Annotated in this window: 57 protein-coding genes, 5 tRNA genes, 1 rRNA gene, 1 pseudogene and 1 other annotated feature (1 of these 65 running past the window's edge); of the genes and pseudogenes, 32 read left to right on the top strand and 32 right to left on the bottom strand. The window is 57.2% G+C overall.

From position 1 onward, the window contains the following. Window positions 1-449 carry the 5' portion of an SDR family NAD(P)-dependent oxidoreductase gene (locus ACJ8M3_RS14130; protein WP_049866646.1) on the bottom strand. It extends 352 nt beyond the left edge of the window, so the window shows 449 of its 801 coding nt (coding positions 1-449); its start codon is at window positions 447-449; its stop codon lies beyond the left edge, outside the window. 106 nt (window positions 450-555) lie between these two features. On the opposite strand from ACJ8M3_RS14130, the gene ACJ8M3_RS14125 reads away from it, so the two are divergent. From ACJ8M3_RS14125 to chbG, 6 genes are all read left to right on the top strand, one after another. After that, a complete protein-coding gene (locus ACJ8M3_RS14125) occupies window positions 556-1449 on the top strand; it encodes a LysR family transcriptional regulator (protein ID WP_033641897.1) in 894 nt (297 codons plus the stop codon). A gap of 417 nt (window positions 1450-1866) precedes the next feature. Further along, a complete protein-coding gene (locus ACJ8M3_RS14120; RefSeq protein WP_004932561.1) occupies window positions 1867-2184 on the top strand; it encodes a PTS sugar transporter subunit IIB in 318 nt (105 codons plus the stop codon). 12 nt (window positions 2185-2196) lie between these two features. Continuing rightward, window positions 2197-3558 carry a PTS N,N'-diacetylchitobiose transporter subunit IIC gene (gene chbC / locus ACJ8M3_RS14115; protein ID WP_089196594.1) on the top strand — a complete coding sequence of 454 codons (1362 nt, stop codon included), beginning with the start codon at window positions 2197-2199 and terminating at the stop codon, window positions 3556-3558. A gap of 43 nt (window positions 3559-3601) precedes the next feature. Beyond that, window positions 3602-4987, top strand: a complete 1386-nt coding sequence (locus ACJ8M3_RS14110) for a glycoside hydrolase family 1 protein (RefSeq protein WP_089196595.1) — start codon at window positions 3602-3604, stop codon at window positions 4985-4987. 15 nt (window positions 4988-5002) lie between these two features. After that, complete coding sequence (gene chbR / locus ACJ8M3_RS14105) at window positions 5003-5851, top strand: transcriptional regulator ChbR (protein WP_004932550.1); 849 nt, start codon at window positions 5003-5005, stop codon at window positions 5849-5851. 148 nt (window positions 5852-5999) lie between these two features. Continuing rightward, window positions 6000-6761 carry a chitin disaccharide deacetylase gene (chbG, locus tag ACJ8M3_RS14100; RefSeq protein ID WP_122004201.1) on the top strand — a complete coding sequence of 254 codons (762 nt, stop codon included), beginning with the start codon at window positions 6000-6002 and terminating at the stop codon, window positions 6759-6761. Between the two features lie 9 nt (window positions 6762-6770). Here chbG and ACJ8M3_RS14095 read toward each other — a convergent pair whose 3' ends face one another. Then, the gene (locus ACJ8M3_RS14095) at window positions 6771-8150 is read right to left on the bottom strand and encodes an MFS transporter (protein ID WP_033641904.1); all 1380 of its coding nucleotides are present in this window, start codon (window positions 8148-8150) and stop codon (window positions 6771-6773) included. 243 nt (window positions 8151-8393) lie between these two features. On the opposite strand from ACJ8M3_RS14095, the gene pncC reads away from it, so the two are divergent. The 3 genes from pncC to recX all read left to right on the top strand — a co-directional run bounded on the left by pncC (window position 8394) and on the right by recX (window position 10634). Continuing rightward, complete coding sequence (gene pncC, locus ACJ8M3_RS14090) at window positions 8394-8882, top strand: nicotinamide-nucleotide amidase (RefSeq protein ID WP_033641905.1); 489 nt, start codon at window positions 8394-8396, stop codon at window positions 8880-8882. Between the two features lie 111 nt (window positions 8883-8993). After that, on the top strand, window positions 8994-10058 hold the full coding sequence (gene recA, locus ACJ8M3_RS14085) for a recombinase RecA (RefSeq protein WP_004932541.1): 1065 nt from the start codon (window positions 8994-8996) through the stop codon (window positions 10056-10058). Between the two features lie 60 nt (window positions 10059-10118). Next, entirely contained in the window at window positions 10119-10634 is a 516-nt protein-coding gene (recX, locus tag ACJ8M3_RS14080) for a recombination regulator RecX (RefSeq protein ID WP_033641906.1), read from the top strand. A gap of 40 nt (window positions 10635-10674) precedes the next feature. Here recX and ACJ8M3_RS14075 read toward each other — a convergent pair whose 3' ends face one another. Next, window positions 10675-10818 carry a hypothetical protein gene (locus ACJ8M3_RS14075; RefSeq protein ID WP_162180460.1) on the bottom strand — a complete coding sequence of 48 codons (144 nt, stop codon included), beginning with the start codon at window positions 10816-10818 and terminating at the stop codon, window positions 10675-10677. Here ACJ8M3_RS14075 and alaS point away from each other — a divergent pair. From alaS to luxS, 11 genes are all read left to right on the top strand, one after another. Continuing rightward, the gene (gene alaS, locus ACJ8M3_RS14070) at window positions 10768-13395 is read left to right on the top strand and encodes an alanine--tRNA ligase (RefSeq protein WP_033641907.1); all 2628 of its coding nucleotides are present in this window, start codon (window positions 10768-10770) and stop codon (window positions 13393-13395) included. The genes ACJ8M3_RS14075 and alaS overlap by 51 nt on opposite strands. 252 nt (window positions 13396-13647) lie before the next feature. After that, complete coding sequence (csrA, locus tag ACJ8M3_RS14065) at window positions 13648-13833, top strand: carbon storage regulator CsrA (RefSeq protein ID WP_004091602.1); 186 nt, start codon at window positions 13648-13650, stop codon at window positions 13831-13833. A gap of 310 nt (window positions 13834-14143) precedes the next feature. Continuing rightward, window positions 14144-14236, top strand: a tRNA-Ser gene (locus ACJ8M3_RS14060). Between the two features lie 3 nt (window positions 14237-14239). Continuing rightward, window positions 14240-14316, top strand: a tRNA-Arg gene (locus ACJ8M3_RS14055). 61 nt (window positions 14317-14377) lie between these two features. Next, window positions 14378-14454 (top strand) — tRNA-Arg (locus tag ACJ8M3_RS14050). 190 nt (window positions 14455-14644) lie between these two features. Then, window positions 14645-14721, top strand: a tRNA-Arg gene (locus tag ACJ8M3_RS14045). Window positions 14722-14796: 75 nt separating this feature from the next. Beyond that, window positions 14797-14873: transfer RNA gene (locus tag ACJ8M3_RS14040), tRNA-Arg, on the top strand. Window positions 14874-15188: 315 nt separating this feature from the next. After that, window positions 15189-15755, top strand: coding sequence for a fructose-1-phosphate/6-phosphogluconate phosphatase (gene yqaB, locus ACJ8M3_RS14035; protein WP_033641908.1), 567 nt, complete (start codon window positions 15189-15191; stop codon window positions 15753-15755). Then, complete coding sequence (locus tag ACJ8M3_RS14030; RefSeq protein ID WP_004932520.1) at window positions 15752-16180, top strand: YqaA family protein; 429 nt, start codon at window positions 15752-15754, stop codon at window positions 16178-16180. Before yqaB ends, ACJ8M3_RS14030 begins: the two co-directional genes overlap by 4 nt. A gap of 82 nt (window positions 16181-16262) precedes the next feature. Beyond that, entirely contained in the window at window positions 16263-17825 is a 1563-nt protein-coding gene (gene gshA / locus ACJ8M3_RS14025) for a glutamate--cysteine ligase (RefSeq protein WP_033641909.1), read from the top strand. Between the two features lie 166 nt (window positions 17826-17991). Beyond that, window positions 17992-18507, top strand: a complete 516-nt coding sequence (luxS, locus tag ACJ8M3_RS14020) for an S-ribosylhomocysteine lyase (protein ID WP_033641910.1) — start codon at window positions 17992-17994, stop codon at window positions 18505-18507. Window positions 18508-18572: 65 nt separating this feature from the next. Here the strand turns inward: luxS and ACJ8M3_RS14015 are convergent, their stop codons facing one another. Together ACJ8M3_RS14015 and ACJ8M3_RS14010 are read right to left on the bottom strand one after the other, a co-directional pair. Further along, on the bottom strand, window positions 18573-19862 hold the full coding sequence (locus ACJ8M3_RS14015; protein WP_016929024.1) for an HlyC/CorC family transporter: 1290 nt from the start codon (window positions 19860-19862) through the stop codon (window positions 18573-18575). Between the two features lie 42 nt (window positions 19863-19904). Beyond that, window positions 19905-20696: a cytochrome C assembly family protein gene (locus ACJ8M3_RS14010; protein WP_004932506.1), complete on the bottom strand. Its 792-nt coding sequence runs from the start codon at window positions 20694-20696 to the stop codon at window positions 19905-19907. A 169-nt stretch (window positions 20697-20865) separates the two neighbouring features. On the opposite strand from ACJ8M3_RS14010, the gene ffh reads away from it, so the two are divergent. From ffh to rplS, 5 genes are all read left to right on the top strand, one after another. Continuing rightward, the gene (gene ffh / locus ACJ8M3_RS14005) at window positions 20866-22227 is read left to right on the top strand and encodes a signal recognition particle protein (protein ID WP_004932504.1); all 1362 of its coding nucleotides are present in this window, start codon (window positions 20866-20868) and stop codon (window positions 22225-22227) included. A 214-nt stretch (window positions 22228-22441) separates the two neighbouring features. Next, on the top strand, window positions 22442-22690 hold the full coding sequence (rpsP, locus tag ACJ8M3_RS14000; protein ID WP_004932501.1) for a 30S ribosomal protein S16: 249 nt from the start codon (window positions 22442-22444) through the stop codon (window positions 22688-22690). Between the two features lie 18 nt (window positions 22691-22708). Beyond that, window positions 22709-23257, top strand: coding sequence for a ribosome maturation factor RimM (rimM, locus tag ACJ8M3_RS13995; protein WP_019455135.1), 549 nt, complete (start codon window positions 22709-22711; stop codon window positions 23255-23257). 52 nt (window positions 23258-23309) lie between these two features. Then, window positions 23310-24077: a tRNA (guanosine(37)-N1)-methyltransferase TrmD gene (gene trmD / locus ACJ8M3_RS13990; protein WP_033641911.1), complete on the top strand. Its 768-nt coding sequence runs from the start codon at window positions 23310-23312 to the stop codon at window positions 24075-24077. A 48-nt stretch (window positions 24078-24125) separates the two neighbouring features. Next, complete coding sequence (gene rplS / locus ACJ8M3_RS13985) at window positions 24126-24482, top strand: 50S ribosomal protein L19 (protein ID WP_015376707.1); 357 nt, start codon at window positions 24126-24128, stop codon at window positions 24480-24482. Between the two features lie 143 nt (window positions 24483-24625). Here rplS and ACJ8M3_RS13980 read toward each other — a convergent pair whose 3' ends face one another. From ACJ8M3_RS13980 to ACJ8M3_RS13875, 22 genes and pseudogenes are all read right to left on the bottom strand, one after another. Next, window positions 24626-24853 carry an ogr/Delta-like zinc finger family protein gene (locus ACJ8M3_RS13980; protein WP_033641912.1) on the bottom strand — a complete coding sequence of 76 codons (228 nt, stop codon included), beginning with the start codon at window positions 24851-24853 and terminating at the stop codon, window positions 24626-24628. 89 nt (window positions 24854-24942) lie between these two features. After that, window positions 24943-26037 (bottom strand): phage late control D family protein, encoded by a 1095-nt coding sequence (locus ACJ8M3_RS13975; protein ID WP_033641913.1) that lies wholly within the window; start codon window positions 26035-26037, stop codon window positions 24943-24945. Continuing rightward, window positions 26034-26507 (bottom strand): phage tail protein, encoded by a 474-nt coding sequence (locus ACJ8M3_RS13970; RefSeq protein ID WP_033641914.1) that lies wholly within the window; start codon window positions 26505-26507, stop codon window positions 26034-26036. The genes ACJ8M3_RS13975 and ACJ8M3_RS13970 overlap by 4 nt, the downstream gene beginning before the upstream one ends. A 22-nt stretch (window positions 26508-26529) precedes the next feature. Next, window positions 26530-28623 (bottom strand): phage tail tape measure protein, encoded by a 2094-nt coding sequence (locus ACJ8M3_RS13965; protein WP_089196597.1) that lies wholly within the window; start codon window positions 28621-28623, stop codon window positions 26530-26532. After that, complete coding sequence (locus ACJ8M3_RS13960; RefSeq protein WP_033641916.1) at window positions 28616-28738, bottom strand: GpE family phage tail protein; 123 nt, start codon at window positions 28736-28738, stop codon at window positions 28616-28618. Before ACJ8M3_RS13960 ends, ACJ8M3_RS13965 begins: the two co-directional genes overlap by 8 nt. Before the next feature lie 32 nt (window positions 28739-28770). After that, complete coding sequence (locus tag ACJ8M3_RS13955) at window positions 28771-29058, bottom strand: phage tail assembly protein (protein WP_033641917.1); 288 nt, start codon at window positions 29056-29058, stop codon at window positions 28771-28773. A 64-nt stretch (window positions 29059-29122) separates the two neighbouring features. Further along, window positions 29123-29632 carry a phage major tail tube protein gene (locus ACJ8M3_RS13950; RefSeq protein ID WP_033641919.1) on the bottom strand — a complete coding sequence of 170 codons (510 nt, stop codon included), beginning with the start codon at window positions 29630-29632 and terminating at the stop codon, window positions 29123-29125. Window positions 29633-29644: 12 nt separating this feature from the next. Further along, entirely contained in the window at window positions 29645-30814 is a 1170-nt protein-coding gene (locus ACJ8M3_RS13945; RefSeq protein ID WP_089196598.1) for a phage tail sheath protein, read from the bottom strand. Between the two features lie 140 nt (window positions 30815-30954). Beyond that, on the bottom strand, window positions 30955-31380 hold the full coding sequence (locus tag ACJ8M3_RS13940; RefSeq protein ID WP_089196599.1) for a tail fiber assembly protein: 426 nt from the start codon (window positions 31378-31380) through the stop codon (window positions 30955-30957). Window positions 31381-31382: 2 nt separating this feature from the next. Next, a complete protein-coding gene (locus ACJ8M3_RS13935) occupies window positions 31383-33362 on the bottom strand; it encodes a phage tail protein (protein ID WP_232094989.1) in 1980 nt (659 codons plus the stop codon). A gap of 2768 nt (window positions 33363-36130) precedes the next feature. Further along, window positions 36131-36652, bottom strand: a pseudogene (locus tag ACJ8M3_RS13930) (phage tail protein I); the annotation flags it as partial. Next, complete coding sequence (locus ACJ8M3_RS13925; protein ID WP_047025229.1) at window positions 36645-37553, bottom strand: baseplate assembly protein; 909 nt, start codon at window positions 37551-37553, stop codon at window positions 36645-36647. The gene ACJ8M3_RS13925 and the pseudogene ACJ8M3_RS13930, both read right to left, overlap by 8 nt. Window positions 37554-37557: 4 nt before the next feature. Beyond that, the gene (locus ACJ8M3_RS13920; protein ID WP_033641924.1) at window positions 37558-37908 is read right to left on the bottom strand and encodes a GPW/gp25 family protein; all 351 of its coding nucleotides are present in this window, start codon (window positions 37906-37908) and stop codon (window positions 37558-37560) included. Next, window positions 37905-38540, bottom strand: coding sequence for a phage baseplate assembly protein V (locus tag ACJ8M3_RS13915; RefSeq protein WP_069101126.1), 636 nt, complete (start codon window positions 38538-38540; stop codon window positions 37905-37907). The genes ACJ8M3_RS13920 and ACJ8M3_RS13915 overlap by 4 nt, the downstream gene beginning before the upstream one ends. Before the next feature lie 85 nt (window positions 38541-38625). After that, a complete protein-coding gene (locus ACJ8M3_RS13910) occupies window positions 38626-39090 on the bottom strand; it encodes a phage tail protein (protein WP_033641926.1) in 465 nt (154 codons plus the stop codon). A gap of 53 nt (window positions 39091-39143) precedes the next feature. Continuing rightward, window positions 39144-39656 (bottom strand): lysozyme, encoded by a 513-nt coding sequence (locus tag ACJ8M3_RS13905; protein ID WP_089196600.1) that lies wholly within the window; start codon window positions 39654-39656, stop codon window positions 39144-39146. After that, the gene (locus ACJ8M3_RS13900; protein ID WP_033641928.1) at window positions 39640-39858 is read right to left on the bottom strand and encodes an HP1 family phage holin; all 219 of its coding nucleotides are present in this window, start codon (window positions 39856-39858) and stop codon (window positions 39640-39642) included. The genes ACJ8M3_RS13905 and ACJ8M3_RS13900 overlap by 17 nt, the downstream gene beginning before the upstream one ends. Window positions 39859-39861: 3 nt before the next feature. Beyond that, a complete protein-coding gene (locus ACJ8M3_RS13895) occupies window positions 39862-40065 on the bottom strand; it encodes a tail protein X (protein ID WP_033641929.1) in 204 nt (67 codons plus the stop codon). A 191-nt stretch (window positions 40066-40256) separates the two neighbouring features. Then, window positions 40257-40451: a hypothetical protein gene (locus ACJ8M3_RS13890; RefSeq protein WP_089196601.1), complete on the bottom strand. Its 195-nt coding sequence runs from the start codon at window positions 40449-40451 to the stop codon at window positions 40257-40259. 63 nt (window positions 40452-40514) lie between these two features. After that, entirely contained in the window at window positions 40515-42611 is a 2097-nt protein-coding gene (locus tag ACJ8M3_RS13885; RefSeq protein WP_089194299.1) for a replication endonuclease, read from the bottom strand. Next, entirely contained in the window at window positions 42595-42816 is a 222-nt protein-coding gene (locus ACJ8M3_RS13880) for a TraR/DksA C4-type zinc finger protein (protein WP_033641931.1), read from the bottom strand. The genes ACJ8M3_RS13885 and ACJ8M3_RS13880 overlap by 17 nt, the downstream gene beginning before the upstream one ends. Window positions 42817-42894: 78 nt before the next feature. Next, the gene (locus ACJ8M3_RS13875; RefSeq protein WP_089196602.1) at window positions 42895-43200 is read right to left on the bottom strand and encodes a hypothetical protein; all 306 of its coding nucleotides are present in this window, start codon (window positions 43198-43200) and stop codon (window positions 42895-42897) included. Between the two features lie 242 nt (window positions 43201-43442). On the opposite strand from ACJ8M3_RS13875, the gene ACJ8M3_RS13870 reads away from it, so the two are divergent. Then, complete coding sequence (locus ACJ8M3_RS13870) at window positions 43443-44339, top strand: helix-turn-helix domain-containing protein (RefSeq protein WP_089196603.1); 897 nt, start codon at window positions 43443-43445, stop codon at window positions 44337-44339. A gap of 46 nt (window positions 44340-44385) precedes the next feature. Here ACJ8M3_RS13870 and ACJ8M3_RS13865 read toward each other — a convergent pair whose 3' ends face one another. Next, window positions 44386-45150 carry a DUF481 domain-containing protein gene (locus ACJ8M3_RS13865; protein WP_033641933.1) on the bottom strand — a complete coding sequence of 255 codons (765 nt, stop codon included), beginning with the start codon at window positions 45148-45150 and terminating at the stop codon, window positions 44386-44388. A 495-nt stretch (window positions 45151-45645) separates the two neighbouring features. On the opposite strand from ACJ8M3_RS13865, the gene ACJ8M3_RS13860 reads away from it, so the two are divergent. Beyond that, window positions 45646-46722, top strand: coding sequence for a 3-deoxy-7-phosphoheptulonate synthase (locus ACJ8M3_RS13860; RefSeq protein ID WP_016929016.1), 1077 nt, complete (start codon window positions 45646-45648; stop codon window positions 46720-46722). A 3-nt stretch (window positions 46723-46725) separates the two neighbouring features. Further along, window positions 46726-47847, top strand: coding sequence for a bifunctional chorismate mutase/prephenate dehydrogenase (gene tyrA, locus ACJ8M3_RS13855; protein ID WP_033641935.1), 1122 nt, complete (start codon window positions 46726-46728; stop codon window positions 47845-47847). 55 nt (window positions 47848-47902) lie between these two features. Here tyrA and pheA read toward each other — a convergent pair whose 3' ends face one another. The 4 genes from pheA to bamD form a co-directional block, all read right to left on the bottom strand. Further along, window positions 47903-49060, bottom strand: a complete 1158-nt coding sequence (gene pheA / locus ACJ8M3_RS13850; protein WP_033641936.1) for a bifunctional chorismate mutase/prephenate dehydratase — start codon at window positions 49058-49060, stop codon at window positions 47903-47905. Between the two features lie 42 nt (window positions 49061-49102). After that, window positions 49103-49229, bottom strand: a sequence feature (Phe leader region). Then, a complete protein-coding gene (locus ACJ8M3_RS13845) occupies window positions 49181-49228 on the bottom strand; it encodes a hypothetical protein (RefSeq protein ID WP_101428074.1) in 48 nt (15 codons plus the stop codon). It overlaps the preceding feature by 48 nt. Before the next feature lie 122 nt (window positions 49230-49351). Next, entirely contained in the window at window positions 49352-49693 is a 342-nt protein-coding gene (raiA, locus tag ACJ8M3_RS13840) for a ribosome-associated translation inhibitor RaiA (RefSeq protein WP_004932457.1), read from the bottom strand. A 312-nt stretch (window positions 49694-50005) separates the two neighbouring features. Further along, entirely contained in the window at window positions 50006-50737 is a 732-nt protein-coding gene (gene bamD / locus ACJ8M3_RS13835; protein WP_004932456.1) for an outer membrane protein assembly factor BamD, read from the bottom strand. A 131-nt stretch (window positions 50738-50868) separates the two neighbouring features. Here bamD and rluD point away from each other — a divergent pair, with 131 nt between their 5' ends. From rluD to ACJ8M3_RS13815, 4 genes are all read left to right on the top strand, one after another. After that, window positions 50869-51846, top strand: coding sequence for a 23S rRNA pseudouridine(1911/1915/1917) synthase RluD (gene rluD / locus ACJ8M3_RS13830; protein WP_004932452.1), 978 nt, complete (start codon window positions 50869-50871; stop codon window positions 51844-51846). Then, window positions 51846-52577, top strand: a complete 732-nt coding sequence (gene yfiH, locus ACJ8M3_RS13825; protein WP_089196604.1) for a purine nucleoside phosphorylase YfiH — start codon at window positions 51846-51848, stop codon at window positions 52575-52577. Before rluD ends, yfiH begins: the two co-directional genes overlap by 1 nt. A 130-nt stretch (window positions 52578-52707) precedes the next feature. Next, window positions 52708-55281, top strand: coding sequence for an ATP-dependent chaperone ClpB (gene clpB, locus ACJ8M3_RS13820; protein ID WP_025301647.1), 2574 nt, complete (start codon window positions 52708-52710; stop codon window positions 55279-55281). A gap of 511 nt (window positions 55282-55792) precedes the next feature. Further along, window positions 55793-55901: ribosomal RNA gene (locus tag ACJ8M3_RS13815) — 16S ribosomal RNA — on the top strand; the annotation flags it as partial.

Here is a 55901-nt window from a genome sequence, read left to right as displayed (position 1 = left end):
ATCACGCCGCCCGACCGCTGAGCCAGGAAGGTTTCAATCTCGTATTTCATCGCCAGCCAGACGCCTCTGAGGTTAATGGCAATCACCCGGTCAAAATCCTCGCTGCTCTGTTCGGTGATGGGGGCGAAGTTGCCGATGATGCCGGCGTTGTTGAAAGCGACGTCGAGCCGGCCGTAGTGGGCGGTCACCGCGGCGAGTAGCCGGCGGATATCGTCTTCTTGGGAGACGTCGGTCACGATGGGCAGGGCATCGCCGCCAGCCAGCGCGATATCGCGCGCCGTGGCTTCGATCTCCGCCGCGCGCCGGCCGGCCAGCGCCACGTTGGCGCCTTCGCGGGCATAGGCCAGCGCGGCGGCGCGGCCGATGCCGGTGCCGCCGCCGCTCACCAGTACGACTTTGCCCGCCAGACGGCGCGGCGTTTCATGGGTTGGAGCTGTAGCATTAATCATCGCATCGATACCTGGTAATGGGTTCGATCGCAATGCTATGTTGTTAGATGACGGATAACTATCCGCTAAAAATTCATCTCACTATTAGATAATTTATATCAATAGCATGAAGAAACCCGAACTGTCCGGCCTGGCGGCCTTCGTGGCTATCGCCAGTGAACGCAGCTTCCGCCGCGCCGCCGCCCGATTGGGCGTGACGCCGCCGACGCTGACCCACACCCTGCGCGAACTTGAAGCGCAGGTGGGCATTCGCCTGCTGAACCGCACCACCCGTAACGTCTCGCCGACGGAGGCCGGAGAGCATCTGCTGGCGCAGCTGGTGCCGGCTTTTACCGACATCGACGCCGCGCTGGAGAGCCTGAATGCGTTTCGCGAAGGGCCACGCGGCCTGGTGCGTATCAACGCGCCGCGTTCGGCGATCGATCTCGCCATCGTGCCGCATCTGGGACGGCTGGCCAGCGAATACCCCGGCATTACGCTGGAAGTGGTGGCGGACGAGGGGTTCGCCAACATCGTCGAGCAAGGCTTTGACGCTGGCATCCGGCTCGGCGAGGATCTGCACAACGATATGCGCGCGGTGCGCCTGACGCCGGATCTGCGTTTTGCCATCGTCGCCACGCCGGATTACTTTCAACGGCACGGTGAACCGACGCACCCGCAGGATTTACTGCAGCATCGCTGCATCGGTTGGCGCAAAGCTTCTTCAGGCGAGCGCTACAAATGGGCCTTTCAGCAGGGGGAGCAGCGGTTTTCCGTGGCGGTCAACAGCCCGTTGATACTCGATGACGGCAGGATGATGGTGCAGGCGGCGCTGGCGAACGTCGGCATCGCTTTTGCCATCGAGCAGGAGGCAGAGGAATACCTGGCGAGCGGGCGGCTGCGGCGGGTGCTGGCCGATTGGTGCGCGCCGTTTCCCGGTTTTTACCTCTATTACCCCAACCGCAGAAACCATTCCGTGGCGCTGGCCACGGTGATTGAGTTGCTGCGTCTGCCCACGTAATCCTCTTCGCCTGCCATCGCGTTCGGATGGCAGCAGGCGAATCAAGCTTGAACTATTTTTATTCCCTCGCCGTTTGTTCAGACGTAAATAAACCCTTAAATTCTCAGCGAGTTTATAACTTGCTGTTTATAATTGTTATTTGATTATTTATTACGAATATTCTGAGTTTTTATCGGTTATTTGAGAGCCCGGTCACACTATTTTTTTGTGCGAAATGTGAAGAGGGTCAATCCATCAGGTCAATGAGAGACGGTTCTGTCTCCTTCTGGCTTACCGATCCTTTTTTCATGCTCCGTATACTGTCTGTAACCAGGGCAACGTGACGGAAATTTTCATAAGGAATATGCGTGAAGCAATCGTGATTGCATCTGGCATACAAATAACACCGGGTTTTTTTGATTATCTGAGGTGCTTGGTATGGAAAAGAAAAAAATCTATCTGTTTTGTTCTGCCGGTATGTCCACTTCCCTGTTGGTATCAAAAATGAAGGCGCAGGCCGAAAAATATGAAGTACCGGTGATCATCGCCGCCTATCCGGAAGCGCTGGCCGCGGAGAAGGGGGTTGAAGCGGATCTGATCCTGCTGGGGCCGCAGATCGCCTACACCCTGCCGGAAGTGCAGAAACAGTTGCCCAATAAACCTGTTGAAGTCATCGATCCGCTGCTGTACGGCAAGGTCGATGGGCTGGGCGTGCTGAAGGCCGCGGTGGCCGCCATCAAGAAAGCCAACCAATAACAGGAGGCCGCCGTGAATACCCTCATTGCCTCGCTCGAGAAGGTTATCCTGCCTTTCGCCGTAAAAATCGGTAAGCAGCCCCACGTCAACGCCATCAAAAACGGCTTTATCCGCCTGATGCCGCTGACCTTGACCGGGGCGATGTTCGTGTTGATCAACAACGTGTTCCTGAGCTTTGGCGAGGGATCGTTCTTCTATTCGCTGGGCGTGCGATTGGACGCCTCCACCATCGAGACGCTCAATAGCCTGAAGAGTATTGGCGGCAGCGTTTACAACGGTACGTTGGGGATCATGTCCCTGATGACGCCGTTCTTTATCAGCATGGCGCTGGCCGAAGAGCGCAAGGTCGATCCCCTGGCCTCGGCGTTGCTGGCGGTGGCGGCCTTCATGACCGTCACGCCGTTCAACGTCGGCGAGGCCTATGCGGTGGGCGCCAATTGGCTGGGCGGCGCCAACATCATTTCCGGTATGGTGATCGGGCTGGCGGTGGCTGAGATGTTTGCCTTCATCGTGCGGCGCAACTGGGTGATCAGCCTGCCGGACAGCGTGCCGGCTTCGGTGTCGCGCTCCTTCTCGGCGCTGATCCCCGGCTTCATCATCCTCTCCATCATGGGGCTGGTGGCGTTCGCGCTGGCGCACTGGGGCACCAACTTCCACCAGATCATCATGGACGGCATTTCGGCGCCGCTGGCCAAGATGGGCAGCGTAGTGGGCTGGGTATACGTGCTTTTCTCTTCGCTGCTGTGGTTCTTTGGGGTACACGGTTCCATGGCGCTGGCGGCGCTGGACAGCGGCATCATGACGCCTTTCGCGCTGGAAAACGTGGAGCTGTACAATAAATACGGTTCGGTCGAGGCGGCGGTGGCCGCCGGCAAAGAGTTCCACATGTGGGCGAAACCGTTCGTCGACTCTTATATTTACCTCGGCGGCACCGGTTCGACGCTGGGCCTGATCATCGCCATCTTCATCGCCTCGCGCCGCGAAGATTACCGCCAGGTCGCCAAACTGGCGACGCCATCCGGCATTTTCCAGATCAACGAACCTATCCTGTTCGGTTTGCCGGTGATCATGAACCCGGTGATGTTTATTCCGTTCATCCTGGTGCAGCCGGTGCTGACCCTCATCACCTCGCTGGCTTACTACTCCGGGCTGATCCCGCCGATCACTAACTTCGCGCCCTGGACCATGCCGGTCGGCCTGGGAGCGTTCTTCAACACCAACGGCAGCATCATGGCCCTGTTGCTGAGCTTGTTCAACCTGGCGGTCGCCACCGTGATTTATCTGCCGTTCGTGGCGATTTCCAACAAGGCGCAAAGCCAGATCGATGCGGCGACGGAAAGCGAAGAAGACATCGCCAAGGCGCTGAAATTCTAACTGTGGAACGGGGCGGCGCGGTCGCCCCGCGAGGGACGCAAATATGGAATATCAATTTGCCGACGGGTTTTGGTGGGGCAGCGCCACCTCCGCGCCGCAGTCTGAAGGGGCGGCCGCGCGCGATGGCAAGAGCCGCAACATCTTCGACTATTGGTACGAGATCGCGCCCGAGCGCTTTCACGATCGGGTGGGGCCGACCGAGGCCTCGACCTTTTATGACCATTTCCGCACCGATATCGGGCTGCTCAAAACGCTGGGCCACAATACCTTCAGAACCTCGATCTCGTGGTCACGGCTGATCCCGGACGGGGACGGCGAGGTGAACCCGCAGGCGGCGGCATTCTACAACGCGATGATCGACGAGCTGTTGGCGCAGGGCATCACCCCGTTTATCAATCTCTACCACTTCGATATGCCGCTGTGCATGCAGCAGCGCGGCGGCTGGGAAAGCCGGGCGGTGATCGACGCCTATGCGCGTTACGCCGACATCTGCTTCGGCCTGTTTGGCGATCGGGTTACCCACTGGTTCACCTTCAACGAGCCGATCGTGCCGGTAGAGGCCGGTTACCTGAATGACTTGCATTACCCTTGCGTGGTGGACTTCAAACGGGCGGTCACCGTGGCGTATCACAGCGTGCTGGCGCACGCCATGGCGGTGCAACGTTTCAGAGCGCGGGGGCTGCCGGGGAGCATCGGCATCATTTTGAACCTGAGCCCAACCTATCCGCGCTCCGACGCGCCGGAGGATCTGCAGGCCGCACACGACGCCGATCTGTTGCTCAATCGCAGCTTTCTCGACCCGGTCGCCAAAGGGCGTTATCCGGCGGCGTTGCTGCATCTGTTGGCGCAGCATGGGCTGATGCCTTACTGCGAACCGCAGGACGCGCAACTGCTCGAAGGCGGCGTGGTGGATATCCTCGGCGTCAACTACTACCAGCCGCGAAGGGTGCAGGCGAAAGCGGGGCGCCGCGCCGGGGAGCCGATCGCGCTGCCGGAGGACTTGTTCAGTTACTATGCAATGCCGGGCCGCAAAATCAATCCGCATCGCGGCTGGGAGATCTATGAGAAGGGGTTGTACGACATTCTGATGGATCTAAAAGAGAACTACGGCAATCTGCCTTGTTATATTTCCGAAAACGGCATGGGCGTTGAGGGCGAAGAGGCGTTTATCGGCGCCGATGGGCGGGTGGAGGACGATTACCGCATCGAGTTTATTCGCGATCACCTGAAGTGGCTGCACCGCGCGCTGGCGGAAGGCTCGCAGTGCAAGGGCTATCATCTGTGGACCTTTATCGACTGCTGGTCCTGGCTGAACGCCTACAAGAATCGTTATGGGCTGGTGCGGCTGGATCGGGCGGAGCAGCGGCGCACCATCAAAAAAAGCGGCTACTGGTTTGCCGAGGCGGCCAGACGCAACGGATTTGACTAACGGGAGGCCGGGGCCGTGTCCGATAACCGAATTTCGCTGAGTGCGAACGACGTGAAGCTGATTCGCGAGCAGGATTTCTTTAACTGCAAAGACTTTCACCTGTTTATCTATAACAAGGTGGAAAGCGCCACCGGGCTGCATCAGCACGACTATTACGAATTCACCATCGTGCTGAGCGGCAAATGCTATCAGGAGATCAACGGCAAGCGGGTGCTGCTGGAACGCGGGGATTTCGTCTTTATCCCTATCGGCTCCTACCACCAGAGCTTTTACGAGTTCGGCGCGACGAAAATCTTCAACGTGGCGGTCAGCAAAGCGTTCTTTGAAGAGCACTATTTGCAGCAACTGCCGCGCTGCTTTGTCGCCTCGCAGGCCTACAGCCTGAGAAGCGAGTTTTTGGCCTATATCGAATCGGTGGTGAGTTCGCCGCAGTTTCGCGAGGACGATTTCGCCGAATTTCTCGAAACGCTGACCTTCTACGTGATCAGCCGTATTCGTCACTATAAAGAAGACACCGACGGCGGCGATGATATCCCGCAGTGGCTGAAGAACACCCTCGCCGGCATGCATGACAAGGCGATGTTCGGCGAGCGGGCGTTGGCGAACATGGTGGCGCTGTCGGGGAAAACTCAGGAGTACCTGACCCGGGCGATGCGGCGCTACTACCAGAAGACGCCGATGCAGGTGATCAATGAGATCCGCATCAACTTCGCCAAGACGCAGCTGGAGGTCACCAACTATTCGGTCTCCGACATCGCCTTTGATTCCGGCTATGGCGATGTCAGCCTGTTCATTAAAAACTTCAAGCGGCTCACCGACGTGACCCCGGGCAACTACCGAAAAAAGTGTTACGGCCCTCTTTAGGGCCGCTCCCGATCAGTATCAACGTCGATATGCCGATGAGCTTCAGGGCGCCGGTCGGTTAATCATTTGATTTTTATCTTAGCGAAGGGGAATGCCGCACCGGTCGGTCGGCCCTCCCTTGCCAAAAATTCATCCCGCGGGAGCCACTATGGAAAAACTACTGATCGTGAATGCCGACGATTTCGGTCTGAGCAAAGGACAGAACTATGGCGTTATCGAGGCGTATCAGCATGGCGTCGTTTCCTCCACCACGGCAATGGTGAACGGCGGCGGCGCGGAGCATGCTGCAGCGCTCAGCCGGCAATATCCCGGATTGCCGATCGGGCTGCACTTCGTTTTGACCCATGGCAGGCCGCTGGGCGCCATGCCTTCGCTGGTCAACGAGCGCGGCGAATTGGGCAAATGGCTGTGGCGCCGCGCCGAGGCCGGCGAGCTGCAGTTGGACGAGATTCAGGAAGAGCTGCAGCGCCAGTTCGCGCGGTTCGTGACGCTGTTCGGCAGGCCGCCGACGCACATTGACAGCCACCACCATGTGCATATGCAGCCGCAGATTTACCCGCTGGTGGAGGCGTTCGCGCTGGCGCATGAGCTGCCGCTGCGCATCGATCGCGAAGAGGCGAAACGGCGCGACATTGCGTTGCAGACTCCCTGCAGCACCGACGCGTTTGACGCGGGATTCTACGGTGAAATGATTTCCGAGGCCTTGTTCTTGCAGCGGTTGGCGCGCGCCGACGAGCAGGGCGCCGAGTCATTGGAAATGATGTGCCACCCGGCCTTCCTCGACGCGACGATCCTGCAGAGCCAATACTGCCATCCGCGCCTCGCCGAGCTGGATGTGTTGACCGCGCCGACGCTGAAAGCGGCGATCGCCGAACGCGGTTTTCTGCTGGGCTCTTTCCGGGATCTGTAACGCAGTCATTTACAGCATGGCGTGCGCCTTTTTCAGACCGGTGTCTTCTTCCGGATCCGCCCCCTGAGCTGAGGGTTCCGCTTCCTGTTCTTCGGGCTGCGGCTCCTCGACATCGGGCGCCGCTTCCGGCGGCGGCATGGTGTCGTGAATGATCTGCTCATCGAAGGTTGGATTGAGCGCCGGTGACAGCGGCGAGCTGGCGAGGCTGTCCGGCAGCGCAATATGCGGCACCGGCGCGTCCTGCGCCAGCTGCGGTTCCTCTGCTTTGGCCGTCCGGCTCAGGGCTGCCAGCAGCACGCCGCACAGGGCAAAGAAGGCGTACAGAATATTGCCGCCAAGCGGCTCGATCAGCGCGCCGACCGCCAACGGCCCGATGCTGGCACCGACGCCGAACGCCATCAGCAGACAGGCGGCCAGCGAGACGCGGCGCTCCGGCTCGATCAGATCGTTGGCCAGCGCCACCGCCAGCGGGTAGAGCGTAAACTGCAGCATGCTGACGACGAATCCTACCGCCAGCAGCAGCGGAAAATCGATGTGCGGCAGCAGCGCCAGCGGCAGCGCCGCCACGATCAGCAGAATGGCGTTGAGGCGCATCAGCAAGGGGCGGTTATAGCGATCCGACAGCCAACTGAGCGGGAATTGCGCCACCAGCCCGGCGAAGATGGAGAGCGCCATGAACAGGCCGGTTTGCTGAGTGGTTAAGGACTGCAGGCTGGCGTAGACCGGCGCCAGCCCGTAAAACGAGCCCACGACCATGCCGATCACCAGCGTGGTGGCCAGCACCTTGGGAATGGCGCCGACAAAATAACGCAGTTCCATCGGCGCCGGCGACATGTGGCGCGCATTGGTGCGGGTAGTCAGAGCGATCGGCACCAGACAGAGCGCGAAGCACAGCGCGATCACCAGCAGCGTGGCGATGCCCAGATTGCTTTGCAGCATCAGCACGATCTGGCCCAGCGACATGCCGAGATAGGTCGCCGCCATATAGAAGCCGAACACCATGCCGCGCTGGTTGGATTCCGCCTGGTCGTTCAACCAGCTCTCCAGCACCATGTACTGACACATCATGCATAGGCCGATCACCAGGCGCAGCGCGACCCAGGCGGGAATGAACTCCGTCAGGCCGTGGCCCAGCACCGCGGCGGTGATGATGCCGGCGCAGGCCACGTAGGCGCGGATATGCCCGACGCGGGCGATGAGAAAGTGGCCGACCTTGCCGCCGATCACCAGCCCGATGTAGTTGGCGGCGATGATGGCGCCGATCAGCGCGCTGCTGACGTGAATGGAGGTCAGCCGCAGCGAGACGTAGGTAGTGAGCAGGCCTGAGCCCAACAGCAGCAGCAGGGTGGTGGTGTACAACGGCAAAAATACGCCCAACGTTTTTTTCACTCTATCATCCTAATCTCTTCTGGTGCGCCCTGAGGCCGCCGCCGCAGCATGCCGCCTCCGTGATGTTCCTTGTGCTGGTGCGCCGCCGCTCGATGGGGCGCTTCTTTTGATACTAGCAGCTTGGCCGGGCGCTTAAAACCGCACCTCCTGCGAGGCGCTGCGCATTTCTGCGCGCCAGCCGCCGCGCCGCCTTGATAAATGTTACTATCGGGCGCATATACCTGAATTCGCGAGGGAGGGGTTATGAGTCAAAACCAACTGCGCCGGCTCAGCGTGCTGGCAGGGGAAAAACTGAAGGCGCAGGGCCGCTGGATCACCTGCGCGGAATCCTGCACCGGCGGCGGCATCGCCAAGGCCATTACCGATGTCGCGGGCAGCTCCGCCTATTTTGATCGCGGATTCGTGACCTACAGCAATGCGGCGAAGCATGACCTGCTGGGGGTGAGCGAAGCGACGTTGGCGGCGCATGGCGCGGTCAGCGAAGAGGTGGTGCGCGAGATGGCCATAGGGGCGCTGCGGGCGGCGCAGGCCGATCTGGCGCTGTCGGTGAGCGGCATCGCCGGCCCGGACGGCGGCAGCGCGGAAAAGCCGGTCGGCACCGTGTGGTTCGGCTTCGCCAGCAGCGATGGCCGGGGGCTGTCGCGCAAGATGCAATTCGAGGGCGACCGCGATGCGGTACGGCTGCAGGCGACGATTTTCGCGCTGCAAACCGCCATCGACGAATTTTTGTAAATTAGGCTTGATACTGTATGACCATACAGTATAATTAGTGACATTTCCTGCACAACATACATTCAGTGGCAGTGTGGGGTAACACCGGCATTGCGAAACGAAGGAGCAAAAATGGCTATTGATGAGAACAAGCAAAAGGCGTTAGCTGCGGCACTGGGCCAGATTGAGAAACAGTTCGGCAAAGGCTCCATCATGCGCCTGGGTGAAGACCGCTCCATGGACGTGGAAACCATCTCCACCGGCTCACTGTCACTCGATATCGCTCTGGGCGCCGGCGGCCTGCCGATGGGCCGCATCGTCGAAATCTACGGCCCGGAATCGTCCGGTAAAACCACCCTGACGCTGCAGGTGATCGCCGCCGCGCAGCGCGAAGGCAAAACCTGTGCGTTCATCGATGCCGAGCACGCGCTGGATCCTATCTATGCGAAGAAGCTGGGCGTCGATATCGACAACCTGCTGTGCTCCCAGCCGGACACCGGCGAGCAGGCTCTGGAAATCTGTGATGCGCTGACCCGTTCCGGCGCGGTTGACGTCATCATCGTCGATTCCGTGGCGGCGTTGACGCCGAAGGCGGAAATCGAAGGTGAAATCGGCGATTCGCACATGGGGTTGGCGGCGCGCATGATGAGCCAGGCGATGCGTAAGCTGGCCGGCAACCTGAAAAATGCCAATACCCTGCTGATCTTCATCAACCAGATCCGTATGAAAATTGGTGTGATGTTCGGCAACCCGGAAACCACTACCGGTGGTAACGCTCTGAAGTTCTATGCTTCGGTGCGTCTGGATATCCGTCGTATCGGCGCCATCAAAGAGGGCGACGAAGTGGTGGGCAGCGAAACCCGCGTGAAAGTGGTGAAAAACAAAATCGCTGCGCCGTTCAAACAGGCTGAGTTCCAAATCATGTACGGCGAAGGCATCAACAGCCGTGGCGAGCTGGTCGATCTGGGCGTGAAGCACAAGATGATCGAAAAAGCCGGCGCCTGGTACAGCTATAACGGCGAGAAGATCGGTCAGGGCAAGGCGAACGCCTGTAACTTCCTGAAAGAAAACCCGGCTATCGCCGCCGAGCTGGATAAGAAACTGCGCGACCTGCTGCTGCACAGCGGCGGTGAGCTGGTGGCTGCCTCCGGTGACGACTTCGAAGATGACGAAGCGGAAACCAGCGAGCAGTTTTAATCGCTGAAGATGTGCGCCGCCGTTTATGTGGTGCACATCCCCTGAATTCAGGCTTGAATGATGAATGACTTGCTAAGCCGCGCCATGCGCCTGCTGTCGCAACGCGATCATAGTGAAGCTGAACTGCGCCGCAAACTTGCGGCGCAGCCGTTTGTGGCGAAAGCCCGGTTTGGCGGCAAGGGGCCGCATGCGCCGACATCGTCGCCGCCGGTAGCCGAAGAGCCGGTAGATCCCGCGCTGATCGATCAGGTTATCGTCTACTGTTACCAGCACAACTGGCTGGACGATAAGCGTTTCGCCCACAGCTACATCGGCAGCCGCAGCCGCAAAGGTTATGGCGCGCAGCGCATCCGCAGCGAACTGATGCAAAAAGGCGTGGATAAAGCGCTGGTGCAGGACGCGTTGGCGGAATGCGATATCGACTGGTGCGAACAGGCGAAACAGGTGGCGCAGCGAAAATTTGGCGATGCGTTGCCAACCGACTGGAAAGAGAAAGCCAAAGTGCAGCGTTATCTGCTCTATCGCGGCTTCTTCCAAGAAGAAATTCAGTCAATTTACCGTGATTTTGCGCAATGAGCGCACACGGGGTTTTACTTCCCTCTGAAGAAAATTTATCTTATCCCCACTTTTTGTTCGTGAGCTGGTTGTCATCGTCGGGATGACGCGCCACCGGCTCACGTGTCGTTATTCTAGCCTTTCCAGGAAAATTATGAGCAAGAGCACCGCTGAGATCCGTCAAGCGTTTCTCGATTTCTTTCATAGTAAGGGTCATCAGGTTGTAGCAAGCAGCTCCCTGGTGCCTAACAATGATCCGACATTGCTGTTTACCAATGCCGGCATGAACCAATTTAAGGATGTTTTCCTGGGGCTCGACAAACGCGCCTATTCCCGCGCCACCACCTCGCAGCGCTGCGTGCGCGCAGGCGGCAAGCATAACGACCTGGAAAACGTCGGTTATACCGCTCGTCACCACACCTTCTTTGAAATGCTGGGCAACTTCAGCTTCGGCGATTACTTCAAGCACGATGCTATCAGCTACGCGTGGGAACTGCTGACCGGTGAAAACTGGTTCAACCTGCCGAAAGAGAGACTGTGGGTCACCGTGTATGAAACCGATGACGAAGCATTCGACATCTGGCAGAAGCAAATCGGCGTACCGGCCGAGCGCATTATCCGCATCGGCGATAACAAGGGCGCGCCTTTCGCTTCAGATAACTTCTGGCAGATGGGTGATACCGGCCCATGCGGCCCGTGCACCGAGATTTTCTACGATCACGGCGATCACATCTGGGGCGGCCCTCCGGGCAGCCCGGAAGAAGACGGCGACCGCTACATCGAGATCTGGAACATCGTTTTCATGCAGTTCAACCGTCAGTCCGACGGCACCATGCTGCCGCTGCCGAAGCCTTCGGTGGATACCGGTATGGGTCTGGAGCGTATCGCGGCGGTGTTGCAGCATGTGAACTCCAACTATGAGATCGATCTGTTCCGCACCCTGATCGCCGCCGTGGCGAAAGTGACCGGCGCGACCGATCTGGATAACAAATCCCTGCGCGTTATCGCCGACCACATTCGTTCCTGCGCCTTCCTGGTGTCGGACGGTGTGATCCCGTCTAACGAAAACCGCGGCTACGTGCTGCGCCGCATCATTCGTCGCGCGATCCGTCATGGCAACATGCTGGGCGCGAAAGACACCTTCTTCTACAAGCTGGTGGCGCCGCTGATCGAAGTGATGGGCCCGGCGGCCGACGAGCTGAAACGCCAGCAATCGCTGGTGGAGCAGGTGCTGAAAACCGAAGAAGAACAGTTTGCCCGCACGCTGGAGCGTGGCCTGGCGCTGTTGGACGAAGAGCTGGCCAAGCTGCAGGGCGATACCCTGGACGGCGAGACCGCTTTTCGTCTGTACGACACCTACGGCTTCCCGGTGGATCTGACCGCAGACGTCTGCCGCGAGCGCGGTCTGAAAGTCGACGAAGCGGGCTTTGAAGAAGCGATGGAAGCGCAGCGCCGCCGCGCGCGCGAATCCAGCGGTTTCGGCGCCGACTACAACAGCCTGATCCGTGTGGACGGCAGCAGCCAGTTCAGCGGCTATGATCATGACGAGCAGCAGGCGACGGTGATCGCGCTGTTCCGTGACGGCCAGCCGGTCGAGCAGATCAACGCCGGCGAAGAGGCGGTGGTGGTGCTGGACGAGACGCCGTTCTACGGTGAATCCGGCGGCCAGGTCGGCGATAAAGGCGTGCTGAAAGCCGCCGGCGCCGAGTTTGTGGTCAACGACACCCAGAAATACGGTCAGGCTATCGGCCATCAAGGCAAGCTGGCGCAAGGTTCGCTGAAGCTGAACGATCGCGTGGACGCGCAGATCGACACTGAGCGCCGCAACAGCATCCGTCTGAACCACTCCGCGACCCACCTGCTACACGCCGCGCTGCGCCAAACGTTGGGCGAGCACGTTGCGCAGAAAGGCTCTCTGGTTAACGACAAATACCTGCGCTTCGACTTCTCGCATTTTGAAGCGATGAAGCCGGAACAAATTCGTGCGGTGGAAGATCTGGTTAACCAGCAGGTGCGTCGTAACCTGCCGGTGCAGACCGAGCTGATGGCGTTGGAAGACGCGAAAGAGAAGGGCGCAATGGCGCTGTTCGGTGAGAAGTACGACGACAACGTGCGCGTGCTGACCATGGGCGACTTCTCCACCGAGCTGTGCGGCGGCACCCACGCCAGCCGCACCGGCGATATCGGCCTGTTCCGCATTCTGAGCGAATCGGGCACCGCGGCGGGCATCCGCCGTATTGAAGCGGTGACCGGCGCTGGCGCTATCGCTACGCTGCATCAGCAAAGCGATTTGTTGCAAGACGTTGCTCAATTGGTGAAGGGCGACAGCAACAACCTGACCGATAAAGTGCGCTCGGTGCTCGATCGCACGCGCGTGCTGGAAAAAGAACTGCAGCAACTGAAAGATCAGCAGGCGGCGCAGGAAAGCGCGTCGCTGTCCAGCCAGGCGAAAGTGGTTAACGGCGTGAAGCTGTTGGTCAGCCAGTTGGACAATGTCGAAGCCAAAATGCTGCGCACCATGGTGGATGACCTGAAAAATCAATTGGGTTCGGCCATTATCGTGTTGGCGACGACGGCTGATGACAAAGTCAGCCTGGTCGCAGGCGTGACCAAGGATCTGACTGACCGCGTGAAAGCCGGCGAGTTGATCGGCAACGTGGCGCAGCAGGTCGGCGGCAAGGGCGGTGGTCGCCCTGATATGGCGATGGCGGGGGGGACGGATATCAACGCCCTGCCAGCGGCGTTAAACAGCGTAGAAGCCTGGGTGGCCTCAAAGCTGTGAACATAAATAAATAGCACGGACAAACGCCATAATACTTTGTTGATTATGGCGTTTTCATACTGTGCTAACACAATTTAGTTACAATTGCGGGAACAAAGTTTTTCTGGTCGGCTAAACTTACCATTATCTGAGGTGGGACCAAGTCTGCTTACACTTATTGTGGATTGCGCGGCTTACGTTTTCACCACATATGATGGATAATGACGGGGAAACTGAGAGACCCGACTCTTTTAATCTTTCAAGGAGCAAAGAATGTTAATTCTGACTCGTCGAGTTGGTGAAACCCTCATGATTGGCGATGAGGTTACGGTCACTGTGCTAGGGGTAAAAGGCAACCAGGTGCGTATTGGTGTGAACGCCCCCAAAGAGGTTTCAGTTCACCGTGAAGAAATCTATCAGCGCATTCAGGCCGAGAAGTCTCAGCAGACGACTTACTGATTCCGAAGCAGCGTCTCGTTGCCAGACGAGACGCTACTGCATCGTTTTACCCACTTCTTTCGTTCTCCCCTCTCTTTTTCGTGATTATTTTCCCGGTTAGTTTCCTGCTTTATTGCTGCAGACGTTGCGGTTGCCTGTTGATAAAACGCCCTTTTTGCCGTGAAATCGCCCATGTTGGGTGCGAATTGTGCAAACGCGCATGAGTTGGGAAAAATTGTTTGACTTAAAAGTCGGAGAAAGTAATATGTGCGCCACGCAGTGCCGATGAGCTTCTCCAAAGCAAGTTAGGCACAATTCGAAAGAAGCGTATGGTGAGGTGGCCGAGAGGCTGAAGGCGCTCCCCTGCTAAGGGAGTATGCGGTCAAAAGCTGCATCCGGGGTTCGAATCCCCGCCTCACCGCCATTTGCATCCGTAGCTCAGCTGGATAGAGTACTCGGCTACGAACCGAGCGGTCGGAGGTTCGAATCCTCCCGGATGCACCATATTTTGCAGTATGGTGGGGTAGTAACAACGTACCATACGGTATCAAAAAAGAATTCCTGTGCATCCGTAGCTCAGCTGGATAGAGTACTCGGCTACGAACCGAGCGGTCGGAGGTTCGAATCCTCCCGGATGCACCATTCTTAATCTCACTCGTCGCGAAGAGCAATCTCCAAGCGGGTGGAAGAAAAGAAAGTGTTACCAGGGAGGATAACGTTGCTTAAGCAACGGCCCGCAGGGTGAGGCGCTAGCGCCGAATCATCCTCCCGGATGCACCATTCTTCAAGTCTGGCTTTATTAGCAAAGCCGGCACGCGGTAAAAATAGTAATGCATCCGTAGCTCAGCTGGATAGAGTACTCGGCTACGAACCGAGCGGTCGGAGGTTCGAATCCTCCCGGATGCACCATCTAAGAGAAGCCCGCCTTAGCGGGTTTTTGCTTTTCTGTTATTCGTGAAACAGGCAAGCGGCAAAAACAGTCATGCATCCGTAGCTCAGCTGGATAGAGTACTCGGCTACGAACCGAGCGGTCGGAGGTTCGAATCCTCCCGGATGCACCATGTTTAACCTCCCGTATCGCGAAGAGAAATCGTCATGCGGGTGGTAAAAAGAAAGTGTCCTTGGGGAGGATAACGTTGCTTTAGCAACGGCCCGCAGGGTGAGGCGTTGGCGCCGAATCATCCTCCCGGATGCACCATCTAAGAGAAACCCGCTTTGGCGGGTTTTTCGCTTTTCAGCATTTAGCCATTCTCTCTTCACCCCTTTCCTTCTTTGCATCCGATCGATCACAGCACATTCCGCTATGACGCAGTCAGCGACAACCCAACGGCTTTACGCTAAAGTAGTTTTCTTTCCTCAACGATCATGGAGTAACGATGTACGACCGCTACCAGGGTCTTATTTTCGACATGGACGGCACGATTCTGGACACTGAGCCAACGCACCGTAAAGCGTGGCGCGAAGTGCTGTCCCGTTATGGCATGACGTTTGATGAAGCGGCCATGGTGGCGCTGAGCGGTTCACCGACCTGGCGCATCGCTCAGGCGATTATCGCCAGCCATCAGGCCGATCTCGATCCCCATCACCTGGCGGCGGAGAAAACGCGCGCGGTGGAAGCGATGCTGCTGGATAGCGTGCGTCCATTGCCATTGATCGAGGTGGTGAAGTCCTATCACGGCCGCCGTCCGATGGCGGTCGGCACCGGCAGCGAGCACCGCATGGCGGAAATGCTGCTGCGTCATCTCGGCCTGTTCAACTGCTTCGACGCGATCGTCGGTGCGGACGACGTGCAGCGCCATAAACCGGAGCCGGATACCTTCCTGCGCTGTGCCGAACTGATCGGCGTGCCGCCGGAAAAATGCGTGGTGTTTGAAGACGCCGAGTTTGGCATTCAGGCGGCGAAAAATGCCGGCATGGCTGTGGTAGACGTTCGTACGCTGTGAGTAGTACGCTAGCCGTAATATCGTTATTTGGCAGCAGCTTCCTCAGTGCGACGCTGCTGCCGGGAAATTCAGAAATCGTTCTGGTCGCCTTGCTGACCCAGAGTCGCGTCTCGCCGGAGTTGCTGGTGCTGGCCGCGACCCTGGGCAACACTCTTGGCGGGTTGACCAATGTCATTATCGGGCGCCTGTTACCGGCGTTGAAACCACAGCGGGGGCTGGCAACGGCGCTCGGGTGGCTGCAACGCTTTGGCCCGGCTGCGCTGTTGCTCAGCTGGGTGCCGGTGGTGGGCGATTTGTTGTGCGTGTTGGCAGGTTGGCTGCGCATGCCCTGGGGCTCTGTCGCGCTGTTTCTGTGTATCGGAAAGGCGCTGCGTTACATCGTTTTGGCTATGATAACGGTACAGGGCATCGCCTGGTGGCAGTAACCAAGTGAATATAACTCAATATTCTCTCGGATGCGGATTCAGTATGCTTACGAGTTATTGTTTTTAGAAGCGGGAGGTCAATTTGATCCCGGACGTATCACAGGCGCTTTCTTGGTTGGAAGCCCATCCCCAGGCATTAAAAGGCATTCGTCGCGGCATCGAGCGTGAAACGCTGCGAGTCACGCCGAACGGCACCTTGGCGACCACTGGGCATCCGGAAAAGCTGGGGGCGGCATTGACGCACCACTGGATCACCACGGATTTCGCCGAGGCGCTGTTAGAGTTCATTACGCCGGTTGATGACAATATCGATCACTTGCTGACGTTCCTGCGCGATATTCATCGCTACGTGGCGCGCAACATTGGCGATGAGCGCATGTGGCCACTCAGCATGCCGTGTTTTATCGAAGCCGAGCAGGACATCGAGCTGGCGCAGTTCGGTTCGTCGAACATCGGCCGCATGAAGACGCTGTACCGTGAAGGGCTGAAGAATCGCTATGGCGCGCTGATGCAGACCATTTCCGGCGTGCACTACAACTTCTCGCTGCCGCTGGAATTTTGGCAGGCCTGGGCCGGCGTGCAGGACGCAGAAAGCGGTAAAGAGCAGATCTCGGCCGGTTATTTCCGCCTGATCCGCAACTATTACCGTTTCGGCTGGGTGATCCCGTATCTGTTCGGCGCATCGCCGGCCATTTGTTCTTCGTTCCTCAAAGGGCGCGAGACCAATCTGCCGTTCGAGCGCACCGAGCAGGGGATGTGCTACCTGCCGTACGCCACTTCGCTGCGCCTGAGCGACTTGGGTTATACCAATAAATCGCAGAGTAATCTGGGCATCACCTTCAACGATCTGCACAGCTATGTGGCCGGTTTGAAGCGGGCGATCGCCACGCCTTCCGAAGAGTTCGCCAAGCTGGGCGTGAAAGAGGGCGATCGCTACCTGCAGCTGAACAGCAACGTTCTGCAAATCGAGAACGAGCTGTATGCGCCGATCCGGCCAAAGCGCGTGACCCAAAGCGGCGAGACGCCGTCGGACGCGCTGCTGCGCGGCGGTATCGAATACATTGAAGTGCGTTCGCTGGACATCAACCCATTCTCGCCGATCGGCGTGGATGCGGTGCAGGCGCGTTTCCTGGATCTGTTCCTGGTGTGGTGCGCGCTGGCGGATGCACCGGAGATGAGCAGCGATGAGCTGCTGTGCACGCGCAAGAACTGGAACCGGGTGATCCTCGAAGGGCGCAAGCCGGGCCAGACCATCGGCATCGGCTGTGGCGCCAGCCATGAGCCGCTGGAGAAAGTCGGCAAGGCGCTGTTCGCCGATCTGCGCCGGGTGGCGGAAGTGCTGGACGGCGAAGCCGGCGATCGTCAATACCAGCAGGTGTGCGATGAGCTGGTCGCCGCGTTTGACGATCCCGAGTTGACCTTCTCCGCGCGCATTCTCAAGGCCATGAAGGCGGAAGGCACCGGGCGCGTCGGTTTGCAGCTGGCGGAGCAGTATCGCCAGACATTGCTGGAAGAACCGTTGGAAATCCTGAACGAAGCCGAGCTGGATAAAGAGCGAGAAGCCTCGTGGCAGCGTCAACGCGACATAGAAGCCAATGATACGCTAAGCTTTGAAGCGTTCCTGAAGCAAAACGGCGGAAGCTGAAAAAGAAAAAGGCCACATCAATGTGGCCAAATATGCATCTCTGATGACAGGGATGATGATAACAAATGCGCGTCTTTCACATACTCAGACTCGCAGGGTTGGAAAAGGTTTCCCGGTTAGGAAAAAAAGTTTCGAAATAAATGCTCTTTTACGAGGAGGTAGCGAAATGCCATTGCTGGATAGCTTTACCGTCGATCATACCCGTATGGCAGCTCCGGCTGTCCGCGTTGCAAAAACCATGAAAACGCCTCATGGCGATACCATCACGGTGTTTGATCTGCGCTTTTGCCGCCCGAACCTGGAAGTGATGCCCGAGCGCGGCATTCACACGCTGGAGCACCTGTTCGCCGGCTTTATGCGTGACCACCTGAACGGCCAGGGCGTGGAAATTATCGACATCTCCCCGATGGGCTGTCGCACCGGTTTCTACATGAGCCTGATCGGCGTGCCGGAAGAGCAGCGCGTTGCTGATGCCTGGAAAGCGGCGATGGCCGACGTGCTGAAAGTGACCGACCAGCGCAAGATCCCTGAGCTTAACGAGTACCAGTGCGGCACCTACCATATGCACTCGCTGGAAGAAGCGCAGGAAATCGCCAAGCACATTCTGGATCACGGCGTGGTGGTGAACCACAACGACGAGCTGGCGCTGCCGAAAGAGAAGCTGCAGGAACTGCATATCTAGTCGTGCGTGGCCCGCAAAATAAAAAAAGACGCGATTTCGCGTCTTTTTTACGTTCTGGCCGAGGGCTAATGATGGCCGACGCTGGACTGCAGCGAGGTGATCGGCGTGACCCGCACCTGTTTAATCATGTTGCCCTGCACGTCGAGGATGTCGATATCGTAGTGGCCGATACGCACCCGGGTGCCGATTTCGGGGATCTCTTCCAGCTCTTCCAGCAGCATGCCGTTGACGGTACGGGCTTCATTGGCCGGCAAGGTCCAGTTGAAGGCCTTGTTCAGCTCGCGCACGTTGGCGGTGCCGTCGATCAAGACCGAACCGTCGCTCTGCGGCGTGACTTCTTCCGCCAGCGTGGGTGACATCGAGGTGGTGAAGTCGCCCACGATCTCCTCGAGGATGTCTTCCACCGTGACCAGGCCCTGAATGTCGCCGTACTCGTCGACCACGATGCCGACCTTCTCTTTGTTGCGCTGGAATTTCACCAGCTGCACGTTGAGCGGCGTGCCTTCCGGAACGAAATAGATCTCATCGGCGGCGCGCAGCAGGTTTTCTTTGTTGAACTCTTTTTTCTCGGTCATCAGGCGGTAGGCTTCGCGCACGCGCAGCATGCCGATCGCATCGTCCAGCGAGCTGCGATACAGCACGATGCGGCCGTGCGGCGAGTGGGTCAGCTGGCGCATGATCGACTTCCAGTCGTCGTTGACGTCGATGCCGACGATCTCGGTGCGCGGCACCATGATGTCGTTGACCGTCACCTTTTCCAGATCCAGCACCGAGATCAGCATGTCCTGATTGCGGCGGGAGATCTGCGACTGGGATTCGCGCACGATGGTACGCAGCTCATCCTTGCTGACGGCGTCGCTGATGCGCACGTTGGTGCGAATGCCGAACAGGCGCAAGGTCAGGCTGGTGATGCCGTTGAGCAGCCAGACCAGCGGGAACATCACCTTTTGCAACGGGGCCAGCAGGACGCTGCTGGGGAAGGCGATGCGTTCCGGATAGAGTGCGGCGAAGGTCTTCGGCAGCACTTCGGCGAACAGCAGCACGGCGAAAGTCAGTATGCCGGTCGCAATCGCCACGCCGAGATCGCCATACAGCCGCATGCCGACGATGGTCGCCAGCGCCGAAGCGAGGATGTTGACCAGGTTGTTGCCGATCAGCACCAGGCCGATCAGCCGATCCGGTTTTTGCAGCAGCTTCTCGACCCGACGCGCCGAGCGGTTGCCCTGTTTGGACAGGTGACGCAGGCGATAACGGTTGAGCGTCATCATGCCGGTTTCGGAGGCGGAGAAGTAAGCGGAGACCACGATCATGATCACCAGGATAATGATGAGGGTCCCCGTCGACACATGCTCCAATGCAGTATTCCTTATAGAGAGGGAGAATTGAGCCAGGCTGGCCTAGCGCACCATCACCTGCTGAATCAGACGGCTGCCGAAGTAGGCGAGCGTCAGCAGGAAGGCGCCGGCGAAGCTGAACCAGACGACGCGGCGGCCGCGCCAGCCCTCATGGTAGTGGCCCCACAACAGCACGATATACACGAACCAGGCCATGATCGACAGCACGGCTTTATGCACGTTCTCTTTGCTGAACAGATTATCCATGTACAGCAGGCCGGTGCACAGGGTGAGCGTCAGCAGCACCACGCCGATCTGGGTGATATGGAACATCTTGCGCTCAATGCTCATCAGCGGCGGCATGTCGGCGCTGAAGGTCAGCTTCTTGTTTTTCAACAGGTAGTCGAGCCAGGCGAGCTGCAAGGCATAGAGCGCGGCGATGATCAGGGTGGCGTAAGAGAACAGCGCCAGGCCGATATGCACCATCAGTTCCGGGCTGGCCTCCAGGTGAGTGATGAACTCGCCGGGCATAAAGCTGGCGAAGGCCAGGTTGATCATCGCGAAGCTGTAGACGATTGGCAGCAGGAACCAGCCGCGATCGCGCGAGGCGACGAAGGTCATCACCGAGCAGATGATCAGGCTGACGATGGAGCCAATGTTCAGCAGGCTGAGATTCTGCCCGGCGCTGACGTCAAAGATGCGCTGCTGCAGCGCGATGGCGTGGCAAATCAGCGCCACCACCGCCGAGACGAGGGCAAGCCGACGGTATGCGCTGTTCTTCCGCAACAAACTGGGAATGATCAGTCCAAGGCTGAGCAGGTAGGCCATCAAAGCCACAATGGAGAAAACTGGCATAGCGTTTAATTTTGCTTCGGCGTGGTTAATTGGAGTGTCAGTATAACGTTGCGCGCGTTTCACTCCAACCTATCTCCAACGCTGAGGCAGAGATCCTGCTCGCTTCGTGTTATCATCGGCGCAATTGTGTCGCCGGAGCGGCCTGTCATTACACGTTGAGCATGAGACGATGTTTGAAAATTTAACCGATCGATTGTCGCGCACGTTGCGCAATATCAGCGGCCGCGGGCGGCTGACCGAAGAAAATATCAAGGAAACCCTGCGTGAAGTGCGTATGGCATTGCTGGAAGCGGACGTTGCGCTGCCGGTGGTGCGCGACTTCATCAACCGCGTAAAAGAGAGCGCGGTTGGCCATGAAGTCAACAAGAGCCTGACGCCGGGGCAGGAGTTCGTCAAGATCGTCAAGGGTGAGCTGATCGCCGCGATGGGCGAAGTCAACACCGAGCTGAATCTGGCGGCTCAGCCGCCGGCCGTGGTGCTGATGGCGGGCCTGCAGGGCGCCGGTAAAACCACCAGCGTCGGTAAGCTCGGCAAGTTCCTGAAAGAAAAACAGAAGAAGAAAGTGTTGGTGGTTTCCGCGGACGTTTATCGCCCGGCGGCGATCAAACAGCTGGAAACGCTGGCGGAAGGTGTCGGCATCGATTTCTTCCCGTCCGACGTCAAAGAAAAACCGATCGACATCGTCAACCGCGCGTTGCAGCAGGCCAAGCTGAAGTTCTATGACGTACTGATCGTCGATACCGCCGGCCGTCTGCACGTTGACGAAGCGATGATGGACGAGATCAAACAGGTGCACGCGGCCATCAAGCCGGTGGAAACCCTGTTCGTGGTCGACGCCATGACCGGCCAGGACGCCGCCAATACCGCCAAGGCGTTTAACGAAGCGCTGCCGCTGACCGGCGTGGTGCTGACCAAGGTCGACGGCGATGCGCGCGGCGGTGCGGCGTTGTCCATCCGCCACATCACCGGCAAGCCGATCAAGTTCCTCGGCGTCGGCGAGAAGACCGAAGCGCTGGAGCCGTTCTATCCGGATCGCGTGGCGTCACGCATCCTGGGCATGGGCGACGTGCTGTCGCTGATCGAAGATATCGAAAGCAAGGTCGACCGCGAGCAGGCGGAGAAACTGGCCAACAAGCTGAAGAAGGGCGACGGTTTCGATCTGACCGACTTCCTGGAGCAGCTCAAGCAGATGCGCAACATGGGCGGCATGGCCAATATGCTGAGCAAGTTGCCGGGCGCGGGCCAGCTGCCGGATAACGTCAAGTCGCAGATGGACGACAAAGTGTTGGTGCGCATGGAGGCGATCATCAACTCGATGACGCTGAAAGAGCGTGCCAAACCGGAAATCATCAAGGGCTCGCGCAAGCGCCGCATCGCGATGGGGGCCGGCATGCAGGTGCAGGACGTCAACCGCTTGCTGAAGCAGTTCGACGAAATGCAGCGTATGATGAAGAAGATGAAGAAAGGCGGTATGGCGAAGATGATGCGTGGCATGAAAGGTATGATGCCGCCGGGCTTCCCAGGCCGCTGACGGGCCTCCGCACGCCGAGTGCGGGCGCTTTCAGCATTCGCCGTTCGCGGTGAAAACCGCCCGAGATTTGACAGGCTGCAAAAGTTGTCCCCTGCGATCGACGCTTTAGATTGCTTTTTGCGCCAAAATGAGTAAAATTTTCGGGCTTTTTATATTGCAACCGGGCCCCGTCCCTCAATGGGGCCCGGCTGTTTTATTAACTAAAGAGGATGTTATGGTAACAATTCGTTTGGCACGTGGCGGCGCTAAAAAGCGTCCGTTCTATCAAGTAGTAGTGACCGACAGCCGCAACGCTCGTGATGGTCGTTTCATCGAGCGCGTAGGCTTCTTCAACCCGATCGCTTCCGGTCAGGCTGAAGCACTGCGTCTGGACCTGGACCGCATCGAGCACTGGGTTGGTCTGGGTGCAACCGTTTCTGATCGCGTTCACGCGCTGATCAAAGACGCTAAGAAAGCAGCTTAATCTGTCGCGGTGGTGGCAATGAGCAAGCAACTCAAACCGGTAGCGCCTAAGCAGCCGATTGTACTCGGTAAAATGGGGTCCGCTTACGGCATTCGTGGTTGGCTCAGAGTGTTTTCATCCACCGAGAACGCCGAAAGCATTTTTGACTATCAGCCGTGGTTTATCCAGCAGGCGGGTCAGTGGCAGCATATCGAGTTGGAAGACTGGAAGCGCCACAGTCAGGATCTGATCATCAAAGTCAAAGGCATTGACGATCGGGACGCGGCGAATCTGCTGACCAATCGCGAGATTATGGTGGATTCTGAGCAGCTTCCTCCGCTGGAGGGTGACGATTACTACTGGAAAGACCTGATGGGCTGCCAGGTAGTCACCACCGCCGGCTACGAGCTGGGTAAAGTCATCGATATGATGGAAACCGGCTCGAACGATGTGATGGTTGTGAAAGCGAACCTGAAAGATGCGTTCGGCATGAAGGAGCGGTTGATTCCGTTTCTTCATGGGCAGGTTATCAAGAAAGTCGATCTCACTGCCCGCGTGATTGAGGCAGATTGGGATCCTGGTTTTTGACCCCCGGATCAAACGGTCGAAGCAAGTGGAATAACGGTAAGGGGATTGGCTTGTGTTCATCGGTATTGTAAGCCTGTTTCCTGAGATGTTCCGCGCTATCACCGATTACGGGGTGACTGGCCGGGCAGTAAAAAATGGCCTGCTGAGCGTGCAGTGTTGGAGTCCTCGCGACTTCACCTACGACCGGCATCGTACCGTGGACGATCGCCCTTACGGCGGCGGCCCGGGAATGCTGATGATGGTGCAACCTTTACGGGAAGCCATTCATGCGGCGAAAGCAGCGGCAGGCGAGGGAGCAAAGGTGATTTATCTGTCACCTCAGGGGCGCAAGCTGGATCAAACCGGCGTGTGCGAACTGGCGGCCAATCAGAAGATGATTCTGGTGTGCGGCCGTTACGAAGGGATAGACGAGCGCGTAATCCAAACCGAAATTGACGAAGAATGGTCAATCGGCGATTACGTTCTCAGCGGCGGGGAACTGCCGGCGATGACCCTGATTGATTCAGTCGCCCGTTTCATACCGGGTGTGCTGGGCCATCAGGCCTCAGCGGAGGAAGACTCCTTCGCCGACGGATTGCTGGACTGCCCGCACTATACCCGCCCCGAGGTGTTGGAAGGAATGGAAGTACCGCCGGTTCTGCTGTCGGGCAACCATGCCGAGATACGTCGCTGGCGCTTAAAGCAGTCGCTGGGCCGAACCTGGCTTAGAAGACCTGAACTTCTAGAAAGCCTAGCTCTGACTGACGAGCAAGCGGTGTTGCTGGCTGAGTTCCAACGGGAACATCAGACCAGGCAACAGGACTATGAAGGAAACGTCTGACATCAGACGGGACCGATATATCAGTTTACCTAGGGTAAGAGACATATTATGAGCAACATTATTAAGCAACTTGAACAAGAGCAGATGAAACAAGACGTACCTGCATTCCGTCCGGGTGATTCCGTGGAAGTGAAGGTATGGGTCGTTGAAGGTAGCAAAAAACGTCTGCAGGCATTCGAGGGCGTGGTTATCGCTATCCGTAACCGCGGTCTGCACTCTGCATTCACTGTTCGTAAGATTTCCAACGGCGAAGGTGTTGAGCGTGTATTCCAGACTCACTCCCCAGTAATCGACAGCATTACTGTTAAACGTCGTGGTGCCGTTCGTAAAGCTAAACTGTACTACCTGCGTGAACGTACTGGTAAGGCTGCTCGTATCAAAGAGCGTCTGAACCGCGTTAACTAACGCTGCATCCAAAAGTTAATAGTTATCAGGGGTTGGCCTATGCCAACCCCTTTTTTTATCTTAAAACCTCGGCAGGTTGCATTTGCGAGATTTCGTCTGCGCACCGCCAACATAATAAAGCCTGCATAAGCAGGCTTTTTGCATTACAGCGCCGCGGCGCTTTGTTTCTGCTGACTCTCCGGCGGGTGAGGCTGCGCCGGGATAATGTCATCGCCAGGTTTGACGATCACCCGCGCGACGGACTCGTGCGTGGCGAACGTGCAGCTGCAATTGATGTTGCGGCATTGATGGTAACGCTCTTTGGTCGACTCGCTCAGATAGCGGCTGGAGCGAGTGTGGGCCACGTGACCGCATAATGGACAGTGCATCATAGTTGAATCCCTCGTTCTGCTACATCAGGTTATATGACTTATAATAGCTCATTAACTCGCAAAAGCAAGATTAAGATGCAAATGAATTATCACCCCTCCGTGATTGCAAACTCCATGCGTTGAGTCAGTACATCTAATGCGAGGCTGGTGGAGAAACCTCGATCATTAAGCGTGTGAACGACTTGACTAATGATCCAAGGTTGTCTGTCGATAACCTCTTTGAATCCACTCAGGTGGATCGGCGTTTCTGGACTGAGATCAGGCCGGCCGACGGCGAGGTTTATGGAAAATTGCACATTCCCTTGTTGAATGTTTGCCCACCTCGCTTTTGCCGCACGCATTGCGCTTTCTTTGTTCGCGTAGAGCGTCGGCAGGGTAAAAACGTTATTGCTTTCACCTGCCAGATAGCTTGAAGCCGCATTTTCATCTGTGGTATTCCCTTCCTCACGTTGTACTGTCATCTGCTGTTGCCTGGCATGCTGAGTATCTTGCCATTTGGCAATAACGCCGGTGTAAGCGTTCCGATCGGCCACATTGAAGTAGTGCTGGTCGCCATCGCTGCGTTCCAAAGTCAGTGACGGCAGAGGTTTGCCCGAGATGCTTAGACCGGAACCTGGGACCAGAAACAGCAGGCGTTCATTTTTAATGGCGGCGACGGCACCATTCATGGTCGCCAGCCGGGTAAGAAAGGCGACATCCGTTTCCTGAGACTGATCGATGTGCGTGATTTTGATCTCTGCCAGTCCTGCCGCCAGCGTATGCCCCATCCGGTTACGGTTGGCCACTTCGTTGACGATGTCACCAAGGGTGCGATCGTGATAGGAATGATCTCGCGCCACGTTCATCGAGTTTCGAAAGTCGACGCTGCGGGCCCGAATGACGAGTTTATCCGGTGCGCCACGATGTTCGATTTCATCAACGATAAACTTGCCTTTGTCGATCAAGGCTTGTCCTTTCCAGCCGAGCTTCACGGTGAGCGTTTGGCCGCGTTTGGGCATGGCGATTTGCCCATCCGCATCGTCGAGCTCAAGATCCAATCGATCCGCAGTAAAACCGCGATTATCGGTTAACGTCAATGAGAGCAGACGGTGGCGGAAAGCCTCCGTGATGTCCGCTTGCTGTAAAAACAGGGCATAGTCTGGCGCAATGAGCGCGCCAATAGGGACGGGGGTTTGCGTGATCACGGTAGCATCTCCCCGAGCCGCGCCGCAGCCTGACCTGCTTTATCGGCAAGGTCAGAGGCTTGTTGGCGCAGATCGCCGAACATGGCGATCAGCGATTCATCAACGCGCATCAGATTGATCGTAAACTCTATCTGTCGCGCGCTGCCGTTCGAGAAAAGCTGGGTTTTCGTGTCGACTATGCTTTCAATGACATACATCCCATGAATAGTTCCATTGCCCTCGATCAGCGGCCAGGCTCTGCCTTGGGCAGCCATGAGCTGAAGCGCCATCAATGATAATGTCCCTCCGGTTACTTCCGGTACCAAGACTCCCGTCAGCGTTATTTTCTCATTGTCTACTCCCAGAAACTGCGCGGCAGGGCGCTGGCCGATGCGCGGCAGGGTCGGCCAGCGGTAATTGGCGCTGCGTTGCATGCTTTGATAAGGCACGGTTTTCAACATAAAAACAAACATGCCGAGGGTCAGCATCATCATATTTCTCCTATTCGCGAGATTAACTCATCCGACTGCGGGCGTTTGCCGCTTGGCGATGAGCAAGCAATTCAAATTGCCGCGCGACTTCGCGGCCGATGTCTTGTTCATTCTGACCGGCGCCGGCAGTGATGTTGATAGTGACCGACGGAACCTGGATTTGGGTTACCGGCGAACCTGCTACCGGTGAGGCCGGCATTACAGGCGCGCTGAGCGACAGTAAAGCCGCCGACATGGCGGCCGTATGGCGGCGGCCGGTCACTTGAACGGGGCCGCTGACCAACTCAGGACCGTTTTCACCTACAATGCCGAATTGTCCGGCAGGAATGTCTCCCCCGCGATCGAACTTGCCGGCAAACCAGGCGCTGCCGTTTTCGGCATTGCCAGAGGTGCCGCTCTTATCGCCAAATTGCATCCAGTCGGGAAGATATTCGGTCAATGAAGTCAGTTGTTTTATCCAGCCATCAATGGTGTCTGAAATGTAATTCTTCAGCGCCTCACACCCTGCCGATATCTGCTCCCAAAGGTGGCTAAAGAAGGGGCCGACCTTGTCCCAGTTTTCAATCAGGGTGAAAGCGGCAAGCGCAACCAGGCCGACAATGGCCAGCAGCGGGTTGGCCATCGCTATACGCCCCAGCCACATCATGGCTTGCCCGGCCTTTAGGATCGCGCCGCTGATAATAGAGAACCCTGAGAGTACCTGGGTGGCGACCAGGCTGACGCCGCTGAGGCCGCCGAGCAATAACGTGAGCCCACCGGCGACCTGCAGCAAGGTGCCGGCTAACGCCGGATTATTGGTTATCCAGGTATTCAGTTTTACCAGCCACTCTGTCGCCGTTTGGGTCAGTTCCCGCAGGGCTGCGTTTTGGCCGGTAAACAAGTTGATTCTCAGGCTATCCCATGAGGCAAAAAGCTTTTGGATATCACCCTCTATATTGTCGCCTTTGACGGTGACCAAGTGCTGCGCTGAGCCGGCAACCTGGTTGGCCTGGAGTTTTTCTCTGCCCAAAGGCGCAATCTGTTGCGCCGCACTGAAGATATCGGCACCTGTTGTGGCTTTACTTTTCATGGCTGCACCAACGGCCCGAACATCCATGCCATATTGATTGCTGGCCAGCGCCAATACATCGGCAATACGATCGAATTGATCGGGGCCCAGATTGAAGCTGCGCTGCATTTCCGTCATCGTTGCGGCGGTTTCGTTGACGCTGCTGCCCGTCGCGGCGGAGAGTGTCAGTGCGGCGGGCGAAGCCGTTAAAATTTCCTTGGCATTCAATCCTTGTTTTGCCAGCGCTGTTTGCGCTTGTAGGGCTTGATCCGGGGTATAACCGGATTGGCTCATACCGCGAGCCTGCTGCTCGAGAGCCGTGAGCTGCGGATCGGACTTGCCCAGATTCAGCTGTGCCCGCAGTTGAGAAAGCTGTTTTTCAAATTCGATTCCCGGCGCCAGCAGGTTAGCTCCCCCTATGGCGGCACTTTTGGCGACAGAAAAGCCTGCGCTGCTGGTGTTGCGTAATTTTTCCAGCTTGTCGAGGCGCGCTTGATTGCCTGCCTGTGCGGATCGGTAGCGCTCCTGCGCTATCGATTGCCGTTGTTCTTTTAGGGTAACGATAGCGGCGCCGGCATTAATTCTGCCGTCACGCAGATTTTTGCGCTCATTGCCGAGCGATTGTAGATTAATCCCTTGCTGGGTAAGATGATGGCGCTGGCTTTTATCGATTGCGGCGAGGAGATCACGTTTCTTTTCCAGGGCATTTATCGTCTCCGCGACCTGCGCAATCTCTTTGTTCATAAATCGGGAACGCTGGCTTGGCTCGCGATCTTTCGTCAGCATTGCCAGCGCGGCGGATTTTTTGCGCGACGCTGCCAGCAACTTATTGGTCTCAGCCAGCGACTGGTTCGTCTTTTGGAAAGCGTCGATGTCATTTTCCTGCCGGCGCAGATGTTTGACTTTTTTCTCTGCTCGTTGGATATCCTGTCCCAGACTGTTGTACAGGTTTTTATCCCCGGAGGGCCTGCGCAACTGCCTCATCAGTTCTTTGCTCTGCTTGGCTATCGCTTGAAGCCCGATGACAATCTCGTTTTGTGACTCCAGCTCCTGTCTGCTGTTACTCATCTGTTTTTACTCCACTACGTTGCAGCGCTCTATGGCGCCAGCCGATCAGCTCCGCCAGCGTCATGCCGTTCATTTCTGACGGCGGCCAGTGGAAAATCACCGCGATATCCGCCATCAGGTCATCTACTGTCAGAGTAGGATCGACCGTTACTCGGCCGATGTCGGCGACAAAAAACCGATCACCTGGCCGGCCAGCGCAATCAGGTCAGGCAGTTCCAAACGGGCACACTCTTCCTTGGTCAGGTTCGGGTAGGTGACCCGAGGCAGAATAGTGATCAACGCATCGACATCGGCGTTGGCCAGCGCGGCCAGACCGATGCCGCGCAGGCTGCCGGCATTCGGCTTGGTCACTTGCACGCGAGTGATTTCGCTATCGCCACGTTTAATCGGAGTATTCAGGACGACGGTGTTTTCCTGGGATGCATTCAGTTCCATGGGGTATCCAGTTTTCAGTCGGAAAAAGGGGGCCAGCGCGGGGCTGGCCGTTTGAGGTGAAAAATTACAGGCCGATGGCGCGGCGGTGCGCTGCCAGCAGATCTACGCCGTCGACTTTTTCGATCATGTTGACGGTATCGATCTCGATCAGCTCTTTGCCGTCGATGCTCAACTTGAAGTAAGTGCAGTCGGTGGAAACTTTGGTTTCGGTATCTTCACCCTGCTTGAAGTCGCCGCTGTCGATCTCTTTATGACGGCCGCGCATCACCACTTCGAGCGCAGAGACGTCGCCGGTATCGTCGCGTTGGAAAGAGCCGGTAAAGCGCAGCGGTACCGCATCGACGCGGCCCCATTGCTTGAGCACCAGTTCGTCAATGCCGCCCATGGTCCATTCCACCACCAGCGCATCGTCGTCCAGGCCGAAGTCCACCGAGGCTGCGCCGCTCATGCCGCCGCCGCGGAATTTTTCCAGCTTGCGTGTCAGTTTCGGCAGCGTCATTGAGGAAACCACGCCCATGTAGTTGAAGCCGTCGTTAAACAGGTTCAGGTATTTCAGTTTTTTTGGCAGTGCCATGCTTCAGTCTCCTTAGCTGTTCACGGTTGCGGCGAAGTTCGCCAGGTAGCGATCGGTAATGCGCTGACGCAGAGTCAGATCCTCCAGCGGCGGTACCGGGGTGTAGTCGTAATCGATAAACAGCTTGCCGGCCTTCAGGGTCTCTTTGTCGTTGGCGCTTTCGTCATACCAGCAGTCACCGTCGATGATCAGACCGGCGGATTTCAGTTCGCGGAACTTGGCCTTGATGCCGTCGATCATGTCGCGGATCAGCGTCGGGGTAAGCGGACGGTCAACCGCCCACAGATGAGCTTCGGCCAAGGTGTCGGCCAATACCTGCGCGGTGCGGGTATAGTTTTCAAACTGGAACAGCGGCTCGTCGGAGCAGGTGCGAGATCCCCAGAACTTGAAGCCATCTTTGCGGATCAGGGTGGTGACGCAACCTTCATTCAGCAGATCGGCGTCGGTGCCTGCGGTTTGCAGATCCCAAAATACGCTGGCCGAGATACCGCTCACACCGTTGACGCCGACGTTGGATAAGGTTTTATGCCAGCCGGTCTCCTGGTCGATCTTGGCACGCAGCCCCAGTGCACGAGCGGTGGCGAAGGCGATGTCGCTGCTGTTGGTGGTGGTATTCCAGTTGATGAAGTCCGGCCAAATCAGCATCAGTTCGCGCTGGCTGAAGTTGGCGCGATATTTGATGGCGTCGGACACGGTTTTACAGCCGTAAGCGCTGATATAGCCGAAAGCGCGCAGCTGCTGGCAGATGCCGGCCAACGCGGTCGCCACTTCCTGATTATCATGGCCCGGTACGCCCAGAATGCGTGGTTTCACGCCCAGCTCGGCCTGAGCGGCCAGCAGCGCTTTCATGCCGGTGTACTTACCGTTTTCATCGGCGCCACCGATGATATTGGACGTGGTTTCGGCCTCGTCTTTCCCTTCCGCCACGCGTACCACGACGGTTACCGGCTTAGTCTGCTCGGCGATCGCCAGCAGCGAACGCGCCAGCGTCCCTTTTTTACCTGCTTTGCCGCTGGCGGCCAGGACGTCGGTAATCAGCACCGGGGTGTTGAGAGGAAACAGGGTTGCATCGGCATCTTCTGCGGTACAAACCATGCCGACAATGGCCGTCGAGACGGTGGAAATTACGCGGGTGCCTTCGTTGATTTCGAGGACACGCACGCCGTGGTGATAGTCACCCATAGCATTACTCCGTTTGTGGTTGGTGATGACAGCATGCCTGTTGGGAGGTGGCGCCGCATCTCATTCGGGGTGTGGGGTAACTGGTACAACAGCAGGAAAAATAAAGAAAAAAAACGCCCCGGGCGGGGCGTTGAACGACGTTATTGCGGCGGTTGCGGCCAGTCGATATCCGGGGCCGCTTCGGGTTTTATCCGGCTAAGTTGCACGGAGTATTTTTCCCAGGCGCTCAACTTGGCGCTTTCTTCTTGAGTGGCGTCACCATATTTGGCAGCGCGGGCCAGCGGCGCGATCGCCGCTTCCGCTTTTTCAGCCAGTCTGCTCTTTCTTATCCTTGCACTGATGATCTGTTGTTCTGGCGTTGGTGCCGGTACATTAACCCAAGTGGGAAAACCTGACTCGTCGGCTCCTCTGATTTTTCCCGCAGGAGGCGGTGCCGTGAATAGACTGTACATTTCATCATCAACGTCGACCAAATCATCGGGTAAAGTATTCGCATTGCGGTATTCATTCAGCATGCTTTTTGGATAAAAGCTGCCTGTTTTTGCACTGAATTGATAGGTATTCATTATTAATATCCTACTGCCATCCAATAGACGTCACGTTCTTTGGAACCATGGAACCAGGTAAAAGAATCTCTTGCCCCGTTTAAATCACTGATCTGAGGATTCCATGTCGTATCAAACCCTTGTGCAAAGTTTTTAAGAGTGATGGAAACATTCAATAGGCGATTGGGAACCGCGATATGTAAGGGTATTCGATATGCTTCACCGCCGTCGTTGACATTACCAACTACGTGCCCTCCTTGAAAATAGAGGCCGGTACGCTGATCTTTGTACCACCATTGATCGCCGTTAACTGAGACTTGCCCACTTTCACGAATGCGTGCGGTAATCCAGTTGCTCAGGTAACCGCCCCAAATACTGCCGTTGATATTACCGTCTGTCTGGTAAGCGGCACCTGCCGCAAATAAGGTGCTGTTCGCACGGAACTCACCGTTGTTACGGAAGCTGAACCAGCCATCGCCCCCGCCGTTGGCAACGTGGATACCGAATTCATGGAAGCTACCGGTCTTTTCATAATGGTAAAGATCGGTGAGCAGGTCCCCCTGGCCTTGCAACCGTATGCCGTTTGTTTGCCGACTCCCGTCTTGATTCGTATAATTCCCCTGTTTAAGGAGATAATCTCCACCGTTGAACGCCGTGGTGCCATTGATACTGGCGCGTCCACCGATCCAAGCGTCGCCCGTCGCGCTCAGCTTGCCATTGACGTAATATTCATTGCCGTGAAAGGCTAAGATGCCTTTGTTGTCATTGATGAGTCTGACATCAAAATCACTGTTGCTATTGCCGTAATGAAAATCTAGGTAAGGTGCGTTTCCAAATAACTCAACGCCGCCTTTGGTGGTTAATGATCCCGTAACCGTGGCATAGGGGGTGGTCAATCCCGATTTTGTCTCAATCGCACCATTGACCGTTAAACTGCCGCTAATCGTATCGCCGCTCTGTTTGACGAATTTGCCGTCGGATTCTGTCTTGCTGTAAGCACCGACGTCCGCAGCCGTCGGTTTAAAACCTGTGGTGTAAATGCGATACCAGTTCAGCGGCTTGTCAGGCGTCGTGGATGTGCCGATGTAACACCATCCGTTGGTCTGTATAGCCAGATACCCGCTGGAAGGGCCGCCGTCACACGGCAGGTTCAAGACGCCATAAACACCGCCGCCCGGCGCATTTTTCGATGTGCCGTTAACCCGGTAGATTTCGCCACGGTTGCTCAGAGCGTCTTCTCGATGTATCGGGCCTCCCCCCAAACCGAACGCGCCCACCTCCATCAGGTTGGTTTTTTGCGCGCCGACGTTGCGTGTGGCGGCAGTGCCCAGCTCCAGGTTGCCGCGCGCGACGGACTTGTTTGGCAGGTCTTTCAGGTTCGCCGCGATTTTCAGCGAGGCATCGTTAACCGCTTTGACGGCTTTCGGGGTAGCGGCCAGCGTTTCGCTACCGCTATTGCTGTCGTTGCTCAATTGAGTGAAACCCTTTGCCAGCAAGGTGGCGTCAGGATGATTGCGCGAGCGGGCATGTTCGGCAATGGCTGCACTCAGCGTATCGCGCGAGACCAGTAAGGCGGTCTTGTCTGCGACGATCGTCGCATTGGCGTCGCCTTTTACCAGAAGCACCATGCGCACGACCTGGGTGCGGCTGGCACCTTCGGTCAACTGCGGCTTGTAGGTGTCGGGTGTATTGGCGATCGCCACCAGCACGCCGTTTTTGTCATACAGCCCCAGCTCGCGGATCCACCAACCGCCAACGTCCTCCGGGATCACTTGTTCGGCGATCACTTGGTTGCTGTTGCCGGTATCTATCTGCAGTGAATTCAGCTCGGCGCGCCGTTTTTCGTTCACCAGCTTGGTCTGGCTTTCATCGGGCTGCGTTGGCGAACCGCCGCCGTCGCCGACCGCCATATGCGTAATTTCCAGCTTTTGGCCGGTTGCTGCAGCGTTAGCCAGCAGCGCTTTGCCCTGTTCGGTGAGCAGGGCGCGGTATTTTGCTGTCATGGTGTGGTTCTCTTCTGTTTGCCGGCCGGGTAGGTAAGGCCGTTTTTATACATCACATACAGACTCAATCCGCGCAGGATCTCGCCTGACCAAAAGCCGAAGAACATGCCGTTATCGGTGCCGAGACGCGGCGCGGGCGACCAGCCGCCGTCCATCACGTCACCGGTGGAGAGGTAATGTCTTTGTAATTCCGTAACGCATTGTTCGATAAAGTGTTCGAGGCCCTCAATTTCACTGCCGGCCATTCTTGCCAGCACCGCGCCAGCCAGCCACAGGCCGCACATGTGGCCGGTAAAATCCTGTGCATCGGGCTGCGGCAGGCCGGCCATCGGGAAATCGGTCGGCGTGACACCGCCGGCGTCATTGGTAAAATCAATCAGCCAGCGCAGCCAGTTTTCGACATATTCCACCAGCTTGAGCGGTGGCGTTTTGCTCGCCTGCTGTAACTCGAGCCAGGCGCGCGCGGCACCGAAGAAGGCGCGTGGCTGATAGCCGGACCAGGCCGTGCCGTCACCCCAGTGATACATGGTCCAGGTATCCGCCGGACCGTAACTCAGATTGTCCCAACGGTTCCAGATATAGGCCGATGCGCTGGGGCCCAGCACGCCGAATTGCTGCTGATACCACTGCTGCGACTGCCACAGAAACTCGACCATGTTGTTGAGCATCACCCCGTCGGGATCGGCGGCGGCGTGCACGAAAATGAACGGGTACTGGTAGCCCGGATAAGGCATGCCGTGCCAACCATCGAACTGTTGGCTGTCCGCCTGATAAATGTTGGAGAACGGCATGACGCCCGGCGTACAGAACAGGCCGTCGCGGCGGTGATTCAGGAGGGTGCAGTCTCCCAACAGCGCGGTGTAGGGGTGTGCCGCCTGGAACGTGATGCGATAGCGGATCGTGTAGCCGTCATCGGCGTTGAGCGTCGGTGGAATGTCGTTCAGTACGTAGTAGCTGAACGTGGCGTCCGGTACATTTCCGTCTTGCAGAATGGTTACTTGCTTGACGCGGCTGAAGCGAGGTGCAGCCGGTTTGGGCTCGACATCCTGATGGTCCGGCTGATAGCCGCTCAGCGTAGCCGCTTGCGGGGCGAAATTTGCGATTTGCCATTTGCCGCCGGTGGCGGGCAGCATCCAATACCAGCGCCATTTGTCATCATCTTCGAGCCGCAGGTTGAAGTCGGCGTCCGCGCGATAGACCAACTGCGTAACGGGGAAACTTTCCTCTGCGGTCAACCAGGCGCCGATCACCATACCTGCGTCGTCATTGGGGAAACGGGCTTGGATCACTGTCGCGCTGCGGCTGTCGTAAACCTGTTCCTCAAATTGGCTGGCGATCGCGCAACCGCCGTAGTCGGTCACTGCGCGCAGATCGGCCAGCAGATAGTCGCTGCCGTCTTCTTTCGTCAGCGCCGCCAGGCTGCTGAGCGCGATGTCGTAAGTTTTTACCTGAGGTTGGAGCGACTGCGGCAGACCGATGCCCCATTCCGTGGTGCTCGCCGCGTTTTTTTCCGGTGCTATAGATAGCTGTATTTTGCAGGAGATCGGCTGATTCTGATCGTCGACGCCGCCAAAGCAGGTGCGGATTTTTGACTGGCGATTAATGCGGAACCAGATTGCCTGTTGTTCCAGCGATTGTTGCGATGCTATCTCTTTGCGAATGGTGATCATGCCTTCGGCGCTGCGGCCGTAGCTTACCGGCGCACCGGAAGGGTATGACCAATCGTAGGAGATGCCGTCGGTAAACGGCGTATTGGCGCTGCGGCTCTGGCGAAAGAACTTATCCTGCGCATCAATATCGGTATATTCCATCGCGGTGAATTCAACGCTTTTCCAGGCGTTGAAATAGCGCTGCTCGCCGGTGATGCTGTGTAGCAGATAGCAGGCGTCGGCAAACCACAGCTCGGCATCGGCCGCGTTGCCCATGGCGTTGTGCGGGACCGGCACATGCAGCGGACGGTTATGCTGTACCTGATTGCGTTCGATTAACACGCCGCCGTGTTCGACCGGTTGGCGATTGGCGAAATTCAGCTTGTGATTGCCGCCGAGCGTGGCGTCTTTTAATTGCACCGTACCGATTTGTTCAGCGGGCAGCCCTTTGGCCAGGATCTCGCCGTCGGCGCCGATCTGGTAACCCTGCCAATTGATGATCCAGTCCACGTCATAGCGTGTACCGTCGTTATTCCAGTCGATTTCACCGGCGGCATTGAGCGCGCGCACCTGGGCGTTGACGGCATCCCAGGCCAGCGCGCCGTCGAAGGCGAAAGTAGCGATATCGAGATATTCACCCCAGTAGGGCGCGCCGTGAGGGATCTGCGTACGGCCCTTGTTGAACGTTAGCGGAATACCTTTGAAACCGCTATGCGTCGGATCCCTCGTATCGACCGGCCAATTGGCGGGCACTGGCTCTTTGGCGTTGACGATCCAGTTGGCGATCCAGCGTTGAGGGCTGTCAGGGATCGGCGCACCGTCGTAAAAGTAGGTCACATAGGCGTCAAAACAGGCGATGGCCTGATCCAAATATTTTTGTTCTCCGGTCGCCAGATACGCATGGGCATAGCCAAGGATCTGCAGAGCCTGTCCTTCGGTGGTGGCGTCGTTAGGCAGCCCCGCCATGCGCGACAGCTCGCGTTCATGACGGGAATCGGCCAAAACATGTTCGTCGTTGAACACGAAGTGTTGCTGAGTCGAGTCCAGCGTGGTGCCGGTATTGCGTTGCAAGAATTGGTAATGTCCCTCCAGCATTTGCAGGGCGAGACTGGCATAGTCGGGGTACACGGTAGTAAGTTCTCCATCATATTGACCGCCGGCGACGTCGATTGCGCCAGCGGCTTCGAGGTTCAGCGCCAGGCCTGTCAGATGGCGGCTGACCGGCTTGGCATCGGCGATCATCCGCTCCATTTCCAGATACATCTCTTCGGTGATACCGTTCTCCAACACGCCGATATCCAGCGTGAAGGTGCCGGGCTCACCGTTGGTTTCCCACCACTCGCGCAGTTTGATCAGGTAACCCAACGGTTCCACCACACGGCGAATAGCGCCGATGGTGCCCTTGTGACGGTGGATGAAGAAAGCGGCGGCTACGACGCTGCGTTTGGCATCTTCCGTCCAGGTTTCATCCCAATGATCGACCGAGAAGGCCCAGGCCAGGTACGGCAGCAGATTGACCGGACAGGTGGCTGGATCCCACAGATCGCGCAGCGGCACCGGCATGGCGGCCAGTTCGGCACAGGCGGCCGCAGCCGCGACCTCCAGCGGGGAAGAGCCGACCGGCAGCAGACGGTTACTCATCGGAGCCTCCCACCGTCAGACGATAAGAAGCGCAATGTGACGCCTGGGTTTTGTCCAATACGATGTCGGCCTGCGGGGTCCTCAATTCAACGCGTTGCACCCCTTCGGCATGCAGTGCGGCGTAGATTGCCGACAAGCGAATGTCACGGCCTAAACGGTGCTGGGCGCTGATGTAATTTTTCAGTTTGGCTTCGGCAGCGCGACGTACCGGTTCTGCTTCAGGGCCAGGGTAGAGGTACAGTACGGCATCGATGTTGTAGCTGATGATGTTGGCAGAGCGGACGGTGACGCGATCGGCCACCGGGCGCACATCTTCATCGTTCAACGCTTTATCGACGATCGCCACCAGTTCGGCGCTGGCGGTACCGTCTCCTTCGCGTGACAGTACGGAAATCAGCACGTTGGCCGGACTCGGACTTATTGCGGAAACGTCGGCGACCCGGCCATCGGCGGAACGACCGTGATACTCGTAAGAGCCACTGGATCCAGCCACGCTTAAGCCTTCGAATGCCTGTTGGATGCGCACGCGGAAATCGCTATCCGATTCCATGACCGCCGGCAAGGGCGGGATGACGCTGTCATCCGGCTGTTGCACCACCAGGCGTCGCACCTGGAAGTTTGCGCCCAGTTGGTCGAGGTCGCTGCCGCTGGCATAACCCAGCATCACGGCCTTTGCGGCTTCATTCACGCGCTGGCGTAACAGCAGTTCGCGGTAAGCATTTTCTTGCAACAGTTTGACGATCGGCTCCGATTCCAGCGCCAATGTGCGGGCGATGGCTTCGCGCTGCTCTTCCGGGTAAAGGGAAATCAGCGTGGCCTTGCGATCGGCCAGCAGCGATTCGTAATCGAGAGGATCCACCACCGTCGGGGCGGGTAATAAACTCAGGTCAATGGTTGCCATGGTGTCAGCTCACTGAAATAGAAAGAGAAAAGGCATCCGGCGTATCTGTGCGGTTGCCGGTAATGTCGACCACCATTTTTCCGTCAAAGGTGGTGTTGCAACTGATGCCCGTCAACCGAATGCGTGGTTCCCACTGCAGCAGTGCGCTGTAGCAGGCCGCCATCATTTGCAATCGCAGAACGTCGTTTTGCGGCTGATCCAGCAACTCGGACAGCAACGAACCGTAGCTGCGGCGCATGACGCGTGAGCCGATAGGCGTAATCAGGATGTCGCTCACCGACTGGCGAATGTGCTCGAGATCGGCGATTGCGCGGCCGTTGCCGCGATTCATGCCAAGAAATTTCGCGTTGTTCATGCTGGTTTGTCCGTTTGGCCTCCGCCGTTTTGCACTCCACCGTGGGTGTGGGTATGCACCACAATGCCGTTAGAGCTGATGCTGCCACCGGTGTGATTGAGATCGCCGGTCATCGAGCCGCCCTGATGGATGGCGATGGTGCCGGTAGTGAGTTGCTGGGTACACTCCACTTCGGGAGCGTCCAGCGTAATTTTTCCGCTGGCGATACAGGTGATGTTTGGCGCCGTCAGAGTGATCCGCTCGGCGGCTTCAATGGTGGCGCTTTTTATGCCGACGGCCTTAAGCGCCCCGATAGCCGGCTCGTATTCGAGCACTGCACCGTCAGGAAAAGCGATATGCGCCGCCTGTGCTGAGGCCGACGGTGCGGGGTGAGCATCGGAAAATACGCCGGGCAACACGAAAGCGGTTTCAAGTTCCCCGCCAAGTGACAGCACCAAGACCTGTTCACCAATGCTGGGCGCCCACCAGCTGCGTGCGTCGCCGGCCCGTCCGGTCAGCCAGTTGAGCCAGTCGGTAAGATTGCCGCCGGTGGCGACGCGGCAGCGCCCGCGTTCCAGGTCGAGCTCGCTGACGGTCCCGATCCGTATCAGGTTGCGCACCAGGCGCTGAATATCGAAGTTGTCTGTGTTCATGTCTCAAGAATGCCGCTGGATGAAAAGGGGGACAACGCGACGGCGTTTGGCTGCCGCCGGCACAACCGAAGCTGCCTGTAGGGCGCTACGGCTGACCAAATTCGCTGAGTAACTCTCCGTGCAGATAAACCTGGGTGAAGCGAACGATGTTCTCCGGTTCGGGAGGTTCAGCCAGCGGGGTGATATGCAATGCGCCATCGCGCAGTTCCACCCGGATTCGTTCGGTGAGTTGCAGCTGCAATATCAACTGGTTCGGCGTGTCTATATCCCTCTGAAACGAAAAATCATTTTTACGCTTGTCCGGATTGGCAAGAAGGTCTGGTTGGTGGCTGCGCAGCCAGGCCAGTACGGCGACCATGACCCGGTCGTCGTCAGCTGACGGCCCATCCAGCGCCAGATTGAGCTGATAGCGATATTCGAAGGACAGCGAGGGGGCGAGCGTTGAGATCACGCGGCCGTTAGCAATGCCAAGGCGCAATCGTTCGGGGTTTTGCTGCAACACGGGAATGGCATTGAACAGTGCGGCACGGAGCTGTTCGGGTTTTAACATGATGTATCTCCTGAAAAAGGGAGCGGTTTGAGTGGGCGTTTGTTGAAAAACGATCAGCGTGAGATGCCGCTCAGACATAGCGCACGTTCGGCCGTGCGGCGGCGCTCCAGTCCTTTGTTTTTGACGCCGTTGACATAAATCCAACGAGGCAGTTGATCGCAAGCCGCCTGCCACTGACGACGTTTGACAAGGGTGGCCAGCGTTGAATTGCAGGCGGCGTTGACGCCGACGTTGAAAGCGAAAGCGCTGACGGCGTCGTAAACCGGCTGCGGCATCTTGACATCCATACAGCGCGCGAGACCGCGCTCTACGGTGCGTACATCGTCGATCAAATGGGCGGCCGCCTGGCGTTCGTTGATGACGGCGCCCGGCTTCACGCCGGCGGTGTGGCCGATGCCGTTGGTCCAGACGCCGGCACTGCATTGGTAGGGTGAAAGCCGGCAGCCTTCGAAATCGGCGATCAGGCGCAAACCTTCCTCAGAGGTTTTCAGCGTATTGAACTGAGGCAGCAGGGCAGCGAGGGTTAAAATAGCCGCCACGCTGCAGCGTTTAGCGAGTGAGCTCATCGTAGACTCCGCGTTTCAGGCCGTTTTTTTTTAGCGATTTCAGCAACTGGTAGCTTTTACGCCGGTAGTACCAATTCACTGCAAAGGTACCGACGCCGACTGCGGCGCCGACCAGGATGGCAATGTCCTGTGCAGAGTGGCTCCCTAACCAGGCCAGGCAAGCCGCGACGAAATAGGCAAGGGTTGAAGTGAGTTTCTCCATCGCTTAATCCCACAATTTGACGGTTTCTCGTTGGGCCGCCGCAGGCAGGTCCGGCAATTCCACCGGTTGACCGTGCGGCAGCAGGGGCCCCAGATCGGCGAGGCCACGGTTAGCCAGATAGACTTGTTCCACCTGGCGTTGCGTGCTGCCGTAGTAGCGCCAGCAAATCGCATCAATGGTGTCACCTTGTTGTGCATAAATTTTCATCATTACCATCCTGCGATAGCGTTGGGAGAGAGGGCTGTGGCCCCGGATATCTTCAGTTTCGCGCGCGTAGGAGGGAGGGGCAACGCGAGGGGGTTGTGGATGAGATGGCACAACTGAGGCGCAAAAGTGCCGCCGGCAGCAATAAAAACCCCGCCGGCGGCGGGGGGATGAAAAACGTTTGGCTGGAGGGATTAGCAGGGGGGGTGTTCGTCAGCGGGATAAAATATTTCTTGATAATCATTGTTCGGCAGCACCTGACTGGCCAAATCGGAGATCAGCGACATGGCGATCAGAAACTCGGAGGCACTGCATTGCGCAGTCTGTGAAACATCGGCGATGAATTGGATGCGGGACAGTGTTACTTGTTGTTTATCCATAATTTCCACTGTTTTTGCCCTCTCTTGATTATACTGTGTATTTATACAGTATTAAGCAAAACGCTAAAGGCGTCAATGGTTGGACTTATCATTTGTGCAGTAAAAATACGGCCAATCATTGATTAGCGGAAATTGTACAAGGAGGCCGTCAAAATGAATTTTGCCGCCGCGTGCGAGAACCTCCAACTGCCAGCGTTGCGGTTCTATGCCAATACCTCGAAGTTTGCGGGCAATATTCAGACAATGCTGCCGCTGTGGCGGCGTCAAACGAGCCGACGGCGCGGGTGCCGGCGGCAAGTAAAGAGCGCGCGTTCCACAGTTATTGCCAGAACTCCAAGGCGTCGCGGCGGCGAGTGTTTTAGCGACGATACGCCATTGCACGGTGCGCGTTCGGTATACCCGCTCAATTCCCAAATGCGGTGCATAAATGCCGACAACTTTTGTGACGGGCTCGTCATAAGCGTTCCGGGTTTCTGAGGCTTCGCGCGCGACACGCACCCACTGGTGGCTGCGTGGCACATTGGCGCCGCCTTGCGCCTGTATGTAACCGGCAAAGTCGCCGGCGTCGGCAGCGGCGCGCACGGCTTCGGTGCCGGCGTCAAACTGCGGCGTCAGGTTTTGGCCGCGAATACGTCGACATTCGCGGTAGACCCCGAGACCGGGCAGGCCGAAGGGATGAAACTGGGGGATGCGCCAGGTGGCGGCCCAGGCGCTGACCGCGCGGGCGGTATCGCTCAGCGGGGCGCCGGTTTCGCGATCGAACTCTTCCTCCAATGCATATCCATCGAGGTTTTTTGCGACATATTTGGCCAGATAGGCGGTTGCGCCACCCCGGTTGAGGTGTTTGCTCTGGAAACGATGTTGTTGGGCGCCAGGTTCTGCTGCATCCTGTTGCAGCGCATAACGCTGCATGATGTCAAGCACTGCCTGACGTTGCATTTGTGGAGTGAACATCATCAGATGCCAGTGCGGCGTGCCGTCATGATGAGGCTCAACCACTCGCATACCGTAGACCTGCAGACGGCGATCCTTGAAGGCGGTTCGCATTTTCCCCCACTGGGCAACCAGATAACGTTGGCCATCCTTCGGTGTTAGGGCTTGTCCTTGCCAGCGTGTATTGAAGCGCATTTTGCCTCGTGTGCCGACATGCTGGATAGGGTGAAAGCGTGCCGGCGTCGTCAACGTGATAAACAACCCGCAGTGGCCGTTGCGAGTGGCGTAGGTTTCTATACCGGCGAGGGTATTCATCAACTCCATACGACGAATGGCGGGATTGGCGATGCTGCCGAGCACTTTATCCATAAGATCGGCGCGCTCGCCCGTGGCGACGTTTTCCAGCTCGCAACGGTGAAGATAATCGAGGTTCGATTGACGCCGAGCCTTGACATCGTGAAGGGCCTGTCTGCTGGCATAAGGTGACGTGTTGTTGCGGACGTTGCCTATCGCGATTTGCAGCGCCTCGCGCCACTGCATGCGTTGCATTTTGAGACGCCGCAGCCACCAGCGATCGTCGGTCAGGCGCGACAGCGCCGCAATTGCCCGCTCGCTGTCCAACTTGCCTTTACGATAACAGCGCCAGTGCATGGGCTGGATATTGAAGGCGCGGGCCATCGTGGCGATTTGGCGATAGAGGCGGCGCTGTATATCCGCGTGTAGCAGGATCTCTGCATTATTGCCGTGCTTCGCCAGCAAGGCGTCACATTCACTCTGGTAGAGCGCAGAAAGTTGGCCCCCGATACGCCGCGCCAACTGCTCCAGCGCTTTATCGCCCAGCGCGGGCAGTGCGCTATAGCTGTCCGCTTCGCTGCCAAAGTGCAGTGATTTGCGTTGATCCAAACCGAAATTATTATTTACCTGCTGAATGCGTGGCCATATCCGCCGATGGAAAACTCGCACCAGATAATGCCAGGCGGCGTGGGCTCCCTTCTGGCTGAGCAGTTGGCGGTGGCGCTCAAGGAACGGCGTGCGCAAATAATAAGGCAGGTCATGAATGCACTGCAGTATCGCTTGCCATTGGCGCAGTTGGTCGCGATTCAGCGCCGCTTCGCGCCCTATCGCACGTCGTGGGGCATTCCATGGATAGGCGTAATCACCGTACGCTGCGTGTTGTATGGCAGAGGCGTTGACCGGCAGATGCTCCGCCGGCCTATTTTTAACGGCGAGCGACATGACGTTGCTTGGCTTCTGATAGCTGCTGGCAGGTCACGCAGCGGCTGACGCCGGGAATCGCAATGCGTCTCGCCACAGGAATCGCCGCGTCACAATCGGCACAGCAGAACGCCGAGGGCGCTGTGGCAACCGGCCTGGCATACGCAATTTGTTTCTCGAGCATCAATGCCTGGCGCTCCTGCGCCATATCAATAGTATCAGCCATAATATTTTCCAGTATTTAATAGGGTGAATTTGGGCCGAGCGGTGCCCGGCGGGTTGCACGCCAGCTTGATTCGAAAGGTTATTTTTTTGGGGGTAACAGACAGTCTGTTTCGCTGATATAGCGCGGCAACGATTGACTGAGCGAGATGAGTTCATTGAGTGCCGCGACGATTTTCCGCCGTTCGGCATAACCCATTTCGTGAAACTTTAACCACACATAGCGTTCAGTCAGCCCGGCGTGGAAGCAAAACGTATGGCGCAGGTGCAGCGGCGCCGTGTCGTAAATCTCTTCGGCATGGTTGGGTTGCCGGGCAAACAGTGTGCGGCGGATTTCAGCAATACGCCGCAGGCCGATAGCCCGTTGCTCCTCGCTGGCCAGTAGCATGACAGCCTCCTTATCTGAATTTGATGATGGATGAATACTCGCAAAAGCAAGGTTTGGTTATCCGTCGTTTAAAGGCGAAAACTTGAGTAAACACGCTGTAAACAAAGTGATTACGCAAGATTGTTGTCGCCTTGCGGTATTTGCATTTTCATCACCCATGTCGCATCATCTTAACTAAAGCGATCGACATGCCGAGTGACGGCGAATTGATGGTACTTTAAATCGCAAAATGCGACTTGTAAATGCGAATTTCATTTTTAATCGGTGATGATATGCGTGAAGATGCAACAAACAACAACACCTCCGTGGGAGCGGTAATTGAGAGAGTTCTTTCATCTTATGGCGTTGGCACGCAGAAGGAATTGAGTGAAATCCTTGGGATAGCGCCGAATAACATCAGTAGTTGGCAACAGCGGGGTAGTGTTCCCGGATATGTCATTATCAACTGCGCGTTAACCACGGGAGCAGATCTGGCCTGGCTGATGACTGGTGAACTTGCAAATTCAAAAGGCAATCGCAAGCCTGCGTCATCTGCGCAAGGTAAAGCGCTTTACGATCGCGTTTTGGCTTCCGGCGGAAAAGGGGTATTGCGCCGCATTTTGGATGCTTACGGTTTCAATCTGCAAAAAGAATTGGGCGACCTGCTGGGTATCTCTTCAGGCACGATGAGCACCTGGGTCCGCCGCAACTACTTCCCCGGCGATATCGTGGTGACCTGTGCTCTGGATACAGGCGTCTCGCTGCTGTGGCTGGCGACGGGCCAGGGGGAGATGTGGGGTGATGCCGCATCGGCGGTTCCGGTATCCGGAGCTCGCACGATACCGAAATATCGCCTGCTCGCCGGGCAGTTGAAAGAGGGGGGGCAGTGGTCGGCAGACTGTTCTTTGATTCCTGACGGCGTGGCTCAGCCGGCTTATGTTGATGGCGGGCGCGTATCCTGGCTGGTGGATCTGGCCGTTACGCATATCGCCAATGGCCGCTGGCTGGTGGATATCGACGGTAACCTGGACGTTTACGATATAGCGCGTTTACCGGGTAACCAGGTGCGGGTCAGCGGCGGCAACGTCGACTTTCAGTGTTCTCCGGATGCGTTGAAAGCGCTTGGCATGGTCTGGTTAACGTTGACGCCGCAGGCATAAAAAAAGCCCATCGATGATGGGCTTCGAGAAATAATGGGCGGGCAGGTTACAGGCCGTAGACCAGCGTGACCGAGGTTGTCGTGTCGGTGTTCTTCGGCGCGGAGGCCGGTGGCTTGCTGTTGTAGGTCACGGTGTAAGCTACGCGCAGTGAAAAGCGATCGTTGATCGCCACGTTCAACGCGCTTTCCGAGTTCAGCGTGGTTTCTTCGTTCGCCAGTGCGGAGACGCCCTGAATGAACTTGGTGTTGTCGGTCAGCTGATAGGAATAGTTGGCCGCGCCATAGGCCAGCCCTTTGGTCGAGCGGCCGCCGCCATGGTATTCGTCATGGCGCACGCCGGGACCGAATTCCACCCGCAGGTCGCTGAGCGGCCCGTTGAGGATTTGACGGCCATAGCCGCTGGTCAGCGTGGAGCGTGAGTCGTAACCGTTGAAACGGTCGCTCAGCCAGCTGGCCTGGCCGAACAGGTAGTTGCGATCGGTCAGGTTATAGCGCGTACGGCCACCGGCCTGATACTTTTCGGACGAGCGCACGTTGGAGGAGGTGGTGTTGTTGGCCGCCCCCCACAGGCTGTACGCCGCGTCGGTGTTGAACCAGGTCATGTTGGTGTTGGCCAACAGAGTGGAACTCTGCGAGTTGCCGGACTGGGCGTTGTAGCCCGCCTGCACGTTGCCTTCGAACGGTTTCTTGGCGGTGGCCGGATCGTCCATCGCGGTGAAAAGCGTATTGTCGGCAAGGGCTGAAACACTGGTGAAAGTCGTTAAGCAGCAAATATACAGCGGAAAAGCGCGACGAGCGCGGGAAGAGAGCATCTTGGATCCAGTTGTTAAGGGTGATTATTGTTGATGACGGTCACATTATATCGGTTCATTTCGGCGACAAAAATAGCCGCCATTAGCTTAAGTTTTTAATTTTTATCCCTCATTTATTCGCTTTTCTTCTACTTAAATTCATCGCTTTCGACGGCATTTCGTGCTGATCCTGCTTCGCCCGACCGTCGGTGCCGAGATGGGCCGTGCATCCTCGCTGTAAAATTTAATGTACAAATATGTTTACATTCATTGGCTTTGTTAGGCATGAGGGGTTATAGCGTGGTGATGGGTTTATTATTTGTTTAATTGGTTGTATTTGTTGTATTTAAAACAATTTTTGCAACCCTGACTCAAAGGTGGTTTAAGCAAGATAATGACGGTAATCTTTTATTTACGGAAAATGGATTGAAAACTTTACACATCGTGATAGGGTAGACCCCTGAAACGCTCAATGTTCCATTTCAACGCATAACGCCAAACGACAGGAATAGCATCATGCAAAAAGACGCGCTCAATAACGTACACATCAGTGCAGAACAGGTTCTCATCACGCCGGAGGAGCTGAAGAACCAGTTCCCGCTCAGCGCCGACGACGAAAATGAAATCGCCACTGCGCGTAACACCATCGCCAACATTTTGCAGGGGCGCGATCATCGCCTGTTGGTGGTGTGTGGGCCTTGTTCGATCCACGATCCGGATGCGGCGCTGGACTACGCCCGTCGTTTGAAAACCCTGGCGGCTGACTTGAGCGATCAGCTGTATATCGTTATGCGCGTCTACTTTGAAAAACCCAGAACCACTGTCGGCTGGAAAGGTTTGATCAACGATCCGTACATGGACGGTTCGTTTGATGTTGAAGCAGGCTTGCATATCGCGCGTCGCCTGTTGCTGGATCTGGTGGGCATGGGCTTGCCGTTGGCTACCGAAGCGTTGGATCCGAACAGCCCGCAGTACCTGGGTGATTTGTTCAGCTGGTCGGCGATCGGCGCGCGTACCACCGAATCTCAGACCCACCGAGAAATGGCATCCGGCCTGTCGATGCCGGTCGGGTTCAAAAACGGCACCGACGGCAGCCTGGGCACCGCCATCAACGCCATGCGCGCCGCTGCCATGCCGCATCGCTTCGTCGGCATTAACCAGGCAGGCCAGGTTTGCCTGCTGCAGACTCAGGGCAACCCGGATGGGCACGTGATCCTGCGCGGCGGCAAAACTCCGAACTACAGCGCTGAGCACGTTGCGGCCTGTGAAAAACAGATGCTTGAGGCGGGACTCCACCCGTCCTTGATGATAGATTGCAGCCATGGCAACTCGAATAAAGACTATCGCCGTCAGCCGGCGGTTGCCGAGTCCGTGGTGGAGCAGATCAAGGCGGGTAACCGCTCAATCACCGGCATTATGCTGGAGAGCCATCTGCATGAGGGCAATCAGTCTTCCGAACAGCCGCGTGCAGACATGCGTTACGGTGTGTCCGTCACCGACGCCTGCATCAACTGGGAGAGTACGGAAACCCTGTTGCGCCATATGCATCAGGAACTCGGCGCTGCGCTGACGGCCCGCACGGGAGAAAAGTAAGTTATGGTGGCAGAACTGACCGCGCTGCGCGATCAAATCGATGAGGTGGATAAAGCGCTGCTGGATCTGCTGGCGAAACGCCTGCATCTGGTAGCGGAAGTGGGCGAAGTCAAAAGCCGCCACGGTTTGCCGGTTTATGTGCCGGAGCGCGAAGCCGCGATGCTGGCCTCGCGCCGCCGGGAGGCGGAAAATCTCGGCGTGCCGCCGGATCTGATCGAAGATGTGTTGCGCCGCGTGATGCGCGAGTCTTACGTCAGCGAGAACGATAAGGGCTTTAAAACCCTGTGCCCGCAGCTGCGGCCGATCGTCATTATCGGCGGCAACGGCCAAATGGGCAGGCTGTTCAATCGCTTGCTGACGTTGTCGGGTTATCAGGTCAGGGTGTTGGATCAGGAAGATTGGCCGCAGGCGGAGCAGCTGTTGGCGGATGCCGGCATGGTGATCGTCAGCGTGCCGATCCACGTGACCGAGCAGGTGATAAGCCGCCTGCCGACGCTGCCTGCCGATTGTATTCTGGTGGATCTGGCGTCGGTGAAGAACCGGCCTTTGCACGCGATGTTGGCGGCGCACAGCGGCCCGGTGGTCGGTCTGCATCCGATGTTCGGCCCGGACGTGGGCAGCGTGGCCAAGCAGGTGGTGGTCTACTGCGACGGCCGCCAGCCGGAGGCGTATCAGTGGCTGCTTGAACAGTTGCAGGTGTGGGGGGCGCGGCTGCATCGCATCAGCGCGGCCGAGCACGATCAGAATATGGCGTTTATTCAGGCGCTGCGGCACTTCGCTACCTTCGCCTACGGGCTGCACCTGGCGGAAGAGAACGTGCAACTGGAGCAGCTGCTGGCACTCTCTTCGCCAATCTACCGGTTGGAGCTGGCGATGGTTGGCCGCCTGTTCGCACAGGATCCGCAGCTGTACGCCGATATCATTATGTCGTCGGAAGAAAATGTGGCGCTGATTAAGCGTTACTACCAGCGCTTCGGCGAGGCGATAAAGCTGTTGGAGCATGGCGACAAACAGGCGTTTATCGAGAGCTTCCGCAAGGTAGAGCATTGGTTCGGCGATTACGCCCAGCGCTTCCTGGTGGAGAGCCGCACGCTGTTGCGGCAGGCTAACGACAGCCGGCAGTAAAACTGCGGGCAGTAAGCATAAAGGGTTCGGCTTGGCCGAACCCTTTTTTACAGTTTCAGGATGGGTTGACCGGCACCACGGTGTCGCTTGGGTAACAGCCCAGCACCTTCAGCGAGCGGGTGATCGGCGCCAGATCGCGTAGCGCTTTTTGCATCGCCTCGGCGCGCAGGTTGGCCTGCACATCGATATAGAACATCTCCTCCCACGGATTGCCGTTGATCGGACGTGATTCCAGCTTGGTCATGATGATGCCGTTATCGCGCAATACCAGCAGCGCTTCGACCAGCGCGCCGGATTGCTGGCCGGTCGCCATGATCAGCGTGGTTTTTGCCGGCACCTGTTCGGAGACATCGATCGCTTTGCGCGCCAGCACGATGAAGCGAGTGATGTTTTGCTGCTGGTTGGCGAGATTGTGTTCCAGCACCTGCAGCCCGTACAGCGCGCCGCCGGCCTCGCTGCCCAGTGCAGCCACCTTCGGTGAATTCAGCTTGGCGACTTTCTCCATCGCGGCCGCCGTGCTTTCGGTGTATTCGATTTTCCAGTGCGGGAAGCGGTTCAGGAACTGGCTGCACTGCTGGAACGGCTGCGGATGGCTGTAGACGGTTTCTATCTGGCTCAGATCGCTGTCGCCGGCGATCAGAACGCAGTGGTTGATAGGGTTAGTCAGTTCGCCGACGATCGACAGGCTGGTGTGTTGCAGCAGATCGTAGACCTCGTTTATCGAACCGGAGCTGGTGTTCTCGATCGGCAAAATCGCGTAGTCCGCCTGGCCGGTTTCCACCTGGGCGAAAATATCCTGAAACTTCTGGCAGCCGCATTCGATCAGCCGATCGAAGTGGCGGGCAGCGTATTGGCGCGCCGCCAGATGTGAATAAGAGCCTTTCGGGCCGAGGAAAGCGATGCGGGCGGAATGCTGGCTGACGGGGTTGAGCTGGTGCTGCAACAGCGCCTGCTGGGTCAGAACGGAGTCTTCAATGATCAGTTGGAACAGGCGGGTGACGTAGAAACCGTCCAGGTCGTAAGGCTTGGCGGCGGCGATCAGCGCATCCAGCAGATCGCGTTCGCGCTCTTTGTCACGGATCGGGCGGTGAGAGTGCAGCTTGGTCTTGCCGACTTCGATCGCCAGCTCACGGCGTTCCGCCAGCAAGGCCAACAGTTTCAAGTCCAGTGCGCTGATGCGCTCGCGCAGCACCAATAACGGGTTGTCAGTCATAATCAGCTTCCGCCTTCAGTTCTTATTCGTTGTAAAACAGCCATAAAAAAAGCCCCCTGTTTCCAGGAGGCCTTGTTGTTCGTCTTCGCATTCTTTCTCACACGACGAAACGCCTCCCAGTCAGGGGAAGGTAAAAAAGAATGCGAAGAAAAACGGTGTGCGTGGCATGGTCTACCTAAGGTTAATGCGAACAGGTTTTAAAGTAACCGCTGGCTTTTACCCCGTCAACAAAAATACCCGACAAAAAACGCGCCCTCGGGCGCGTTTGATGCGGCAATCGCTGTCGGACGGTTATTCCTGCTCTTGCGTGACTTCCGGCACAATGTCTTTCACGCTGGCATTGCAGCGGCGCGCTTCGCCTTTGTGCTGCACTTTGTTCAACTGGCGCTCCAGTTTGGCGATCAGCTCGTTAACGGCGGTATACATGTCATCATGTTTGGCGCTGGCGACCAGCGGGCCGTTAGGCGTAGTAATGGTAGCGTCGGCGACAAACCCTTGCGGCTCTTTGGATAAGACGATATGCGGGTTAATCAGCTGGGTCTGCCATTTTTCCAGTTTGGTGAGACGGTCTTCGACGTGATTGCGGATTGCGGGAGTGATATCCATTTGTTTGCTGGTAATGTTCAATGTCATATAACTTACCTCTCTGTCTTTCCGTCTTGGTGAATCCAGCATACCCCGCTTTTTGTTTAAATGCGTGATGTAAATCACGATTTTTTGTCACTTTTTGCAAAGTTAGTTCAATCTGTGATTCAGCATTTGAATTGGCTATCTAATGCTTGAGAGTTGCCGCCGGATGGCGCATTATCGATGAGTTGACCGATGAGGAGCGCTAGCTAACACCGTGTTTTTACTTGTGTATTTTTCCAGTAAAAACCAGGTCGACGCCAATGAAAACGGCAGCCTTGGCTGCCGTTTGGTTTTTCTGCCGGTGCCGACGCGCGCTTATTGTGGGTTGGCGGCGATCACTTTGGCCACTTTGTCAGCCTGGCCGTTCAGCTGCAGCTGCTTGTAGGCATTTTCCATCAGCGGCAACACGTCATGCGTCGCTTTGGTATCCGGGAATTCACGCAACATCTGCTCGGCGCGATTAACGACCGCGACGTAAGCACCACGTTTAGTGTAGTATTCCGCCACCGAAAGCTCATACTTGGCCAAACGATCTTTCAGATACACCAAACGCTTGTTGGCGTCGGTCGCGTATTGGCTGTTCGGGTATTGCTGAATCAACTGGCTGAAGTCGCGGAACGCAGCGCGAGCGTGCTGAGGATCGCGGTCCGAACGGTCAACCCCGAAGAAGCCCTGCAGCGCGCTGTCATCAAGCGCCATGTCGGTCAGGCCGCGCATGTACATCACGTAATCGATGTTCGGGTGCGTCGGATTCAGGCGCATGAAGCGATCGATGGATGCCTGAGCCATTGGCAAGTCGGCAGCCTTATAATAGGCGTAAATCAAATCCAGCTGGACCTGCTGGGAATACGGCCCGAAAGGATAGCGGTTATCTAACGCTTCGAGTTGCGTAATCGCGCCCTTGAAGTTACCGTCCTGCAGTTTTTGCTGCGCGGTAGCATAGATTTCCGAAGGCGGGTTGTCGGGAACCGCATCCTTGGATGTGGAGCAACCTGCCAGCGCCAGGCTCAACGTGGCTGCCGCCACCAGATATTTCATACGCGTCATGACGTTTTGATTATCCTCAGGGTGTTATTCCGGGAGACTGTCCGTTAAGCTCCCGACAAAGACCAGGTACAATAGCACATTATATTAAACGGCATCGCCGTGAAAACCCAACGTTAACGAAGAAGCTGCATATGGCACAACAAGTACAACTCACCGCAACGGTGGCCGAATCTCAACTCGGACAACGTTTAGATCAGGCTTTGGCCGAATTGTTCCCTGATTATTCACGATCTCGCATAAAAGAGTGGATCCTGGGCGATCGGGTGAAGGTCAATGGCAAAACGTCAAACAAACCGAAAGAGAAGGTGCTGGGCGGAGAGACAGTCGCCATCGATGCACAGATAGAAGAAGAAGCGCGTTGGGAGCCGCAGGATATCGCGCTGGATATCGTCTATGAAGACAGCGATATCCTGGTGATCAACAAGCCGCGCGATTTGGTGGTGCACCCTGGCGCCGGTAACCCGGACGGCACGGTGCTCAATGCGCTGCTGCATCACTACCCGGAAATCGCCGACGTGCCGCGTGCCGGCATCGTGCACCGTCTGGATAAAGACACCACCGGCCTGATGGTGGTGGCGAAAACCGTGCCGGCGCAAACCCGGCTGGTGGAGGCGCTGCAGGCGCGCGAAATCACCCGTGAATACGAAGCGGTGGCGATCGGCACCATGACGGCAGGCGGTACGGTAGAAGAACCCATCGCGCGCCATTCCACCAAGCGCACTCACATGGCGGTGCATCCGATGGGTAAGCCGGCGGTGACGCACTATCGCATTATGGAGCACTTCCGCGCGCACACTCGTCTGCGCCTGCGCCTGGAAACCGGCCGTACTCACCAGATCCGCGTGCACATGGCTTACATTAGCCATCCGCTGGTGGGCGATCCGCTGTACGGCGGCCGTCCGCGTCCGCCGAAAGGCGCTTCGGAGGCCTTCATCAACACGCTGCGCGGCTTTGACCGCCAGGCGCTGCACGCTACCATGCTGCGTTTGTATCACCCGATCAGCGGCATCCAGATGGAGTGGCATGCGCCGCTGCCGCAGGACATGGTCGATCTGATCAACGCGCTGAAGGCGGACACCGAAGAATTCAAAGATCAGATGGACTGGTAATGCGCTCGCTCATTCTGCCCGACTGGCCGTTGCCTCCCGGCGTTAAAGCTTGCAGCACCACGCGCGATGGTGGCGTCAGCCTGCTACCTTATGACTCGCTGAACCTCGGCGCTCACGTGGGTGACGAGGCGCAAGCGGTGAAGCGCAATCGGGAAAGGTTGGTTACCGCCGCCGGCTTGCCGCAGATGCCGGTATGGCTCGAGCAGGTGCACGGCACCCGCGTGGTGACGTTGACGGGACAAGCGCCCGCCGATCTGCGGGCGGATGCGGTGTACAGTAACGTGCCGGGTCAGGTGTGCGCAGTGATGACGGCGGATTGTCTGCCGGTGCTGTTCTGCTCGCAGCAAGGCGACGAAGTGGCCGCCGCTCACGCCGGTTGGCGTGGGCTATGCCACGGCGTGCTGGAGCAAACCGTGGCGGCGTTCAGCGCCGCACCGGGCCAAATCAGCGCCTGGCTGGGGCCGGCGATCGGCCCGCAGCAGTTCGAGGTCGGGCCGGAGGTGCGCGCCGCTTTCATGGCGGAAGACGCTGAGGCCGCAGCGGCATTTACCCCGCATGGCGATAAGTTTTTGGCTAATATCTACTTGCTGGCTCGCCAACGCTTGTTGCGTGCGGGCGTTCAGGCCATTTATGGCGGCGACCGCTGTACGGTTAACGAAATGAGCCATTTTTTCTCCTATCGACGCGATGGAATAACCGGACGTCTGGCAAGTTTAATCTGGCTGATATAACCTATTGAATTAGGACGATCCAACGACGCATGGCGTTGTACCGAAAATTTAGCGTCGAGATAACCTTGAAAATTTGAGGGATGACCTCATTTAATCTCCAGTAGCAATTTCGACCCATCTTGGAGGTGTTATGCGTCTGGATCGTCTTACCAACAAATTCCAGCTTGCCCTCGCCGATGCCCAGTCACTAGCCCTTGGGCACGACAACCAGTTTATTGAACCGCTACATCTGATGAGCGCCCTGCTCAATCAGGAAGGGGGCACGGTTCGTCCACTATTAACTTCCGCAGGTATCGATGCCGGGCGTGTACGCACCGAGATCGAACAGGCGCTGTCCCGTTTACCGCAGGTAGAAGGCACCGGTGGCGACGTTCAACCGTCCCACGAGTTGGTGCGCGTTCTGAACCTGTGCGACAAGCTGGCGCAAAAGCGTGCGGACAAATTCATTTCTTCCGAGCTGTTTGTGCTTGCGGTGCTGGAAGACCGCGGCTCGTTGACCGACTTGTTGAAAGCGGCCGGCGCGACGGCCGACAAAATCAGCAAAGCCATTGAACAAATGAGAGGCGGTGACAGCGTGGAAGACCAAGGCGCCGAAGACCAACGGCAGGCATTGAAGAAATACACTATCGATCTGACCGAACGTGCTGAGCAGGGCAAACTTGACCCGGTGATCGGCCGTGACGAAGAGATCCGTCGCACCATTCAGGTGCTGCAACGCCGTACCAAAAACAACCCGGTGTTGATCGGCGAGCCTGGCGTGGGTAAAACCGCCATCGTCGAAGGCCTGGCGCAGCGCATCATTAACGGCGAAGTGCCGGAAGGACTGAAGCACAAGCGCGTATTGTCCCTCGATATGGGCGCCTTGATCGCCGGCGCCAAATATCGCGGCGAGTTTGAAGAGCGTCTGAAAGGCGTGCTCAACGATCTGGCCAAGCAGGAAGGCAGCGTTATCCTGTTTATCGACGAACTGCATACCATGGTCGGTGCTGGTAAGGCGGATGGCGCGATGGACGCAGGCAACATGCTGAAGCCGGCGCTGGCGCGCGGCGAGCTGCACTGCGTCGGTGCCACCACGCTGGATGAATACCGTCAATATATAGAGAAGGATGCGGCGCTCGAACGTCGTTTCCAGAAAGTGTATGTGGCTGAGCCGAGCGTGGAAGACACCATTGCTATTCTGCGCGGCCTGAAAGAGCGTTACGAACTGCACCACCACGTGCAGATAACCGACCCGGCCATTGTGGCGGCGGCAACGCTTTCGCACCGCTATATCGCCGATCGTCAATTGCCGGACAAGGCTATTGACCTTATCGACGAAGCGGCGTCCAGCATTCGCATGCAGATGGACTCCAAGCCGGAGTCGCTCGACAGGCTTGAGCGCCGCATCATCCAATTGAAACTGGAACAGCAGGCGCTGAATAAAGAGTCTGACGACGCCAGCAAGAAACGCCTGGACATGCTGAGCGATGAGCTGGGGCAGAAAGAGCGCGAATACTCGGAGCTGGAAGAAGAGTGGAAAGCGGAAAAAGCGTCGCTCTCCGGCACCCAGAATATCAAGGCTGAACTCGAGCAGGCCAAAATCACCCTGGAGCAGGCGCGTCGCGTCGGCGATCTGGGGCGGATGTCGGAACTGCAGTACGGCAAAATCCCTGAGCTGGAAAAACAGCTCGCCGCCGCCACGCAGGCCGAAGGCAAGAGCATGAAGCTGCTGCGCAACCGGGTGACCGATGCGGAGATTGCCGAAGTGCTGGCGCGTGCCACCGGGATCCCGGTCGCAAGAATGCTGGAAGGCGAGCGCGACAAGCTGCTGCGCCTGGAACAAGAACTGCATTCGCGAGTGATTGGCCAGGACGAAGCGGTCAGCGCAGTCTCCAATGCGATTCGCCGCAGCCGTGCGGGGCTGTCCGATCCTAACCGACCGATCGGTTCGTTCCTGTTCCTCGGCCCGACCGGGGTAGGGAAAACCGAGCTTTGCAAGGCGCTGGCTTCGTTCCTGTTCGACAGCGACGACGCCATGGTGCGTATCGATATGTCCGAGTTTATGGAGAAACACTCCGTTTCGCGTCTGGTCGGCGCGCCTCCGGGCTATGTCGGTTATGAAGAGGGTGGCTACCTGACGGAAGCCGTACGTCGCCGGCCTTATTCGGTGATTCTGCTGGATGAAGTCGAGAAAGCGCACCCGGACGTGTTCAATATTCTGTTGCAGGTGTTGGATGACGGCCGCCTGACCGATGGTCAAGGCCGCACCGTCGATTTCCGCAATACCGTGGTGATCATGACGTCCAACCTGGGTTCCGATCTGATCCAGGAGCATTTCGGTCAGATGAACTACGCGCAGATGAAAGAGTCGGTGATGGAGATGGTGAGTCACCACTTCCGTCCAGAGTTCATCAACCGTATCGACGAAGTGGTGGTGTTCCACCCGCTGGGCGAGAAACACATCGCCGCGATCGCCAAGATTCAGTTGTCGCGTCTGTACAAGCGTTTGGAAGAGCGCGGTTACGAAGTGACCATGACCGAACCGGCCCTGGCGCTGTTAAGCAAAACCGGCTACGACCCTGTATATGGCGCACGCCCGTTGAAACGCGCTATTCAGCAGGAAATCGAGAACCCGCTGGCGCAGCAAATCCTGTCCGGCAAGCTGATCCCCGGCAAGCTGGTAACGCTGGATGTGGAAAACGACCATATCGTTGCCCGACAATAACGGCAATTAAGGATAATAAAGATGAAAGGGAGCGGGTGACCGCTCCCTTTTCTTTACCTTCGTTTGTCCCTGTTTACAGGGTTTGCCGCTATTACTGTGCTAAAACCGGTATTTTCTGACTAATAAACATCCTAAAAAGGCGTTTTTGGTGATTATTTGAACGCTTGAAAAGTTTTTTGCATTTAGGGGTTGCGGCCCGCCGAGAACTCCCTATAATGCGCCTCCACTGACCGGGAACAACGACTGACAAGCCGCCGGGTCAGCGAGAAGAAAGCGAAATAAACGCTTGACTCTCCGGGTGAAAAGCGTAATATACGCAGCCCGCGCCGATGAGTTTCTCGGCACTGCTCTTTAACAATTTATCAGACAATCTGTGTGGGCACTCCACAAGACGATATCCAGCATCTTCGGATGCAAAAAAATATCAAGTCTTGAAGAGTGACTAACTGAAGTAAAATTCATGCAGTAAATCTTTGAGCATCGCTTCTCGAGTGGAAGCAAATCAAGCTTTTAATTGAAGAGTTTGATCATGGCTCAGATTGAACGCTGGCGGCAGGCTTAACACATGCAAGTCGAGCGGTAGCACAGGGGAGCTTGCTCCCTGGGTGACGAGCGGCGGA

Source organism: Serratia sp. CY55921 (assembly GCF_052167655.1).
In the GTDB taxonomy this organism is placed as follows: Bacteria; Pseudomonadota; Gammaproteobacteria; order Enterobacterales; family Enterobacteriaceae; genus Serratia; species Serratia ureilytica.
Note: the sequence above shows the minus strand (reverse complement) of the source record. Positions and strands in the feature narration are given on the sequence as shown.

Coding starts and splice junctions, on each gene's coding strand:
- ACJ8M3_RS13905 (WP_089196600.1), bottom strand. CDS start 39,656: ATGAGCTCACTCGCTAAACGCTGCAGCGTGGCGGCTATTTTAACCCTC.
- yfiH (WP_089196604.1), top strand. CDS start 51,846: ATGCGCTCGCTCATTCTGCCCGACTGGCCGTTGCCTCCCGGCGTTAAA.
- ACJ8M3_RS14075 (WP_162180460.1), bottom strand. CDS start 10,818: ATGAAAGAAATCGAGAAACGCTTGACGGATCTCAGCGGTGCTCTTGCT.
- yqaB (WP_033641908.1), top strand. CDS start 15,189: ATGTACGACCGCTACCAGGGTCTTATTTTCGACATGGACGGCACGATT.
- rplS (WP_015376707.1), top strand. CDS start 24,126: ATGAGCAACATTATTAAGCAACTTGAACAAGAGCAGATGAAACAAGAC.
- recA (WP_004932541.1), top strand. CDS start 8,994: ATGGCTATTGATGAGAACAAGCAAAAGGCGTTAGCTGCGGCACTGGGC.
- csrA (WP_004091602.1), top strand. CDS start 13,648: ATGTTAATTCTGACTCGTCGAGTTGGTGAAACCCTCATGATTGGCGAT.
- rimM (WP_019455135.1), top strand. CDS start 22,709: ATGAGCAAGCAACTCAAACCGGTAGCGCCTAAGCAGCCGATTGTACTC.
- clpB (WP_025301647.1), top strand. CDS start 52,708: ATGCGTCTGGATCGTCTTACCAACAAATTCCAGCTTGCCCTCGCCGAT.
- ACJ8M3_RS13875 (WP_089196602.1), bottom strand. CDS start 43,200: ATGCTACTGGCCAGCGAGGAGCAACGGGCTATCGGCCTGCGGCGTATT.
- luxS (WP_033641910.1), top strand. CDS start 17,992: ATGCCATTGCTGGATAGCTTTACCGTCGATCATACCCGTATGGCAGCT.
- ACJ8M3_RS13880 (WP_033641931.1), bottom strand. CDS start 42,816: ATGGCTGATACTATTGATATGGCGCAGGAGCGCCAGGCATTGATGCTC.
- ACJ8M3_RS13940 (WP_089196599.1), bottom strand. CDS start 31,380: ATGAATACCTATCAATTCAGTGCAAAAACAGGCAGCTTTTATCCAAAA.
- ACJ8M3_RS13910 (WP_033641926.1), bottom strand. CDS start 39,090: ATGTTAAAACCCGAACAGCTCCGTGCCGCACTGTTCAATGCCATTCCC.
- raiA (WP_004932457.1), bottom strand. CDS start 49,693: ATGACATTGAACATTACCAGCAAACAAATGGATATCACTCCCGCAATC.
- pncC (WP_033641905.1), top strand. CDS start 8,394: ATGAGTCAAAACCAACTGCGCCGGCTCAGCGTGCTGGCAGGGGAAAAA.
- ACJ8M3_RS13860 (WP_016929016.1), top strand. CDS start 45,646: ATGCAAAAAGACGCGCTCAATAACGTACACATCAGTGCAGAACAGGTT.
- rluD (WP_004932452.1), top strand. CDS start 50,869: ATGGCACAACAAGTACAACTCACCGCAACGGTGGCCGAATCTCAACTC.
- ACJ8M3_RS13950 (WP_033641919.1), bottom strand. CDS start 29,632: ATGGCACTGCCAAAAAAACTGAAATACCTGAACCTGTTTAACGACGGC.
- alaS (WP_033641907.1), top strand. CDS start 10,768: ATGAGCAAGAGCACCGCTGAGATCCGTCAAGCGTTTCTCGATTTCTTT.
- ACJ8M3_RS13960 (WP_033641916.1), bottom strand. CDS start 28,738: ATGGCGGATATCGCGGTGATTTTCCACTGGCCGCCGTCAGAAATGAAC.
- ACJ8M3_RS13900 (WP_033641928.1), bottom strand. CDS start 39,858: ATGGAGAAACTCACTTCAACCCTTGCCTATTTCGTCGCGGCTTGCCTG.
- ACJ8M3_RS13965 (WP_089196597.1), bottom strand. CDS start 28,623: ATGAGTAACAGCAGACAGGAGCTGGAGTCACAAAACGAGATTGTCATC.
- ACJ8M3_RS13895 (WP_033641929.1), bottom strand. CDS start 40,065: ATGAAAATTTATGCACAACAAGGTGACACCATTGATGCGATTTGCTGG.
- pheA (WP_033641936.1), bottom strand. CDS start 49,060: ATGACTGACAACCCGTTATTGGTGCTGCGCGAGCGCATCAGCGCACTG.
- ACJ8M3_RS13945 (WP_089196598.1), bottom strand. CDS start 30,814: ATGGGTGACTATCACCACGGCGTGCGTGTCCTCGAAATCAACGAAGGC.
- ACJ8M3_RS13870 (WP_089196603.1), top strand. CDS start 43,443: ATGCGAATTTCATTTTTAATCGGTGATGATATGCGTGAAGATGCAACA.
- ACJ8M3_RS13935 (WP_232094989.1), bottom strand. CDS start 33,362: ATGACAGCAAAATACCGCGCCCTGCTCACCGAACAGGGCAAAGCGCTG.
- recX (WP_033641906.1), top strand. CDS start 10,119: ATGAATGACTTGCTAAGCCGCGCCATGCGCCTGCTGTCGCAACGCGAT.
- ACJ8M3_RS13970 (WP_033641914.1), bottom strand. CDS start 26,507: ATGATGCTGACCCTCGGCATGTTTGTTTTTATGTTGAAAACCGTGCCT.
- ffh (WP_004932504.1), top strand. CDS start 20,866: ATGTTTGAAAATTTAACCGATCGATTGTCGCGCACGTTGCGCAATATC.
- ACJ8M3_RS13915 (WP_069101126.1), bottom strand. CDS start 38,540: ATGAACACAGACAACTTCGATATTCAGCGCCTGGTGCGCAACCTGATA.
- ACJ8M3_RS14110 (WP_089196595.1), top strand. CDS start 3,602: ATGGAATATCAATTTGCCGACGGGTTTTGGTGGGGCAGCGCCACCTCC.
- rpsP (WP_004932501.1), top strand. CDS start 22,442: ATGGTAACAATTCGTTTGGCACGTGGCGGCGCTAAAAAGCGTCCGTTC.
- ACJ8M3_RS14125 (WP_033641897.1), top strand. CDS start 556: ATGAAGAAACCCGAACTGTCCGGCCTGGCGGCCTTCGTGGCTATCGCC.
- chbG (WP_122004201.1), top strand. CDS start 6,000: ATGGAAAAACTACTGATCGTGAATGCCGACGATTTCGGTCTGAGCAAA.
- ACJ8M3_RS13980 (WP_033641912.1), bottom strand. CDS start 24,853: ATGATGCACTGTCCATTATGCGGTCACGTGGCCCACACTCGCTCCAGC.
- ACJ8M3_RS14120 (WP_004932561.1), top strand. CDS start 1,867: ATGGAAAAGAAAAAAATCTATCTGTTTTGTTCTGCCGGTATGTCCACT.
- ACJ8M3_RS13920 (WP_033641924.1), bottom strand. CDS start 37,908: ATGAACAACGCGAAATTTCTTGGCATGAATCGCGGCAACGGCCGCGCA.
- tyrA (WP_033641935.1), top strand. CDS start 46,726: ATGGTGGCAGAACTGACCGCGCTGCGCGATCAAATCGATGAGGTGGAT.
- ACJ8M3_RS13925 (WP_047025229.1), bottom strand. CDS start 37,553: ATGGCAACCATTGACCTGAGTTTATTACCCGCCCCGACGGTGGTGGAT.
- ACJ8M3_RS13955 (WP_033641917.1), bottom strand. CDS start 29,058: ATGGAACTGAATGCATCCCAGGAAAACACCGTCGTCCTGAATACTCCG.
- bamD (WP_004932456.1), bottom strand. CDS start 50,737: ATGACGCGTATGAAATATCTGGTGGCGGCAGCCACGTTGAGCCTGGCG.
- ACJ8M3_RS13885 (WP_089194299.1), bottom strand. CDS start 42,611: ATGTCGCTCGCCGTTAAAAATAGGCCGGCGGAGCATCTGCCGGTCAAC.
- ACJ8M3_RS14010 (WP_004932506.1), bottom strand. CDS start 20,696: ATGCCAGTTTTCTCCATTGTGGCTTTGATGGCCTACCTGCTCAGCCTT.
- ACJ8M3_RS13865 (WP_033641933.1), bottom strand. CDS start 45,150: ATGCTCTCTTCCCGCGCTCGTCGCGCTTTTCCGCTGTATATTTGCTGC.